The sequence below is a fragment of the Archaeoglobus veneficus SNP6 genome (genome assembly GCF_000194625.1).
Lineage (GTDB): Archaea > Halobacteriota > Archaeoglobi > Archaeoglobales > Archaeoglobaceae > Archaeoglobus_C > Archaeoglobus_C veneficus.
Genome location: NC_015320.1, coordinates 439574 through 495675, shown reverse-complemented (window position 1 = coordinate 495675; position 56102 = coordinate 439574). Strand labels below are relative to the sequence as shown.

60 protein-coding genes and 3 pseudogenes (2 of these 63 running past the window's edge) are annotated in these 56102 nt (G+C 44.8%); 26 read left to right on the top strand and 37 right to left on the bottom strand.

Annotation, left to right across the window (positions count from 1 at the left end; genetic code table 11):
• The 5 genes from ARCVE_RS02820 to ARCVE_RS02805 form a co-directional block, all read right to left on the bottom strand.
• On the bottom strand, window positions 1–331 hold the 5' portion of the coding sequence (locus ARCVE_RS02820; RefSeq protein ID WP_013683267.1) for a DUF5615 family PIN-like protein. It extends 29 nt beyond the left edge of the window; only the first 331 of its 360 coding nucleotides appear in the window; the start codon lies at window positions 329–331; the stop codon falls past the left edge of the window.
• Window positions 303–533, bottom strand: coding sequence for a DUF433 domain-containing protein (locus ARCVE_RS02815; protein WP_013683266.1), 231 nt, complete (start codon window positions 531–533; stop codon window positions 303–305). Before ARCVE_RS02815 ends, ARCVE_RS02820 begins: the two co-directional genes overlap by 29 nt.
• Window positions 534–636: 103 nt before the next feature.
• The gene (locus tag ARCVE_RS11235) at window positions 637–795 is read right to left on the bottom strand and encodes a hypothetical protein (RefSeq protein ID WP_156785999.1); all 159 of its coding nucleotides are present in this window, start codon (window positions 793–795) and stop codon (window positions 637–639) included.
• 238 nt (window positions 796–1033) lie between these two features.
• Window positions 1034–3748 (bottom strand): oligosaccharyl transferase, archaeosortase A system-associated, encoded by a 2715-nt coding sequence (locus ARCVE_RS02810; protein ID WP_013683265.1) that lies wholly within the window; start codon window positions 3746–3748, stop codon window positions 1034–1036.
• A gap of 70 nt (window positions 3749–3818) precedes the next feature.
• The gene (locus ARCVE_RS02805; protein ID WP_013683264.1) at window positions 3819–4970 is read right to left on the bottom strand and encodes a glycosyltransferase; all 1152 of its coding nucleotides are present in this window, start codon (window positions 4968–4970) and stop codon (window positions 3819–3821) included.
• Between the two features lie 75 nt (window positions 4971–5045).
• On the opposite strand from ARCVE_RS02805, the gene ARCVE_RS02800 reads away from it, so the two are divergent.
• The 6 genes and pseudogenes from ARCVE_RS02800 (at window position 5046) to ARCVE_RS02780 (ending at window position 9490) form a co-directional block, all read left to right on the top strand.
• Complete coding sequence (locus ARCVE_RS02800; RefSeq protein WP_013683263.1) at window positions 5046–6131, top strand: glycosyltransferase family 4 protein; 1086 nt, start codon at window positions 5046–5048, stop codon at window positions 6129–6131.
• A gap of 125 nt (window positions 6132–6256) precedes the next feature.
• The gene (locus tag ARCVE_RS02795; RefSeq protein WP_048086148.1) at window positions 6257–7357 is read left to right on the top strand and encodes a DegT/DnrJ/EryC1/StrS family aminotransferase; all 1101 of its coding nucleotides are present in this window, start codon (window positions 6257–6259) and stop codon (window positions 7355–7357) included.
• On the top strand, window positions 7354–8259 hold the full coding sequence (locus ARCVE_RS02790; RefSeq protein WP_013683261.1) for a Gfo/Idh/MocA family protein: 906 nt from the start codon (window positions 7354–7356) through the stop codon (window positions 8257–8259). Before ARCVE_RS02795 ends, ARCVE_RS02790 begins: the two co-directional genes overlap by 4 nt.
• Window positions 8259–8438 (top strand): annotated as a pseudogene (locus tag ARCVE_RS11835) (N-acetyltransferase); the annotation flags it as partial. The gene ARCVE_RS02790 and the pseudogene ARCVE_RS11835, both read left to right, overlap by 1 nt.
• Before the next feature lie 39 nt (window positions 8439–8477).
• A pseudogene (locus ARCVE_RS11830) lies at window positions 8478–8729 on the top strand (acyltransferase); the annotation flags it as partial.
• Window positions 8726–9490 carry a glycosyltransferase family 2 protein gene (locus ARCVE_RS02780; protein ID WP_013683259.1) on the top strand — a complete coding sequence of 255 codons (765 nt, stop codon included), beginning with the start codon at window positions 8726–8728 and terminating at the stop codon, window positions 9488–9490. The pseudogene ARCVE_RS11830 and the gene ARCVE_RS02780, both read left to right, overlap by 4 nt.
• Window positions 9491–9532: 42 nt before the next feature.
• On the opposite strand, the gene ARCVE_RS02775 is transcribed toward ARCVE_RS02780, so the two are convergent.
• Genes ARCVE_RS02775 through ARCVE_RS02765 form a run of 3 tightly spaced genes read right to left on the bottom strand, consistent with a single transcriptional unit; the run spans window position 9533 to window position 10556 of the window.
• Window positions 9533–9793 carry a hypothetical protein gene (locus ARCVE_RS02775; RefSeq protein ID WP_048085517.1) on the bottom strand — a complete coding sequence of 87 codons (261 nt, stop codon included), beginning with the start codon at window positions 9791–9793 and terminating at the stop codon, window positions 9533–9535.
• 54 nt (window positions 9794–9847) lie between these two features.
• Window positions 9848–10234: a hypothetical protein gene (locus ARCVE_RS02770; RefSeq protein ID WP_156785997.1), complete on the bottom strand. Its 387-nt coding sequence runs from the start codon at window positions 10232–10234 to the stop codon at window positions 9848–9850.
• Window positions 10188–10556: a hypothetical protein gene (locus tag ARCVE_RS02765; protein WP_048085514.1), complete on the bottom strand. Its 369-nt coding sequence runs from the start codon at window positions 10554–10556 to the stop codon at window positions 10188–10190. The genes ARCVE_RS02770 and ARCVE_RS02765 overlap by 47 nt, the downstream gene beginning before the upstream one ends.
• Window positions 10557–10699: 143 nt before the next feature.
• On the opposite strand from ARCVE_RS02765, the gene ARCVE_RS02760 reads away from it, so the two are divergent.
• From ARCVE_RS02760 to ARCVE_RS02730, 7 genes are all read left to right on the top strand, one after another.
• The gene (locus tag ARCVE_RS02760) at window positions 10700–11632 is read left to right on the top strand and encodes a hypothetical protein (protein ID WP_013683257.1); all 933 of its coding nucleotides are present in this window, start codon (window positions 10700–10702) and stop codon (window positions 11630–11632) included.
• A gap of 9 nt (window positions 11633–11641) precedes the next feature.
• The gene (locus tag ARCVE_RS02755; RefSeq protein ID WP_013683256.1) at window positions 11642–12646 is read left to right on the top strand and encodes a glycosyltransferase family 2 protein; all 1005 of its coding nucleotides are present in this window, start codon (window positions 11642–11644) and stop codon (window positions 12644–12646) included.
• A 221-nt stretch (window positions 12647–12867) separates the two neighbouring features.
• Entirely contained in the window at window positions 12868–13335 is a 468-nt protein-coding gene (locus ARCVE_RS02750; RefSeq protein ID WP_013683255.1) for a sugar 3,4-ketoisomerase, read from the top strand.
• Complete coding sequence (locus tag ARCVE_RS02745; protein ID WP_013683254.1) at window positions 13292–13927, top strand: acyltransferase; 636 nt, start codon at window positions 13292–13294, stop codon at window positions 13925–13927. The genes ARCVE_RS02750 and ARCVE_RS02745 overlap by 44 nt, the downstream gene beginning before the upstream one ends.
• Window position 13928: 1 nt before the next feature.
• Window positions 13929–15044, top strand: a complete 1116-nt coding sequence (locus ARCVE_RS02740) for a DegT/DnrJ/EryC1/StrS family aminotransferase (RefSeq protein WP_013683253.1) — start codon at window positions 13929–13931, stop codon at window positions 15042–15044.
• A complete protein-coding gene (locus ARCVE_RS02735) occupies window positions 15017–16669 on the top strand; it encodes a glycosyltransferase (protein WP_013683252.1) in 1653 nt (550 codons plus the stop codon). The genes ARCVE_RS02740 and ARCVE_RS02735 overlap by 28 nt, the downstream gene beginning before the upstream one ends.
• Window positions 16656–18236, top strand: coding sequence for an alkaline phosphatase family protein (locus ARCVE_RS02730; protein WP_013683251.1), 1581 nt, complete (start codon window positions 16656–16658; stop codon window positions 18234–18236). Before ARCVE_RS02735 ends, ARCVE_RS02730 begins: the two co-directional genes overlap by 14 nt.
• Here the strand turns inward: ARCVE_RS02730 and ARCVE_RS02725 are convergent.
• From ARCVE_RS02725 to ARCVE_RS02685, 9 genes are all read right to left on the bottom strand, one after another.
• The gene (locus ARCVE_RS02725; protein ID WP_198002015.1) at window positions 18233–19777 is read right to left on the bottom strand and encodes a flippase; all 1545 of its coding nucleotides are present in this window, start codon (window positions 19775–19777) and stop codon (window positions 18233–18235) included. The two genes, ARCVE_RS02730 and ARCVE_RS02725, sit on opposite strands and share 4 nt — an antisense overlap.
• A 48-nt stretch (window positions 19778–19825) precedes the next feature.
• On the bottom strand, window positions 19826–20323 hold the full coding sequence (locus ARCVE_RS02720) for a polysaccharide biosynthesis C-terminal domain-containing protein (protein WP_013683249.1): 498 nt from the start codon (window positions 20321–20323) through the stop codon (window positions 19826–19828).
• Between the two features lie 4 nt (window positions 20324–20327).
• Complete coding sequence (locus ARCVE_RS02715; protein ID WP_013683248.1) at window positions 20328–20666, bottom strand: toxin-antitoxin system TumE family protein; 339 nt, start codon at window positions 20664–20666, stop codon at window positions 20328–20330.
• On the bottom strand, window positions 20663–20911 hold the full coding sequence (locus tag ARCVE_RS02710; protein WP_013683247.1) for a hypothetical protein: 249 nt from the start codon (window positions 20909–20911) through the stop codon (window positions 20663–20665). The genes ARCVE_RS02715 and ARCVE_RS02710 overlap by 4 nt, the downstream gene beginning before the upstream one ends.
• Before the next feature lie 93 nt (window positions 20912–21004).
• Window positions 21005–21205, bottom strand: coding sequence for a PIN domain-containing protein (locus tag ARCVE_RS02705; RefSeq protein WP_013683246.1), 201 nt, complete (start codon window positions 21203–21205; stop codon window positions 21005–21007).
• Window positions 21206–21353: 148 nt separating this feature from the next.
• Window positions 21354–21554, bottom strand: a complete 201-nt coding sequence (locus ARCVE_RS02700) for an antitoxin family protein (protein ID WP_013683245.1) — start codon at window positions 21552–21554, stop codon at window positions 21354–21356.
• A 9-nt stretch (window positions 21555–21563) separates the two neighbouring features.
• The gene (gene rfbD, locus ARCVE_RS02695; protein WP_013683244.1) at window positions 21564–22433 is read right to left on the bottom strand and encodes a dTDP-4-dehydrorhamnose reductase; all 870 of its coding nucleotides are present in this window, start codon (window positions 22431–22433) and stop codon (window positions 21564–21566) included.
• Between the two features lies 1 nt (window position 22434).
• Window positions 22435–23436: a dTDP-glucose 4,6-dehydratase gene (rfbB, locus tag ARCVE_RS02690; protein WP_048086145.1), complete on the bottom strand. Its 1002-nt coding sequence runs from the start codon at window positions 23434–23436 to the stop codon at window positions 22435–22437.
• Between the two features lie 5 nt (window positions 23437–23441).
• Complete coding sequence (locus ARCVE_RS02685) at window positions 23442–24500, bottom strand: glucose-1-phosphate thymidylyltransferase (protein WP_048086144.1); 1059 nt, start codon at window positions 24498–24500, stop codon at window positions 23442–23444.
• Window positions 24501–24931: 431 nt separating this feature from the next.
• On the opposite strand from ARCVE_RS02685, the gene ARCVE_RS02680 reads away from it, so the two are divergent.
• The 3 genes from ARCVE_RS02680 to ARCVE_RS02675 all read left to right on the top strand — a co-directional run bounded on the left by ARCVE_RS02680 (window position 24932) and on the right by ARCVE_RS02675 (window position 26849).
• Window positions 24932–25870 (top strand): radical SAM protein, encoded by a 939-nt coding sequence (locus tag ARCVE_RS02680; RefSeq protein WP_052302957.1) that lies wholly within the window; start codon window positions 24932–24934, stop codon window positions 25868–25870.
• 117 nt (window positions 25871–25987) lie between these two features.
• Window positions 25988–26326 (top strand): SPASM domain-containing protein, encoded by a 339-nt coding sequence (locus ARCVE_RS10990; RefSeq protein ID WP_198002014.1) that lies wholly within the window; start codon window positions 25988–25990, stop codon window positions 26324–26326.
• 73 nt (window positions 26327–26399) lie between these two features.
• Window positions 26400–26849 carry an aminoacyl-tRNA deacylase gene (locus ARCVE_RS02675; RefSeq protein WP_013683241.1) on the top strand — a complete coding sequence of 150 codons (450 nt, stop codon included), beginning with the start codon at window positions 26400–26402 and terminating at the stop codon, window positions 26847–26849.
• 34 nt (window positions 26850–26883) lie between these two features.
• Here ARCVE_RS02675 and ARCVE_RS02670 read toward each other — a convergent pair whose 3' ends face one another.
• Complete coding sequence (locus tag ARCVE_RS02670; protein WP_013683240.1) at window positions 26884–27720, bottom strand: DMT family transporter; 837 nt, start codon at window positions 27718–27720, stop codon at window positions 26884–26886.
• Between the two features lie 159 nt (window positions 27721–27879).
• On the opposite strand from ARCVE_RS02670, the gene ARCVE_RS11230 reads away from it, so the two are divergent.
• Window positions 27880–28020 (top strand): hypothetical protein, encoded by a 141-nt coding sequence (locus tag ARCVE_RS11230; protein WP_156785996.1) that lies wholly within the window; start codon window positions 27880–27882, stop codon window positions 28018–28020.
• A 305-nt stretch (window positions 28021–28325) separates the two neighbouring features.
• Here ARCVE_RS11230 and ARCVE_RS02665 read toward each other — a convergent pair whose 3' ends face one another.
• Window positions 28326–28709 carry a HEPN domain-containing protein gene (locus tag ARCVE_RS02665; RefSeq protein ID WP_013683239.1) on the bottom strand — a complete coding sequence of 128 codons (384 nt, stop codon included), beginning with the start codon at window positions 28707–28709 and terminating at the stop codon, window positions 28326–28328.
• Window positions 28702–29028, bottom strand: a complete 327-nt coding sequence (locus tag ARCVE_RS02660) for a nucleotidyltransferase domain-containing protein (protein WP_013683238.1) — start codon at window positions 29026–29028, stop codon at window positions 28702–28704. Before ARCVE_RS02660 ends, ARCVE_RS02665 begins: the two co-directional genes overlap by 8 nt.
• A gap of 212 nt (window positions 29029–29240) precedes the next feature.
• Between ARCVE_RS02660 and ARCVE_RS02655 the strand changes: the two are divergent.
• Window positions 29241–29447 (top strand): annotated as a pseudogene (locus ARCVE_RS02655) (IS6 family transposase); the annotation flags it as partial.
• A 96-nt stretch (window positions 29448–29543) separates the two neighbouring features.
• Here the strand turns inward: ARCVE_RS02655 and ARCVE_RS11770 are convergent.
• Window positions 29544–29696 (bottom strand): AAA family ATPase, encoded by a 153-nt coding sequence (locus tag ARCVE_RS11770; RefSeq protein ID WP_394295111.1) that lies wholly within the window; start codon window positions 29694–29696, stop codon window positions 29544–29546.
• Window positions 29697–30184: 488 nt separating this feature from the next.
• Here ARCVE_RS11770 and ARCVE_RS02650 point away from each other — a divergent pair, with 488 nt between their 5' ends.
• The 5 genes from ARCVE_RS02650 (at window position 30185) to ARCVE_RS02630 (ending at window position 36330) form a co-directional block, all read left to right on the top strand.
• Window positions 30185–30406 (top strand): sulfurtransferase TusA family protein, encoded by a 222-nt coding sequence (locus ARCVE_RS02650; RefSeq protein WP_052302955.1) that lies wholly within the window; start codon window positions 30185–30187, stop codon window positions 30404–30406.
• Between the two features lie 41 nt (window positions 30407–30447).
• Window positions 30448–32700: a GAF domain-containing protein gene (locus ARCVE_RS02645; RefSeq protein WP_013683235.1), complete on the top strand. Its 2253-nt coding sequence runs from the start codon at window positions 30448–30450 to the stop codon at window positions 32698–32700.
• 10 nt (window positions 32701–32710) lie between these two features.
• On the top strand, window positions 32711–34621 hold the full coding sequence (locus ARCVE_RS02640; RefSeq protein WP_013683234.1) for a CoB--CoM heterodisulfide reductase iron-sulfur subunit A family protein: 1911 nt from the start codon (window positions 32711–32713) through the stop codon (window positions 34619–34621).
• The gene (locus ARCVE_RS02635; protein WP_013683233.1) at window positions 34606–34998 is read left to right on the top strand and encodes a hydrogenase iron-sulfur subunit; all 393 of its coding nucleotides are present in this window, start codon (window positions 34606–34608) and stop codon (window positions 34996–34998) included. Before ARCVE_RS02640 ends, ARCVE_RS02635 begins: the two co-directional genes overlap by 16 nt.
• A 168-nt stretch (window positions 34999–35166) precedes the next feature.
• Window positions 35167–36330: a hypothetical protein gene (locus ARCVE_RS02630; RefSeq protein ID WP_013683232.1), complete on the top strand. Its 1164-nt coding sequence runs from the start codon at window positions 35167–35169 to the stop codon at window positions 36328–36330.
• Here ARCVE_RS02630 and ARCVE_RS02625 read toward each other — a convergent pair.
• The 15 genes from ARCVE_RS02625 to ARCVE_RS02555 all read right to left on the bottom strand — a co-directional run bounded on the left by ARCVE_RS02625 (window position 36308) and on the right by ARCVE_RS02555 (window position 50744).
• Window positions 36308–37303 carry a Coenzyme F420 hydrogenase/dehydrogenase, beta subunit C-terminal domain gene (locus tag ARCVE_RS02625; protein ID WP_013683231.1) on the bottom strand — a complete coding sequence of 332 codons (996 nt, stop codon included), beginning with the start codon at window positions 37301–37303 and terminating at the stop codon, window positions 36308–36310. The two genes, ARCVE_RS02630 and ARCVE_RS02625, sit on opposite strands and share 23 nt — an antisense overlap.
• Window position 37304: 1 nt before the next feature.
• Window positions 37305–37835: a 4Fe-4S binding protein gene (locus ARCVE_RS02620; protein WP_013683230.1), complete on the bottom strand. Its 531-nt coding sequence runs from the start codon at window positions 37833–37835 to the stop codon at window positions 37305–37307.
• A complete protein-coding gene (nuoH, locus tag ARCVE_RS02615; protein WP_013683229.1) occupies window positions 37836–38984 on the bottom strand; it encodes an NADH-quinone oxidoreductase subunit NuoH in 1149 nt (382 codons plus the stop codon). It abuts the gene before it with no gap.
• Window positions 38985–38996: 12 nt separating this feature from the next.
• Entirely contained in the window at window positions 38997–40301 is a 1305-nt protein-coding gene (locus tag ARCVE_RS02610; protein ID WP_013683228.1) for an NADH-quinone oxidoreductase subunit D, read from the bottom strand.
• Window positions 40302–41390 carry an NADH-quinone oxidoreductase subunit NuoB gene (gene nuoB, locus ARCVE_RS02605; protein ID WP_013683227.1) on the bottom strand — a complete coding sequence of 363 codons (1089 nt, stop codon included), beginning with the start codon at window positions 41388–41390 and terminating at the stop codon, window positions 40302–40304.
• Complete coding sequence (ndhC, locus tag ARCVE_RS02600; RefSeq protein ID WP_013683226.1) at window positions 41387–41752, bottom strand: NADH-quinone oxidoreductase subunit A; 366 nt, start codon at window positions 41750–41752, stop codon at window positions 41387–41389. The genes nuoB and ndhC overlap by 4 nt, the downstream gene beginning before the upstream one ends.
• Before the next feature lies 1 nt (window position 41753).
• Entirely contained in the window at window positions 41754–42977 is a 1224-nt protein-coding gene (locus ARCVE_RS02595) for an NADH-quinone oxidoreductase subunit N (RefSeq protein WP_013683225.1), read from the bottom strand.
• Between the two features lies 1 nt (window position 42978).
• A complete protein-coding gene (locus tag ARCVE_RS02590; protein WP_013683224.1) occupies window positions 42979–44886 on the bottom strand; it encodes an NADH-quinone oxidoreductase subunit 5 family protein in 1908 nt (635 codons plus the stop codon).
• Entirely contained in the window at window positions 44883–46310 is a 1428-nt protein-coding gene (locus ARCVE_RS02585; protein WP_013683223.1) for a complex I subunit 5 family protein, read from the bottom strand. The genes ARCVE_RS02590 and ARCVE_RS02585 overlap by 4 nt, the downstream gene beginning before the upstream one ends.
• Window positions 46307–46612, bottom strand: coding sequence for an NADH-quinone oxidoreductase subunit K (locus tag ARCVE_RS02580; protein WP_013683222.1), 306 nt, complete (start codon window positions 46610–46612; stop codon window positions 46307–46309). Before ARCVE_RS02580 ends, ARCVE_RS02585 begins: the two co-directional genes overlap by 4 nt.
• On the bottom strand, window positions 46609–47079 hold the full coding sequence (locus tag ARCVE_RS02575) for a hypothetical protein (RefSeq protein ID WP_013683221.1): 471 nt from the start codon (window positions 47077–47079) through the stop codon (window positions 46609–46611). Before ARCVE_RS02575 ends, ARCVE_RS02580 begins: the two co-directional genes overlap by 4 nt.
• A gap of 264 nt (window positions 47080–47343) precedes the next feature.
• Window positions 47344–48024 carry a hypothetical protein gene (locus tag ARCVE_RS02570; RefSeq protein WP_013683220.1) on the bottom strand — a complete coding sequence of 227 codons (681 nt, stop codon included), beginning with the start codon at window positions 48022–48024 and terminating at the stop codon, window positions 47344–47346.
• Between the two features lie 20 nt (window positions 48025–48044).
• Complete coding sequence (locus tag ARCVE_RS02565) at window positions 48045–49097, bottom strand: sn-glycerol-1-phosphate dehydrogenase (protein WP_013683219.1); 1053 nt, start codon at window positions 49095–49097, stop codon at window positions 48045–48047.
• Window positions 49098–49175: 78 nt separating this feature from the next.
• Window positions 49176–50066: a zinc metalloprotease HtpX gene (htpX, locus tag ARCVE_RS02560; RefSeq protein WP_013683218.1), complete on the bottom strand. Its 891-nt coding sequence runs from the start codon at window positions 50064–50066 to the stop codon at window positions 49176–49178.
• A gap of 108 nt (window positions 50067–50174) precedes the next feature.
• Window positions 50175–50744, bottom strand: coding sequence for a YkgJ family cysteine cluster protein (locus ARCVE_RS02555; RefSeq protein WP_013683217.1), 570 nt, complete (start codon window positions 50742–50744; stop codon window positions 50175–50177).
• Window positions 50745–50803: 59 nt separating this feature from the next.
• On the opposite strand from ARCVE_RS02555, the gene ARCVE_RS02550 reads away from it, so the two are divergent.
• From ARCVE_RS02550 to pdxT, 3 genes are all read left to right on the top strand, one after another.
• Complete coding sequence (locus tag ARCVE_RS02550) at window positions 50804–52051, top strand: 3-isopropylmalate dehydratase large subunit (RefSeq protein WP_013683216.1); 1248 nt, start codon at window positions 50804–50806, stop codon at window positions 52049–52051.
• Between the two features lie 213 nt (window positions 52052–52264).
• Window positions 52265–53269: a pyridoxal 5'-phosphate synthase lyase subunit PdxS gene (gene pdxS / locus ARCVE_RS02545; RefSeq protein WP_013683215.1), complete on the top strand. Its 1005-nt coding sequence runs from the start codon at window positions 52265–52267 to the stop codon at window positions 53267–53269.
• Window positions 53266–53859: a pyridoxal 5'-phosphate synthase glutaminase subunit PdxT gene (pdxT, locus tag ARCVE_RS02540; RefSeq protein WP_013683214.1), complete on the top strand. Its 594-nt coding sequence runs from the start codon at window positions 53266–53268 to the stop codon at window positions 53857–53859. Before pdxS ends, pdxT begins: the two co-directional genes overlap by 4 nt.
• Before the next feature lie 3 nt (window positions 53860–53862).
• Here the strand turns inward: pdxT and ARCVE_RS02535 are convergent, their stop codons facing one another.
• A protein-coding gene (locus ARCVE_RS02535) for an amino acid permease (protein WP_013683213.1) crosses the window boundary here: on the bottom strand, window positions 53863–56102 show its 3' portion. The gene runs 1 nt beyond the window's last position; only the last 2240 of its 2241 coding nucleotides appear in the window; its start codon straddles the right edge of the window (only 2 of its three bases are visible, at window positions 56101–56102); it ends in the stop codon at window positions 53863–53865.

Below are 56102 nucleotides of genomic sequence, written 5' to 3'. Positions count from 1 at the left end.
CAAATCCCTCTTCCTCAACTACAAACAACTTGCCCCCGATGTCCTTAACTTCCTCCAAAAGCAGAGATAAAGCCTTTACAATTTTGTCTGGCTTAGGCGGGTGTATACAAAATACAACAATACCGAAAAATTCATGTGGTGGGTACAAAACAGAATTAGCAAAGTCAGAATCTCTCGTGAGCAATATTGCTCTCTTTTCTTTTGCCAATGATACAACTTCCCGATCCTTTATACCCTTCGGAACGTATTCTGCTGAAAATCCTCTGTGCTCAAGAAAATTTTTTACAGATTTAGGAATATTTTCATCTAACAGGAACTTTAAATCTAACATGGCGTTCTCCCTTAATGAGTTTAGCTGCATACTCTAAAGCTTCTCTAATCATTTCTTCGTTTAACCCCGGATATTCCTCAAGAATTTCTCTAACGCTGACTCCAGAAGCAAGTAATTCAAGAATGTCACTGACCAGAATTCTCGTTCCTTTAAATACAGGTTTTCCGTGGCAGACTTCGGGATGTGCTGTTATCCATTTCATATTAAAAAATAGTGGAGAGGGCTTAAATAGATTGGGGTAACCACACGTTGGAACCTTTTTTAGCAGGCCGATGTAAAAGCCTGTAGTTAGATGTAGACATGCGTTATAAACGCGTTAGGATGTCTGCAAACTCACCACTCAGCCAGCCTTGCAAAACTTTCTTTTCCCTGAATCCCAGTCGAATAAGGATTGCTATGAGAAGTACGTTAGCATAAACGAACCTTGCAACAGATTTCCTCGTAAACTTGTGTATTCTGTCCATAAAGAGCCCACATTTCCCCAATTTAAAGACGTTTCTATTATTGGTAGATAATTTTCTTCATTATCACTCATTTTAAACATTTATTTATATTAAATGTACTTGATTTTCTCCAATTTCTTATTCAAACTATCTTATGAATTTGTGAATTCTCTACAATTAGTAACTTGCCAGCCCATTTTAAGTTTCATTTATTTTCATGACTTATTTCATATCATCGTTTATATTTTTAAACTTAAATTTAAACAAAATCAAGGGTAATCACTTTTCCATTCTCAACGTCCTCATCAGTAATCGATACCGTCTTCGTAACGCTGCCCGCCGTTATCACGTACTCCGACACCTTCACCGGATACTTTGTGTTCTGGGCATAGGGTACGATGAATTCATATACTCCGTTCTCAACCTTCGCCTTCTGCTCGTACACGAAGGTTCTGTTCTGGTTAGTCGTTACGGTTGCCTTTATGGTTACCTCGTCCACTCCTGCCGGAGCCTTCCCCGTTATTTTAGCTCCCTTAACGTACTCGAATATCTTGACGTAACCCGTTGGTGTGACATTGACCTTCGGCAAACCGATACTGTTTGCGTAAACACTGTTGTATATATTTCTGTACATCATCTCGTCGAATCCCATGGGGCTTCGTATGCTGACGAAACCGCTCTCGTAAACCATGCGGTAGTGCTGCAGGCCGTTGCCATCAAAGATGTGGAAACGAGCTTCCATGGTGCGGTAGTAGTTCTCGCTGGGCACGTTGAGCACCCTGATGATCTGCGCCCCTGTGGGAACGGCAAAGCGGTTAAATGCAATTCCCAAGCCCTGTGGAGTCTGATAGACGTAGCCCACACCCGCATAGTACATCTGCCCAGCCCTGTCAAGAGAGCCTTCAGCCCAAACGGCCATTGCGTAGAACTTGCCGGTAGCCATCTCCACATCCGTTATCACGTATTTGACGCCCAGCCTGTCAGCTATGGCATTTGCGTAGCTCTCGTTGAATGCTGTGAAGAATGGTGCTGCTCCTGGCTGATTGGCATACTTGTTACCTATCCCCTGCTGGAACGGGTTCGCATTTGGTATGCGGTGAGCAATAGCAGTAATCCAGTGCCCGTAGTCCCACCAGCTCATGACTCCGTAGGTACCTTCTGGATAAGGATAGGGTTCTCCGGGCTTACCGGGCTCGTAGAGTTCATAGTAGTACTCGTCGTAGAAGTCTTTGCCGGGAGTGTTCTCCCGCATCCAGGTTAACGCGTCATACCACTCCTTGTTGATACCTCCGCCTGCGTACTTGCTCTGCATGTTCGCCTGGGCGAAGGTTGGATAAACGAGCACCAGCGCAGAAAATAGCAGCAGCGCAACAACTGCCAGCACGGACGCCTGGTTCTTCGCCCTCTTCAGAACATCTACAAGTTTGTCCAGATCGGGCCACTCGCGCGTTGCGTAACCGCCAAGATTCAGGAACGCGTCTGCCAGAGCCGGAACGAGAAGGAGCAGCGCGAAGAGGAAGTACTCTGGATTCGCACGCAGGATCAAGAACGCAGCGAACCAGAGAACTGATAGCGCATATACACGGGTGAACTTCTTTTCGACCGCATAGTTTGCGTAGAGTCTGAGGAAGTATTCGAGCATCACAGCAGCAAAGACTGCAGAAACTGCACCGAAGTAGTAGGCGAATCTGTTCTGTCCTGTTAAAGCGATAAGCATTGCAACTCCCCAGACGAGAACAAGGAGGTAAAGGCTCTTTCTTTCCTTAACGAGTCTGTAGGCAGTGTAGACCATGCCTGGGATTGCAAAGAAGAACGTCATGGCGAAGTTGCTCCATGCTGGAGCCAGACTGAACTCGCCACCCATTGTGAAGAAGGGCTGGACTTCTGCTATGGTTAGAGCGCCACCTTTTGGCTGCACGACACCTATAATTCTCGTCAGTAGATTTAAAAAGTCAGGCGAAACTGCGGTTATTGCCCCAACCACCACCGCTGCTGAAACAGCAATGGTTGCAGGAAAAGCATAATCCTCCTTAATTCCGAGCCTTGAATAGTAGCCCCTCTTTTCAAGGATCTCAATGCCATGGAAGATTGCCAGAACGAGAGCTGAGCCAAGCAAGATTATTAGCTGGAATGGAGAATAATATACAGTATTTAACCCGTGGTAAACGAACGAGAATGGTAGATAGATGATGGAAGCGACGAGGAACGTGATTATGCCGATGTAAACGAGGTTTTCGGTTTCTGCTTTGAGGTATTTCTTAACAATGAATACAAAAAATGCATAAACAAGGAGCATCAGTGCAACTATAAAGCCTGGGGCCCACGTGTCAAGATAAAGACCGAGAGCGATGCCCGTCAGAACTGGCGCGAGCAGCTTCGATTTATCGCTCAGGTTCTCCTTTGCGCTCCTACCACTCCACAGGTTTATCGAATACGCAAACAGAGCAAGCGTTGAAGTCATCCAGAATACTTCCCATATGTGGTGGTCGTTGAAGCCCAGCACGCTCCTTGCCATAAGCTGACCAGGGATTATTACGACGAGCAGGGAGGCTATTACTCCGGCTTTTTTGCCAGAGATCTCTCTGGTTAACAGATATACAGGAAAAGCGAGCAGAGTTCCACCGATTGCAGGAATAAACGCTATCACTGACCTGATGGATGCCGCGTCGCCTGCTCCAGCTACGAACGAAACCAGAGTGCCCAGATACACGAGGAAGGGGCCAAAGTGAAGGTATGTGCCGTATGGATAATACGTAAACGCATCGAACCAGATTCTTGAGGGAAAATTGTGTATACAGCTATCAATCAGCCTGAAGTAGTACCAGGGATCGTTACCACTCAACCTTGCTCCTTCAATCCAGGAAACGAAAACAGAATTCCAAGGATTTATAATCCTGAGATACAGACTTACTATGGCAGCAACACCGAGGAACAGCCAATGCCAGTTTTTCTCCAGAACATTTTTGCCTGTCATCGCAGAAATGGCGAGAAGGGTGGATTTAAATTTTTTCATTACCAATTGTAGTAGTCTTAGGCTTCTTTTGTCAGAACCGGGCGCTAATTGATTCCAGTAATTGTATCCATTTTTTCGCTACATTACTCCATCTGAGATTTTCGGGTGGCGGGTAGTTTTTGTACTTTCCAGCATAAACTCTTTCTATTGTCCTTGCAATACTTTCAGCGCTCTTTGGTTCGATGAAGTGCGTTCCCGCATAACCTGAAAGCGCTTCTTTCAGCCCCCCCACCTTCGTAGCTATTATTGGCAGGCCAAAAGACATAGCAATGTGCGCAACTCCACTCTGCGAAGCCCTTGTATATGGCAGGATAACCAAGTCACTTGCAGAAAAGTAAAGTGAAACTTCACTATCTGGCACATAACGGTTGACGATGGTTATTTTATCCCTGTATAAGGACTCTTCAGCTATCTTTACTGATTCTCTATCTTCCCAAGTCTCTCCAACAATAAGAAGTCTCGATTTTTTTATCATGTCTTCAGGCAGCATTTCAAAGGCTTTTAGGAGGTATTTCACTCCCTTGTATGGGCGGAGTAGACCAAAGAACAGAATAACGAACTCCTCATTAATTCCAAGCCTCTTTTTGGCGTTATCAACTTTCTCGTAGTGGTCGTATATGCCGTGAGGAATTACCGAGATTTTTTCTTTCGGAATTTTGTAAATCCTGCTTATCTGCTCTCTGTCTTCTTCGGAGTGGACCACGTAGTGAGAGGCAAGTTTTCTTATCAATTTCCCCATAATCCGTGAGTAAATCCTGATTGGCAGTATGGAACCTTCAAGAGGGTCTACTACCTCATGAAACTCCATGACTACTGGCTTTTTACCCGAAAGCTTGTTTAGAAGCTCTATTGCAAGATACATGTGTGCAACGCTCGACGTCCACCACTGGAATACTATCGCATCAGTTTGCTTCGCTATGCTGTAAGCCTTAACCCACGTGAAAGGATTGTACCAGTCGAGGATTTCGTAAACGTTTACCTTCCCACTAAATTCAAGTTTCGTCAGGTCTTCGCCGACCCTTCTCCACCCAGGAAAAAGCCTTTTGGGCAGCATGTTGCGAAATAAAACAGCCTTAACGTCAACAAATTCTGCCAGAGCATTGGAAAGGCGGATTGTATAGTAACTAATTCCAGAGAGAAAGCGTCTTGATGGGCCAAATATTGCAATGGTTCTGGGTTTCATTTGTTGGTGATTTTAGTTTTGTGTATTTAGCTTTTGAGTTACGTTTTAATAACAGCTTGGCAAAACTATAATAGAATGAAAATAGCCCAAGTATGTCCTCGCTTCCTACCGCATATAGGCGGGGTCGAGACGCACGTTTACGAGATATCAAAAAGACTGGTTGAAGAATTCGATGTGGAGGTTCTAACAACAGATCCAACAGGAAAATTAGCAAAAATAGAGGAAATAGGAGGATTTACTGTTAGGAGGTTCAAGTCCCTTGCCCCTTCTGATTCTTACTACCTCTCCCCCAGCCTGCACTGGTATCTGAAAAGAACATCCGGAGAATACAATATCATTCATGCTCATAGCTACCATGCTTTTCCCGCACTACATGCTGCAATGACAAAGAAAGAGAACAAACTTATATTTACTCCACATTACCATGGCAAAGGACATAGCCTTATTAGAAACCTACTACACAAGCCCTACAAGCCCCTTGGTAGCAAAATATTCGATAAAGCTGACGCAATCATATGCGTATCTGAATACGAAAAAAACCTTGTCCTGAAGAATTTTAATGTTGATGGAAGTATTGTTCATTTAATCCCAAATGGTGTTAATCTCGACGAATTCAAGGACATCGAGAAGATTAAGAAGTCCAAAGATTCCAGTAAGAAAGTTATACTCTACGTGGGCAGACTGGAGAAGTACAAAGGCCTAGACTACGTGGTTGAAGCTTTAGCTAGACTTGATAGTGAGTTTATTTTGGAAATAGTCGGAAAGGGGCCCTATAAACAAAATATAGTGAGACTCGCAAACAGACTTGGAGTGCTTAACCGTATCCGGTTCTACCAGAATCTAAGCAGACGAGAGTTAATTGAAAAATATGCAAAAGCAGATGTTCTCGTCCTGCTTTCGAAGCATGAAGCTTATGGGCTTGCAGTTGCAGAAGCTCTGGCAGCGAAAACCCCATGTATAGTCGCCAACGAAGCGGCTTTGACAGAGTGGATCGATGACAGAAATGTTTTTGGTGTAGACCATCCCGTTAATGTCTGTCATTTAGTCAGACTCATAGAAGACGTTGTGAGCAGGGAAGTAAGCAAAGTTGACAAACTAAAAAGCTGGGATGAGGTTGCCAAAGAAGTAAGAAGAGTCTATTTGAAACTAAGTTTGACTTAACTGAACAATCAAAGTAAACTATTCCTTCAGCCTTCACGTGAAGGGAATCCTTGTTTTATGAAGACCTCGAAAAAGAATTTAATAACCTAGAAAATTAGCATACTATCATGAGGCGAATCTCACTTATGGAACCAATACTAACTGAGGAAATGATAAACTCTGCCGTAAACGCTCTTAAAAATGAAAGATTTCTGAAAGGCAAGAGTGTAAATGAGTTCGAGAATTATTTTTCTGAATTTACGGGAGTTAACCATGCTATTGCCGTGAATAGTGGAACAACCGCTTTACACTTATCTCTAATAGCCATGGGGATAAAATCTGGGGATTACGTAATTACCACTTCAGCCACATTTATTGCTACTGCCAATGCAATAGCATACCTACACGCAAAGCCAGTATTTGTAGACATATCTATTGACACATACAATATTGATCCTCAAGGAATTGAAGACGCCGTGAGAAAACACGGAGATAAAGTAAAGGCAATTGTTCCTGTTCATCTTTATGGATATCCTTGTGAAATTGATGCAATATTAGAGATTGCTGAAAAATGCGGCTTAAAAGTTTTAGAAGATGCATGTCAAGCCCACGGTGCAATGTATAGGGGTCAAAAAGTTGGCTCATTTGGAGATGCTGGGGCGTTTTCATTCTATCCGTCTAAAAATATGACCGTGGCCGGAGATGGCGGAATGATTACCACAAACAATGAAGAGATAGCAGAGATAGTAAGGTCACTTAGAGACGTTGGCAGATCAAAAGCTCATCAATATCTGCATGAATATATAGGCTACACAGCAAGAATGAATACTGTGAACGCTGCAATTGGAAAGATCCAAGTAAAATATCTTGAAGAGTGGAATGAGGCAAGAAGAAGAATCGCCAAAGAATACAACAGAAAACTGGATGGGATGGGGGATATTATTCTCCCACCGAAATGTAGCAGTAAAATAAAGCCAGTATACCACCTATACGTCATTAGAACGCAGTATCGTGACAGTCTCAAAGAGTTCTTGGAGAGCAGAGGTGTAGAATGCGGCATTCATTATCCTATCCCAGTCCACTTACAACCGCCGTACAGAAAGATTGGTTACCACGAAGGTATGTTTCCCAACACCGAAAAATGGGCGAAAGAGGTTTTAAGTTTGCCTATGCATCCGAATTTAAGTAATACAGATATCGAGTATATTGTAACCTGTATAGAAGATTTCTTCAGGGTGGTCAAATGAAAATCGGTGTAATAGGGCTAGGACGGTGGGGGACGAAGGTTGCAAGAGAATACATTGCGCTAAAAGATGAGGGTGCAATAGATTCGATTGTTTTATGCGATACTAACGAATGTAGACTAAAACAATTTGCAGACGAAGCCATAGCATTAAATCAATTAAATGGAGTGCTTTCGAAAGTAGATGGGATCCACATCTGCTCCCCAAACTCTACTCATTACGAGATTGCCAAAAAAGCGTTAGAATCTGGAGTTCATGTTCTGGTAGAGAAACCTATGACTACAAACCACAATGAAGCGTATGAACTCGTGGAAATCGCTACTGCAGAAAACCTAATACTTCAGGTTGGACACATTTTCAGATTCGCAAACGTTATTAGAAAGATTAAGGAATTATATGACAATAGATATTTTGGCCAAGTTTATTATTTTAACCTGACATGGACTCACCTAATGCCATATATAAAAGGAGTAGATGTACTCTGGGACCTCCTACCACATCCTTTGGACATACTAAACTTTATTACAAAGGAGTGGCCCACGGAATTTATTGGTGTTGGTAGAGCATACAGGAGAGAGACGTTAAATGAAGCAGTCTCTATACAGGCAGTATATGGTGATGGAAAATTTGCGAACATACATCTGAGCTGGATCAACCCCATAAGACGGAGAATACTCGAGATAGTTGGCTCTAAACGAACGGCTTTAGTAGAATGTGTAAAACAAGAGATAAAAGTCTATGAAAACAATGAAAAAACATTAGATGTCAAAGCCAATAATACGATCAGAGAAGAAGCTTTGAACTTTATCAAAGCAATAGAAACTGGAAAGAATAATTTTAATTCAAGTATAGTTGGAGCAAGAAACGTAGAGATGATAGAAAGAGCTATAAATTCGCTAAAGTGATGATCATGGAGCGGAAACAAAGGTATTCCATTATTGTTGATGCTGAGATTGGTGAAGGTACGATTGTTTATGATCAAGTTAATCTATACAAATGCAAGATAGGCAAAAATTGCAAGATAGATGCTTTTGTATACATAGAAGAGGGAGTCGAGATAGGGGATGAATGCAAAATACGTCCTTTTGTGTTTATTCCTACCGGTGTGAAGATAGGCAACAGGGTGTTTATAGGGCCAGGTGTAATATTCACCAATGATAAATATCCCCAAGCCAAGGGCGAGTGGGAGTTGGAGAAGACTATCGTCGAAGATGATGCATCCATAGGAGCTGGTGCTGTAATACTACCGGGCGTAAGGATTGGCAAAGGAGCAATAATAGGTGCAGGAGCCGTGGTTACAAAAGATGTACCGCCGAATGCAATAGTTGTTGGTAATCCGGCGAGAGTGGCAAGATACAAAAGGAGGAAGGCATGATTACAGAAAAATTGCCAATATCTGTGGTTATGCTGAGCTACAACTCGGAGAAAGAAATCAAAGATAGCTTAGATAGTGTAAAATGGGCAGACGAAATAATTGTCATAGATTCATACAGCAGAGACAGAACAGTAGATATAGCTAAAGAATGCGGTGCCAAAGTGTACCAGCACGACTTCTTAGGTTTTGCTAAAGAATGGGAATTCGGGATATCTAAAGCTAAAAATGAGTGGGTGCTTATTTTAGCTACAGATGAAAGGATACCAGAAGAACTTGCGGATGAGATAAAAGAAGCAATAAAAAATAGCGACTATGATGGATACAAAATTCCCCGCTTGAATTATTACCTCGGTTTTAAACTCAAGTTTACTACATGGCCAGACTACCAGCTTAGACTGTTCAAGAAATCACGAGCAAGAGTTGTTGACAGAGAAGTCCACGAGCATGTTGTTGTGAATGGAAAAGTTGGAAAACTTAAAAATCCAGTTATACACTTGCCCATGGAGACAGTAGAAGATAGAATCAATAAAATGAACAGATACACAACGCTTGAAGCAAGGCAAATACTCAAAGAAGGTAGAAGAATTACTGTCGCACACTTAATATTCCTACCGTTATGGACATTCATTTACAGGTTTTTCATTCGAGGGGGTTTTTTGGATGGTGTAGGAGGGTTCGCATTCTCCATTAATGCGGCATACTACTCGTTTATAGCACATTTTAAAGCATTTAATATCAAACTCAAAAATAAAGAACTATAAGTTTTTTGAAATTTTTGGCCCTGTTTCATCATACTTGAAATTTCACCTCCAGTTGTTGTGCCATGGAATGTTTATCCCTTCAAGCTCCCTGTATGCAAACAAAAGTATGTTCTTCATACGCCTTTTGAAGAACCTTGAAACTCTCCAGAATCCTTTTTCTTCCATCTCCTCAACGAATTCATTCAGAACTTTCTCCGCTTTAATTATTCTGCTCTTTAAATCAGGCTTATCAAGAGAATTCTTAAGCCTTAGCAGGATTCCCTTAACTTCGTTAACGCACTTCTTCCTGACGCTTAATTCCACTCCATGCTACCACAGCTTGTAGTTAACCTCTCTCCAGACACTAATTAAGTCTATCTACCTCTCATTGAAACGGTTCAGCTCTATATCAGCATCTCCTACGATTGCTGCATTGATGCTGTGCCTATCCTTCATCTGTTTGTAGCTCTCGTTGACTCCAACAGCAACACTCTTTCCCGCAACTACCTTTACTTCGAGCTTTCCTGAACCAGATTTAGGATTAACATGGAGCTTTGTGCCGTCAGCTGATACAAAGTCATCGTATTCAAATTTAGATTCATAGCTCAATTCCTGAACTCTCCTCCATATCGTTGAGTGGGAAGGAGACTCTGCCATTCTTTGCCTTGAATCTCTGTAGCTCATGGATATGGCATAATCGATGGTTATTGCTGTTATGTCAGGCTGGTATAATCTTTTTCCGTCGAATTCTACAAGGCAATACAAAGGACAGATAGTTTTGCCGGTCGATTTGTTCCTGACTTGTAAGAGTGAAGGTTGTTTTTCCCAACTGCGTTACGATTGTTCTCTTCTCCTTCTGCTGTTTGTGGTAATCATTTTTTCCATATCCTTTCTGCATTGAGTTAATAAGAAGGTTGTCTATCTCCTCCAGAACTTTTCCAAGGATTTCCGCTTCAATTCCTCTTAAAGCAGATGTCAGCTCCTGAATGGGAATCTTTTTATTCTGGATGTCTATTGTTAGCTGTAAGGGAATCTGTATTTGCAGCTGCATGGGTGGGGTTAAATCCCTGCCCTTTTTAATTTCCAAGGAAGATGTGACAGCACCAATAATTTAAAAATCTGATATAGATTAAAAGCTACAGATCAAAAAATAATATTATAAGTTCCTAACGAAAGTGTTTAAAGCTTTTGGAAGTCGCCATCTGAAAAAGAACGTGCAGAGGTTAGAGTATGGGGTTTGAAAGCGTAAAGTACACACTCGCCGCAATATGGAGAAATGGACGATATTTGTACTGGTGGAAGAACCGTTTCATTGAATTAATTTTAAGCAAGATACTTTTCAGAAGTAATGATGGAACATATATTCTAAACGAGGACTGGAATAATCTCATCATACTCGACGCTTGTAGATACGACATTTTCGAGGAAGAAATTAAACGAAGAAACTTAAAAGGTAAATTAGAACATAGAATTTCAAGAGGTACAGATACCCCCACCTTTCTCATCGAAAATTTTGGCGATGGTAAGTTTAATGACATAGTCTATGTTACAGCAAATCCCTTCGTCAATAAATTCCTAAAAGATAAGTTCTATAAAATAATTCCCGTTTGGGATAAAGGCTGGAGTGACCAGTATCGCACAGTATTGCCCTCCACAGTCTACGAATATACACTCAAAGCATTAGCGAAGTACCCTGATAAGAGATTGATAATTCATTTTATGCAACCCCACCATCCCTTTATCGCTCTCGGAGATATCGGCGATGAAGGTTTCAGAAGTCATATAGTCTCAACACAAACTGGAGAACGTACATCACGAGATGTAACCGTGTGGGACTTATTGGAAAGAGGAAAAATTAGTAAAGAAAAAGTATGGTGGGGATACAAAAAAAATCTTAAACTCGTCATGCCATATGTTGAAAAATTAATCAATATATTGCCTGGAAGAACCGTAGTTACCAGCGACCACGGTAACGCCATAGGGGAATATATCCATTCGTTAATTCCTCTTAGAGTATATGGCCACCCATCTGGGGTAAGAATTGAGCCACTGGTGAAAGTACCATGGTTTATCGTGGAGTCGAAAGATAAAGACAGATACAATATTGAAAAAGAATTGATTGCAATAGGTATTAAAAAGCTTAAGCAAGATAAAAAAATATAGGTGTACTAAATGGTGTTGATATCAGTAGTAATTGTTAATTACAATGGACTAAAATTTTTAGATGATTGTATAAAAAGCTATTTAGATCAAGATCTCAACAAAAAACATTACGAAATAATTTTAGTCGATAATGCTTCTACAGATGGTTCTGTAGAATTTATAAAAAATAAATTTCAAAACATTGCTGTAATTGAACTTGAGAAAAATTATGGTTACGCTGGAGGTGCAAATAAAGGAGCAGAAAGAGCGAGGGGCAGATATGTGGTAATATCCAATGTTGACGTTAAAGTTCCCAGAAACTTTTTATCAGCAGTTATTTCAGAGTTCAGAAAAGATCCGAATTTAGCAGTTATCGGTGTTATGACCTCCGAAGATTTTTTAGAAAAATCATTACATAGTATCTGGGGCACATATGTCAAAAATGCTTGTGATGATAGTGACAAACTTTTTGGGTTGGGTTGTGTACTTGCGTATAATAGAGAAAAGATGGGTCTACCATTTTTTGAAGAATATTTCATGTATCATGAGGATGTGTCTATATATTTAAGAGCAAAACTTTTAGGATACACCACCAAAGCTTTGAAAAAACCCCTGATCTGGCATGCCGGAGGGGGTATAGCAAGTTTAGAAAGATCTAAATTGAGAGTATATTATCTTAACAGAAATAGGCTTCTAAACATGTTGATTTTTTATTCAACAAAAACACTTTTGAAGATTATGCCCGTTATATTACTCATGACGGTTTTTAGTCCAATATACATCATTCTATCTTATCCAAGATCGCAATGGTTCTTGAAGGAGTACTTCAAAGCTTATCTCTGGATCATTCTAAATATTCGCGGAATTATTAAAAGAAGGACTGAAGTACAGAAGCATAGAAAGTTTAACGATGATCAGGTGCTCAGGTACTTTACATGCAAGATTGCAGCGGATTCAAACACACTCAATAAATTGGTTGAGGCCTATACACGACTTCTAAAAATCCCATGTTATGAACGTTCTTTAAAGAATTGATAATTATCCACGTTATCTCCTTCCACTTAACGACGTAACAAGTAATTCGAACATTGGTCATCGGGAATACCCACCTCAGTATTTGAGTTTAAGGCAATTATGGGCTTTTAGGCTTTAGTGAGTCCATAGTGTCTCTGGAATTCAGATAACATTTAAATATTGCTGAAAATGACTAAAAAAGCAGAGAGAAAAATAAGTAGCGATAAAAGAGGGGGAAACGCATGTCCACCAATAGGATAAGATTATGTAGAATGATTGATTTTCCAGTAGTTACGGACTACAGAGGAAATTTGACATTTATCGAAGAATGTAAGCATGTGCCTTTTGAAATTAAAAGAGTGTATTACTTATATGATGTTCCAACTGGTGCAACTAGAGGCGGACATGCCCATATAGAACTAGAACAGGTGATAATAGCATTAAGCGGAAGTTTTGAAGTAATAATAGACGATGGCTATACAAGAAAAAAAGTTTTTCTCAATAGACCTCATTATGGCTTGTATATTCCACGAGGGATTTGGAGGGAGTTGGTTAACTTTTCTTCAAACTCTGTAGCTTTGGTATTAGCATCAATGCCATACGATGAAAAGGATTACATAAGGGACTATGAGAAATTCAGAAAAATGGTGAGGGAGGGATTTTGGGATGAATCCGATAAAAGAGTTGCAGAGAAAATATCAAGATTATGACAAGCATTTAGCCAGAATAAGGGAAAAACTAGAAAAGAAAGGAGTTTTTATCCATCCAAATGCAATTGTTGAGAGCGAGAATATTGGAGAAGGAACAAGAATTTGGGCTTTTGCTCATATTCTTCCAGGAGCAAAGATTGGAAAGAGCTGTAATATTTGTGATCATGTATTCATAGAGAGTGATGTTATAGTTGGCGATAACGTTACTATAAAAAGTGGAGTCCAATTGTGGGAGGGTGTAAGGATAGAGAATAACGTGTTTATAGGGCCTAATACTACTTTTACCAATGACCTACGACCGAGGAGTAAAGTATATCCTCCCGAGTTCATTAAAACCCATGTAAAAGAAGGTGCAAGTATTGGGGCAAATGCAACGATAGTATGTGGCGTGACCATTGGGAAATGGGCAATGATTGGTGCTGGAGCAGTAGTTACTAAAGATGTTCCAGATTATGCTTTGGTCTACGGTGTTCCGGCAAAAATAAAAGGTTATGTATGTGAGTGCGGAAGGGACTTACACTTTGAAGAAGACACAGCGGTATGTGAATGTGGAAAAAGGTACAAGAAAGTAAACGGTAAGGTGTGCGTGTGAAATGATTCCATTTGTAGATCTAAAGCGAGAATACCAAGAAATTAAAGAAGAAATAGATCAAGCAATACAAAGAGTACTGGAGAGAGGGTGGTTCATTTTAGGAGAAGAACTTGAAGCATTTGAAAAAGAGTTTTCTAGTTATATTGGAGCAAAGTATGGGATAGGCGTAAATTCTGGTTCTGATGCTTTATATTTGGGAGTTAAAGCCCTTGGAATCGGCAAAGGAGATGAAGTTATAACCGTTTCTCATACATTTATATCCACAGTAGATGCCATCGTGAGAAATGGAGCAAAACCAGTATTTGTGGATATAGACCCTGAGACATACACTATCGATGTATCCCAAATTGAAAAAAAGATAACAGAAAGAACAAAAGCTATTCTACCAGTCCATTTATATGGCCATCCTGCGGATATGGGTTCAATAATGGAGATTGGTGAGAAGTATAGTTTATTTGTAATTGAAGATGCTTGCCAAGCACATGGTGCAGAGTATAACGGTAAAAAAGTTGGTAGCATAGGTGACATAGGTTGCTTTAGCTTTTATCCTACTAAAAATCTTGGAGCTTATGGAGATGGCGGTATAGTTGTTACAAATGACGACGAACTTGCTAACAAGTTGAGAACGCTAAGAAACTATGGATCGTCCAAAAAATATTATCATGAGTTTGTAGGTGTAAATAGTAGACTGGATGAAATTCAAGCAGCAATATTGAGAGTGAAATTAAAATATTTAGAAGAGTGGAATGAAAAAAGGAGAAACATTGCTAGGTTGTATAATGAATTTTTGGAGAGTTCTGATTTAGTTACACCTACCGAAAAAGAATATGCTAAACATGTTTATCATCTCTATGTGATAAGATATAAGGAAAGAGATAAACTACAACAAAATTTACTAAAATGCGGGATACAAACTCAGATACATTATCCGATACCGATGCATAGGCAAAAAGCTTATTTGGAGTTGGAATACAATACCAGCTTGCCTGTAACTGAAAAAATATGTAATGAAATACTTTCTCTGCCTATGCATCCTTGGTTGAGGGAGGAGGAGATTAGAAGAATATCTAATTGCATCGGTGAGTTCTTATGGATGTCAAACTCAAGAAAGAGTTAGAAAATTACAATTATCTTAAATCAAAAGCTATAGCAGCATTTAGAGAAGGCAAACTTGAACAAGCTCTTGACTATGCATATGTTGCTGCCACCTATGCTTGGAGTGTCCATCTTGGGATATGGTACGACGAGGAGCTGGAATATTTGCTCTCAAAAATTGGTGAATGTGTAAATGAAGGGAAAGATAAATTCAAATATAATTTAAACAAAAATCAAGAAAAGCAGAAAGACGTGAAAAGCATCGCATATGTGGTTAGCTCTCTAAATGATGTGGGTGGACATTCTGAAGTATTAAGACAGTGGGTAGACATACTATCAAATTTTGTTAATGATCAATATCTATATATCACAAATGTATCCAATCTGCCCACAAAGTACTCTTACTTAAATAATTTCAAAAATAAAGGCATTACAATTAAGCAGTTAGACCATAACGATAGCTATGTAGATCGAATAAAAGAATTAATTGAATATCTTGGAAATGATCTACCAGATATTACAATCTTGTTCATAAATCCAAATGATGTCATTGCTGTTACAACACTACTAACCATCCCTAATAAACCATATGTTATTTTCTTTAATCACGCTGACCACGTTTTTTGGCTCGGTAGAAATATTGTTGACTTGCTTGTTGAATGGAGGAGCGAATCAGTGAAATATTCCAAGAAGTTTAGGAAGATCGATAAATCCTGCATCGTTCCACTTACAACCAACATCAAACCTCAAAAAGTCTCAAAAACCTTTTATGATATTCCTGAAAACTCAACCTTATCAATTTCTGTAGGAAATTTCTATAAAGTACTTCGAGATCCAGACTGGGATTTCTTTAAAACAATAGAAGAACTCTTAGAAAAATTTCCTAACCATTATCATTTATTCGTAACGAACCCCCCTCCTCGAAATGTTCTGGAAAAATACCTACCTGCTGATCCAGATACTAGGCAGAGACTCATAATAGATGGACCTTTGCCCCATTTAGAGGCAGTATATGGCGTTGCAGATTTTCTCATAGAAACTTTCCCCTGCGCTGGGGGTATGGTTAGAGTCGAAGCAATGGCGTGTGGACTACCTATTATTGCAATTAGAAATAAGAAATTTTCGCTTCTGTCTGAAACAGATGCTTTACCGCCAGATTATCCTTTTATAGCTTCTACAGAAAAAGAGGTAGTAAGGTATAGCTCTGAATTCATCGAGAATCCAGAAATACGAGACCAAGTGGGCAAATGGCTTTACAAATATTACAAACAAAAATTCAGTCCTGAAAAGGTTCGCGAAATTTTAAGTAGCATAATCAAAAATAAAATCAATGGTGAAAATAAAGTTGAAATGCAATCTAACTTTGAGGAGTTGAGTTACAATTTAGAATATGCTTATTCATGGTCACGAAAGAACAGCAGATTCGGACCTAACAGGAATTTACTTTTTCAATCAATACTAAAACAATCAGCATTTTCAGGAAGACACAGATTTAAATTTTATATTGAATCTATAAAAAATAGAGAATTTATATCAAAAAAAGAGTTAGTTGGAAGCATCGTTTTAGCAGTTGTAGGATGGCGTGGAGGAATATTGTGTAAATCACTGGTTTTAAAAAGGAGGATGAAATTCAATGTCAAAAAATAAGAGAGTAATTGTAATCGGTTTAGATGGAGCTACTTGGGATTTGATTAAGCCCTGGGCAGATGAGGGAGAATTGCCAACATTTAAGAAGTTGATGGAGGATGGGGTTTGGGGATATTTGGAATCAACAATTCCCCCAATAACAGGTCCGGCATGGGTCTCTTTTTCAACTGGAAAAAATCCAGGAAAACACGGGATATTCGATTTTGTGTACTTTGAAAATGGGCGTTTAAAGCTCCATACATCAGAGGATATTAAATGTAAAACAATTTATGAGATCCTATCTAAAAAGGGCTTAAGGAGTGTTATAATCGGTCTCCCTTTGTCGTTTCCACCACCAGAGGGATTTAATGGAATTATGGTCTCGGATTTTCTATACCCTCATAAGGAGATTTTTCCTAGTAATAAATTAGAGTATATAAAAGACTACAAAGTAGTTCCAGATTTATCTAAGAGAGGTGTTAAATTAATTGAAGATATGGTCGAAACCGCTAAAAAACAGATACAAGCTGCAAAAAAAATGTTGATTGATGAAAAATGGGATTTTTACTTTTATTTATATCCTCTGACGGATAGTATTTCACACCATTTTTGGAAAGAACTCAAGGGCAACACAAAAATAGGGCAAACAGCCAGAAAAATATTTCAGATTGCGGATGAGTTTCTTAGTTGGCTTTTAGATCAAATCGACGAAAATACAATATTAATCCTTATGTCCGATCACGGATTTGGAGATTATTCGTATAAAATTAATTTAAATATTATTTTCAAGAAGTATGGATTCTTAAAAACCAAAATAGTTGAAAATCCTTCAGAGATAGATGAAACTTTAGGAGAGCATGTTATGAATAATTTATTGCATAAAAAAGTTCGGATACTCTCAATTCCTAAAGTCCTTTTTAAATTAGCAACTTTGCCCTTAATAAAACCTATTGCAAAGGCTATTTTCGGCTTTATTTTCAGACAAAACAGGGTTCAAATCAATCCAGAAAAAATTGATTTCAATAATTCAATAGCTTTTATTCCCACTTCGGAATCGTTAGGCATATATGTTAGGGATGAAAATAGTCGAAAGAAGCAAGAGATCACCAACAAAATAATGTCAATTTTAAATGAACTTGAATTTAATAAACAAAAAGTTTTTAAGAAAATTTTAAGAAAAAATGAAGTTTATTCTGGTCCGTTTGTTGAATCTGCGCCGGAAATTTTACTAATTCCTAATGGGTTTTTTGTTTCACCTGCTCTGAGGGGGAATATTTTTGAAAAATTCGAGCCATGCTCTTTCCATGATATATATGGAATTTTCCTTGTTTATGGTCCTGGCATCAAAAAAGGTTACAAAATAGAAAATGCGAAGATCTACGACATAGCTCCAACCATTCTCCATATCCTCGGCCTACCTATCCCCAACGATATGGATGGCAGAGTGCTTATGGAAATATTTGAACCTAACAGCGAGCTAGCGAAGAGGCAACCAGTTCACGTAGATCCATCATACTATGATAAAAAGAGCGAAGAAGATAGATTAAAGTTAAAGATAAAAGAGTTGAAGTTTAAACGGAAAATCTAAACAAACCTCTTCAAAACCCTCTTAGCCCACGTCAGATCCACACCAAGTCTCTGCTCGATAGACAGCATAATCATAACATCCTCCTGGTCGAAGCTCCTTGTAAAAAGAAGCGAAAGAAGGTATATCACCACAAAAAGAATGAACAACACGGGAAGCATCCAACCCTCAACTTGAATCAAGGTTTTTGAAATGAGGTATATCAGCAGAGCAACTGCTAACGAAATAAAGGCAGGCTTAACATAATTCTTTGTAAACGGGTGTATTTTGTAATCTTTGTATAGTTTAAGCGAAATCATAGCATTCGCAGTTGCGTAGGTTGAGGCTGAAGCAATAGCGGCTCCAGTAATTCCAAATAGAGGTATTAGAATTAAGTTTAAAACGAAATTAATAACTGCTGCAATAAAACCTGCAATTGTGGGAAACTTTGCCTCTCCCGCTGCAATCAGTGTCAAACCGTTTGGTCCGAGCATGACATGAGTGAAGAAACCTAAAGCGAGAGCTCTGAGTGCATAAGCTGCTGGAACGTAAGCTTCACCATAAAGCAGCCAGAGAACAGCATCGGGGAAGAAGAAAAGCACCAGAAAAATTGGCAGCGATGCGGACATTAACCATTTTGTTACAACAGCATAGGTTCTTCCCATCTCTCTGAGTTGATTCCTCGCATAGAGTTGCGAGACAATTGGAAAATAGAGAAAACTTACAGAGGCAAGAAAGTTCTGCATAAGTCCCGCAAGAGGCTGCGCTCCATTGTAAAGACCGACATCAGAGGAAGCCAGGTAATAACCTATCATAAGTGTGTCTGTCCAGGTTATGAGCATCCCAAGTATGGATTGAATTAAAAGTGGTAACGAAAAGAAGATTAGAATTTTGAAGTATTTAAATACACTCTCCGAAGTTTTGAATTCAACATTTCTGAGAGAGTAAGTAAGAAAAACAATCCCTGAAATCACGATAGAAAAAAAGTAGGCCATAACTACCCAGTAAAAAGACATGCTGAGAATGACCATCGCAACAATAAATGCCACTCTCAAAGTATTGGGTAACAAATCGCTGAAAATAACCTTAACATCTGCTCTTTCGTAGGTACGGAAAATAGAGACCAGTGTTCTGTTTAGCATTGCTACCGGTAGTGCAAAAGAGAATATTTTGAGTGTCCAAGAAACATCCGGCATTCCAAAGAATTCTGCAAGTACGTCTGATAAAGCAAAAAGACCGGCGGCCGCAAGAAGGCCCGATATAGTGGACAGATAAATCCCTGCTCCGAATACGGCTTTTACCTTCTCGAGGTCTTTTTTCCCAAGAAAGTAAGATGCCTGCCTTGTTAGCCCCTCAGGCAAACCCATGCTTGCAATAGTGCACAGTATGGTGAATACGACCAGCGAAAGAGAGAGAACCCCAAACTGAGAAGGAGAAACATATCTTACTACAATAATTCTTCCAATAAATGCAATAAATAAGCCTACTATCGAGCCGATGAAAAATATAGCCGCACCTTTTGCCACTCTTCTCAGTGAGTCTCCTACTGTATCGCCCACGTCCACACGTGTTGTTATGGCTTTATAAACTCTATGACCAAAACCTTGAAGCCCCTACTTATGCGGTGGGTAGAACCAGTCCCACGGCTTGCCACACCTCGGATCATCTTCTCTGCCATTTATAACTTTAGGCACAACCGTGGGGTCGTTCCAAGGTCTTCTAACTTCATCTGGATTTTCGTAGTCGTAGAGTTTGTTAACAAAGTAAACGAGCATTGCTGGTTCGTTCCCAACAGCTTTAAACCCGTGCCAGTAGTGGCCGGGAACTCTAACAATCTGGGGATTCTCGCCTGTCGAAACGATTTCGTTCAGCTCTTGAGTTTCGTCATCGTAAGCACATATCTTGATTGCCCCTTTCACGCAGACGAAGTAGTCAACTTGCCCCCTTTCGTGTTTGTGCCACGCTCTAACGATTCCGGGGTATGTGATGGATAGGTTAGCCTGAACTATTTCATCCTCAAATATTTCCCAGTCCTTACGCATTATCTCGGTGAAGAAACCTCTTTCGTCGGCGAACCTCTTTAAGGGTTTTACAACGATTCCGGGAAGCATGAGTTCACCTCTTTATTATGTTTTCAATAGCATTCAAAACCTTATCCAAATCTTTCAAGGGATTTCCAGATAAATACGATGGCTTAATTTTCCCGTCAACATCGTGAAAGTGGTCTGGATACGTATCTACGGATATGTGATGGGGTGCATTATCCCATCCGATTATTCTTTTGTTATCTTTTATCAGCGTATAGCTGTATTTTCCAAGCGTTTGATTGTAATATGTATCGAGAACGTATCCATGAACCAAATAGGCCCTGACCTTCGTTCCCAAAAATTCCACTTTTAACACGAAATCGTAATCCAGCAATCTCTTTGCAACTTCTTTAAGGATTTCAGTCATTTCAGCTCCTCTATGAGCTTTTTTAGTTTTTCCACTTCCTCAACAGCATTTCTCCACTCTATGCTGTCTTCCCAAATTTCATGGTTATCAATAGGCACACCTTCTCTTTCGATTTTCTTTTCCAGCTCATCCAAAGAACATTTGTATTTTTTCTCAAATTTGGCAATAACAGCTTCGTAATATTCGAGCTCGTTGAGAAGCCTCTTCACAATCTCTTCACGAACTTCTTGTCTTATTGAGATCATAATTATTCCTCTCTCTTAAACCTTAAAAACGTTTATGAAAAGTACCTCAACCCCCCTGAAACCTCTTCAAAGGCTTGATGACTACAGGAAGCATTATTCAACCTCCACTACTTCCAGAAACTCAACCCTTTTAAAATCTCCATCGAACGTAGCTATTTTCCTTATTCTATAGTGCTTGCATGTGGCAGCAATTAAGGCATCGTTTGGAAGTAGCTTACAGTTCCTCATCAGTTCCCAGATTTTGGTGACGTTCTGGTAATCCCTTAATACTGTAATGTAAAAATCATCCAGCAAATTAAAGAACTTCGTTAGTTATTCCATAAATGGCTCGTATCCTCTATCGGAGATTGTAAAAAGCTGGTCCTCAAGCTCAAAGATTTTGCTTGCTTTATCAGTTAGTTTTGTTTCAAATAGAAAATTGTAAAAACATTCGTGTCTACCATTACCACTGTACCTGCGCCTCCTCTTCGAATTCTCTTAACTCTTCAGTGTCTGCTCTTCCAAAAACGCCCCTGTAGGATTCAATAACTTCTCTCCTTCCTTCGCCAATCGTAATTTTAATTCTTGTCTTCTCCTTCAGATCAACTTTCTCAAGCGGTTTGAACACTCCGTTCTCATATATTACTTCGATGATCTTTGGCATTTTTACCACCTAAGACATTTCTTCTTTTAACACCTTCAAAGCCTTCTCAAGCGCATAGGGTTTCTCGTCCAACAGTTTTACGGCCTTTGAGGTATCGAGGGATGAATCTTTTGGCCTTACAGCAACCCAGTTTATCTCTTCCATCTTGGATGGCGTTATAAGAGTTTTATCGAGTCCAAACACATCGGCAAGTGTTTCGGCAAATTCAAATCTCGAAACTCGCGTAGCTCCTGCCAGGTGAAATACGCCCTTAAGACCTTTCTCAGCAATCTCGAGCATCATCTTCGCAAGATTCGTGTTTAAGGTGGGAGTTATGTACTGATCTGTTACTATTCTGACTTTTTCTCCGTTCCTCAGCTTGTCGATGAGCCAGAGAACGAAGTTGACCTTGCCGCTTGCAGGCTTCGCTCCGTAGATGACGCATGTTCTTGCTATACAGAAGTCTTTGCAGTACTGTTCGCCGAGAAGTTTCGTGTGGCCGTAGTAGTTTACTGGGTTTGTTTCGTCTTCTTCTCTGTACATTCCTTTCCTGCCATCGAAGACGTAGTCCGTTGAGACGTAAATTAGGAACGAGTTGAGTTTTCTCACCGCTTCGGCTATTGCTTTTGTGCCTTCAACGTTGATCCTGAACGCGAGCTCTTTCTCCTTCTCACATTTATCTACATTCGTTAGGGCTGCGGTGTGCATTATGACGTCGGGCTTAGCATCCTTTATTGTTTCAAAGATCGATACCGGGTTGGAGAGGTCTATTTTTACGGGTTTGCCAGCAGAAGGGTGGTTGTGGCAGTAGCCAGAGTAAACCTCGTAACCCTTCTCAAGGGCAATTTCGGCGATTCTGTGGCCGAGCAGACCACTTCCACCTGTGATGAAGATCCTCATGCTACCACTTCAACTTCCATGGTGTGGGGTGAAGAACTCTTTCGTCGGCTAAAGGCTTCCACCACCATTCGTTTTCTAAATACCAGTTTACAGTTTCCTTTATCCCTTCTTCGAAGCTGTGTTTTGGTTTCCAGCCGAGTTCGTTTCTTATCTTGGAAGAGTCGAGGCTGTATCTGATGTCATGTCCCGGTCTGTCTTCGACGAATTCTATCAGGTCTTCGTCTTTGCCCATGATGCTGAGGATTCTGGTTACGACTTCGAGGTTCGTCTTCTCCTCTCCGCTGGATATGTTATAAATTTCGCCCTTCTTTCCCTTTTGCATGACTGTATTGATGGCTTCGCAGTGATCCAGAACGTATATCCAGTCTCTGACGTTCTTGCCGGTGCCGTAGATGGGGATCTTCATGTTCATTGCCGCCCTGATTATTGTCTTGGGTATGAGCTTTTCTGGAAATTGGTAAGCTCCGTAGTTGTTTGTACACCTCGTAATCATCGCATGCAAGCCGTAGGTTCTTGCGTAGGATAGAACGAACATGTCTGCTGCTGCTTTGCTTGCTGAATAAGGTGAAGAGGGTCTTAACGTATCGTCTTCTTTAAAGGAGCCCTGCAGGATGTCGCCGTAGACTTCATCCGTGGATATATGGACGAGCTTGGCGTTGGGATTGCATTTTCTCATGGCCTCGAGAATCGTGAAAACTCCTACAACGTTGCTTTGAAGGAATGAGTATGGATTTGATATGCTTCTGTCGACATGGGTCTCTGCGGCGAAGTTCACGATAGCATAGACGTTCTTGATTAGGTTTGATATTAGATCATAATCTGAGATGTCTCCCTTTACGAAAGTGTATCTGTCGTCGTTTTCTACATCTTTCAGGTTGTTGGGGTTAGATCCGTATTTTAAAGCATCAACGTTGATCACTTCTACGTCAGAATAGTTACTAAGAATGTATCGGATGAAATTGCTGCCAATGAAGCCCAGGCCGCCAGTGACAAGGAGTTTCATATTCATCACAGCACTACCTCTGAATTGTCTCCAACCACAAATCTGTACCCTCTCGGTTTCAAATCGTTTTCCCTGATTCTAACGCCCCTGCCTATCAGACTCTCAACGATCTTACCTGCTTTGGTCACCTTACTTCCCTCCATCACAACGCTATCTTCAATCTCTGTTTCCACGATTTCACAGTTGTTGCCTATTGATGTGTATGGGCCAATGTATGAGTTGGATATAACACAGTTCTTACCAATAATGCATGGTCCCTTAATCACCGAATTCCTTATTTCTGTTCCAGTCTCGATGACAACTCTTCCCATGATTTTAGATGATTCATCTACTGTGCCTTCATTTCTCGGCTGGATATCATCCAGAACGAGCCTATTTGCTTCGAGTATGTCTTCTGGCTTACCAGTATCCTTCCACCATCCTTTTACGATGGATGCTTCGACCCTGTAGCCATTTTCAACCAGCCATTGAATTGCATCTGTAATTTCAAGTTCATTACGCCATGACGGCTTAATGCTCTTGCACGCTTCGATTATCACAGGTTTGAAGAAGTAGATACCGACCAAAGCATAGTTGGATGGTGGGATACGGGGTTTCTCGATCAGTCTTTTCACCCTACCCTCATCATCGAGTTCTGCAACACCAAACTGCTGAGGATTCTCAACCTCCGTAAGGAGGATTAAAGAGTCCGGATTGAGTTTTTGAAACTTCTTTGCATGTTCAACAATCCCATCCCTGAGTATGTTATCGCCTAAGTACATTACAAAACTATCATCGCTAAGAAAATCCTCTGCCACTAAGATTGCATGGGCCAAGCCCTTAGGTTCACCTTGGTAGATGAACTCTATTTCAACATCCCAGTCTACCGAGTTGACGGTTTCAATAACCTGCTCCTTATTGGGCCCAAGTATTATTCCTATCTCTTTCACTCCTGCTTCGATTACATCTTCAATCGCATAAAATAGGACGGGTTTGTTTGCAACTGGGATAAGCTGTTTTTGCTGAGAATATGTCAGAGGGCGTAAGCGAGTTCCGTGGCCGCCAGAAAGGATTAAGGCTTTCATCATTACATTTTTTGAGCAGATTTGCATTATATGATTTTTTCGTATGGTACTTAGCCCATGCTTAATAGATAAGAGATTTTGGTGTTCGGTTAGCCGCCCTGCAGTTGCTCGCATACTACACGGCGAAGAAAAGGGGCTGCGAGATAGATAAGCCGAGAAATCTGGCGAAGAGCGTGACTGTTGAGTGACTTTACTGTCCATTATTGTTCTACTTACAATTTAGAGTAAATTGGTAATGTCCCGTTAGAAGGTAGAGAAGTTGTTTGTTTTTGATATGGAGGGTGTGATTGAGATTGGATTGTGAGTTGATGGAACACCACAACAAAAAGGTGTAAATATCGAGAATAATAATGAACTTTGGTGTCTCTATGCAAAAATACGTGGATTTTGGATCGGGATACCAACCCTCCTCCCGCGATAAAGCAGAGAGTATGGGGCACCTGATAGAGAAATGGCTGGGTAATCCAATTTCGAAGACAATACTCAAATTTTGCGCTTCAAGATGCAGCTGCGGAAGGAGGATAGAGTTGGCATTGAGGAAATACGCTGGCGAGGAAGTGAAGTTTTGCTGGAGGTGCAACATCGCCTACAGACTGGTTAAGGCAATTCTGGATAGCATACTGTCCAAGCTCGATATCGAAAAGGACATTGTTATGCATAATCTCAAAGACCCGATGTGGAGAAGAGGACTCTCGTCTGTATTAGAGGGGATAGCAAAGTATGGCCCGCAAAAACCCTTTACAGCCTACGCACCATTCCTTATCGTCTGGAACTTCACAAATGCCTGTAACTTGAGATGCAAACATTGCTACCAGAACGCCTCTAAACCCACGCCAGATGAGCTGACCACTGCCGAAGCTCTAAAAGCCGTTGACAAGATGGGCGATGCTGGTGTTGCGTATGTCGCAATGTCCGGTGGAGAACCTCTGGTGAGGAAGGACTTCTTTGAAGTCGCAGACAGGATAAGAGATAATGATATGGCCTTCTCACTTGCAACCAATGGCACACTGCTTACCAGAGAAAATGTAAGAAAACTTGTTGATTTAAACTGTCTGTTCATCCAGATATCTCTGGATGGCGCCAATCCAGAAACTCACGATTCTTTCAGGGGGAGGAAGAGCTTTGAGAGAACTATTCAGGGGATAAAAAATGCTGTTGAATCTGGCATTACTGTCGGAATTGCCACAACGGTGACGAAGCATAACTTAAAAGAGGTTTTTGAAATCGTGGATCTGGCCGAGAGGCTGGGTGCTAAGATCTTTATGCACTACAACTTCATCCCTACTGGAAGGGGTAAGGAGATAATAGACCTCGATTTGTCTCCAGATGAGAGAGAAATTTGCTTACAAAAATGGCGTCTGAGACCTTGAAGAGAGATCTCCTTACTATCTACAGCTCCGCAGTACAGCAGGGTGTGCACTCAGTTTTCTGCGGTTAGCCTTACGCACTTTGACACGTTTGGACAGAGAGACAGCGATTTGGGTTTTTTGGCAGAGTTCGTTGGTGGTTGTGGAACCGGCAGGCTCTACTGTGCGTTGCAGCCCAATGGTGATATCACCCCATGTGTTTTCATTCCGGTGGTGGTGGGGAATATAAAACATGATGACCTTCTGGAGGTCTGGCACAACTCAGAGGTCTTCAAAAAAATAAGGGACAGAAAGAGCTTTGTGGGTTGTGGAACATGCAAATACGTTAACATTTGCGGAGGATGCAGAGCCAGGGCTTTTGGATACTATGGAGACCTCCAGGCTCCAGATCCGGGCTGTATAATAAACAAAAGGTACTGGGATGCGATTACTTCCAGCCTCACTGAGCTGCTCTCATGAGCGGAGCCTCTTGTTTCAGAGAACTTGGCTACTTTTCGACACACTTTTATCAGAACCTCCCAAGATGGATAAAATGAAGGGAGTGGAGTGGCTTAGGAGATATATCAAGGAAGAATGTATTGATGCGGAAATTATAGAAGTTGGCAAAGCTTCAACAGTCAACGAGGCTGCAAAAGAGTTGAGCTGCAGTAAAAGGGAGATAATAAAGTCTGTTGTTCTTGTTGCGGAAGGTGAAGCTGTAGTTGCAATTGTTGACGGTTCTTCATCGGTGGATTTAAAAAGGGTCGAAAAGCTGATTGGAAAAAATGTAAGAATTGCGAGAAGAGAGGAAGTCTTGCAGTTGACAGGGTTTCCAGCCGGTGGCGTTCCGCCAGTGGGACATGACTGCAGAGTGTTTATTGACGAGAGGGTTCTCAAGAACGAGAGGGTTTATGGTGGTGGAGGGGATGAAAGACATCTGCTTTCGATTTCTCCTTCTGAGATAGTAAGGGTTGGAGCAGCCGTGGTGAGGATAAGGAAGTGAAGGATTAAACGACCCCAATGGAGAAAATAACCAATCATCTCCCCCTGATTGCCAGAACTATGCCGAGCAGTACTACGAACATGTAGAGGTAAGCTTGAGGTTGCAGCGATTGATGGAGAACCAAGTATGCGAGAATCGTCGCTCCCACAGACTCACCAATTACGCTTGCGGTAATCGGAACGACCTTCATGTACCTCAAGATGTAATTTATAAGCGTGTGTCCAAGCGTCATGGGAATGATTGCAAGGAGGAGAAAGTACACCCAGGTTTCGGCACTATAACCGAAGAGAGGGTGGCCGCGGAGGAGGGAAACGAGCAGTGCTACAATCGCAGCCGATGCATATGTCAGGAGTATGTAGGCACTGAAATCAATCTTTTTTCTTGCAAACCTGCCAGTTGTGAAGTAAACACCACCGGAAACCGCTCCGATCAGGGCAAGAACTACTCCTATCGGTTCTGAAGATGGGTCAGCGCCACTCAGGTAGTAAACGCCTACGATCGCTATAATTACTCCAAGAATCTGATTCGGTCGGGGTGTTTCGCCAAGGGCTGCCGAGAAAATGGCTGAGAAAAGTGCATGAGTGCACACAATGGTCGTACTAACAGCAACCGATGCATGGAACAATGACTCCATCCACGAGACGAAATGAATGCCCAAAGCTATCCCTGCTGTTGTTGGGAAGAAGAGCACCCTCACGTCCTTTGGAATGTTTATTGAGCGGTTTACTGCGAGAAATACAGGTATTGATAAAACAAGCCTCCAGAATGCCGTAACAGAGCCAGGTGATCCGGCTAAAACAACCAAAATGGCAGCAGATGAAATTGACAGTATCGCGAGTATCAGCATGAGCAGAAGTTTGAGTCTTTGCATGACCGGTGTTTTCTGACGGACAACTTAAAATCTTAAACCTACCATTCAAGAATTTCTCGATCCTTTGCAAAAGAGATATCGACTCTGTTAACTTTTTGAAAGCTTTGGGACAATTGTCTCCTCCTCTCCCAGATTTAGAAACGTGGTGTTGTCGGATTCATGGGATGCCACGGATATGGAACACTGGCGTCAGCAAAAACTCTTACACATAACTGGTGCGAAAAAGCTGCAAGGGGGGCTGCAAGCCAGCTAAAATCTGGAGGAGATTTCTATGCAGTGCTGGAAGTCGAGGTAGATTGAGGAGTCATTGAAAGAGTGAACGTCGTGAAAACTGTGGAGTTCTGATTGATTTTTTGCCCATAAGTCCAACAGATTTCTCCTATCACGTACCCTCAGCAATCCTGGAAAATCCGTTCATGAGTTAATTCCGACAGCCTGTAAGCATTCTAACGCAACATACCACAATGACATCATTCTGAATGCATATTGAGGATCTTTTAATTTTAAAGCTAAGTCTACAGCAGTTCATTGGTGCTGATGAAGGATGAAAATTCCAGAACGCCAAACTTTCCGGTAAAGAGGCAGTATCCCATATAAAAGAACGCTCACTTCTTCAGTTCCTCTACTGCCTTCTTTATCCTCTCCAAAAATCTTTCTGCATCTTCGATTATTGCTTCTGCTTCTTCTCTGGATGGGCAATAGTATATGTCGTAGTCAGCTCTCTCACGCCTCTCCTGAGCCACCGTAATTGCCCTTGCATAGTACTCATCTATTATTCCTTTCTTCACAAATTCCAGCCCAAACTGAGATAGCAAGCCTCTATGAGTTCTTGGATGTTTATCCTTCATGCATAGCAATGCCTTTGCGGCGTAGTACATACAATAGTATGCCCTGCTTATTGCATCATCGTAGATTCTGTTCTCAAACAGTATTTTAGCTGAGTTGAGTTTTAATTCAGCTTTTTCGAGGAGGAGATAAACTTCATCCAATTACAATCCCCTCTTTCGATATGTTTCTGAAGAATGAAGAGTTTATATTTCTCATTAAATTATATTCTTCGGTAGATATAACCTTTGCAGATATGTATATACCCGTATTTAGCAGAATCTCAACAACAACTTCGGATATCCGTTTCTGCATATCGAATGAATCTCCTTTAGAGATTATCAGTATGTCAATATCCGAATCCTCTCTCGCTTCACCTCTTGCAACCGAGCCAAAGAGGATAATACTCTCTATCTTATCTCCGTACTTTCTGACTCTTCTAACGAATTCATCAATGGCTTTTTGATAACTCTCTTTGATCATCAACCATAGTTCTGCTGGAAATTTAAATAAGTTTTTAGCCGGCTTTTGTCTCGTTAAAGATAAAACCTGAAGACTGCGTTCGAGTTGCAGGAAATCTTAAAAAAAGCCACTGTCAACTTTTGAAGTAATCTGTCATACAACTAAGTTTTATTATGACTTCACTCATACGGCAGTGTCAAAATAACAAAAAATAAATAACTAAGATACAACTTATGCAGCCTGCGCTAAGCCAGTTGGTAGATTACGTCAAGTCTACAAAAGTCTTTCGAAGGAACAGGAAAGATGTGGAACTTAAAATACTTGCAGCATTATTATACTTCTTTGGCCTTTCTTTGAGAAAAACAAGCGATTTTCTATCTTTATTCGAAGAAATAAGTCACGAATCTGTTAGGATTTTTTTGTTAAAAATGCAATCACTTGCATTTCCCTTTGCTTTACACACTTTGCAATTCGAATAGCTAATCCTTCGCCTAACTCGTAAAGGCATCCGTCTCAGAGTTCAAATAGTAACCCTTTCACCCGAAAGCTCTATCAGAAAGTTTTCCGACGTCGATCAGGTACTTTACAGCCTTCCACCACTCAGCTATGTTCGTAACTTCATCGAGAAAAAGGTACTTCGTCTCTTCAGACCTTGTAGCTTCCAGGTAGCTGTTTATAACTTCCCTCAGGCTGACGAAATCCGGGAAGGCATCGCAATCAATGTAAACGATGTTTTCAGCGTTGGCACTAACCAGCTTTTTTTATCAGAAGTTTAAGGCCTGTCTGCAAGAAGGGCAAAACTCTGATGCCGTATGCAAGGCTCGAAGAGACAGAAGAGGCTGAATGCAGGAAGGCTATTAACGGAAACTGCAAGGAAAGTGTGGAAATCATGCAGGTAGTCTTGATTTCGTGATAATGGAAGATTACACCCCTCCGAAACCATCTCCAGAACCCCGCAGGACTTACCTTAAAAATCGCAAAGACTGAACCGTGGGAGGCAATAACTTGGGGGAGATTACGCTTTTTGATGTAACACGGCGGAAAGTTGAGCGGAACTGTCTTGAAGAACAGTTACAGAACCTGATCCATGATCATACGGTTAATAACTCATAACAACATTCTTAAATATGATGATAGTAGATACTATTACCATAATAAATCAAAGCGGGGTGAACGCGTGGCAGAGGAAGAGATGGATCTGAGGGGGCTGAAGTGCCCGCAACCGATTCTAAAGATTCACGCAAGAGTTACCAAACTTCCACCAGGGACCACAATCAAAGTGATGGCAGACTGTCCAACTTTCGAAAGGGATTTGAAAATATGGGCAGCCAAGACCGGAAAAACCATACTTGAATGCGTGAAAACCGGCAACATTTGGAGGGCACGAATAAGAATATAAACCATTAATGTTTTTAAGTTTCATTGGTTAAACTCAGAACAATGTCAAAGTTGAACACTCTTCCCAATCATTCCGGAAGCATTGAACCGGATAAGATCGCTTTAGGAATTGAAAACGTATTCGTCCCCATCTACGTGGTCACACCTGAAGGTGAGATAGTTTTTGCAAGTAAAGGGTGTGCCAGGCTGACGAAACTCAGTGTTGAAGAGCTCATAGGGAGAAAGTGCTACGAGGTATTTAACTCCAACCGCTGCCAAACGCCGGGCTGCCCCCTGAACCTGTACAAAGAGAAGACAGATGCCTGTATGGATGATAAATTATACGTTGAAGTTACTCTACCATCCGGCGAGACTCGATATCTACGCGCTTATCATGCACCAATTGCTTCAAATGGAAAGTTATGGGGAGTCATAGAGGTACTTGAGGACTTCACTGAGGTAAAAGAATCCGTAACCAGAACAATGGACATGATATCCTCGCTAATCAGGGGTGACTTCTCAAAGACACTCCGGACTTCAGAACTCCACGAAGACTTCCGAGAGATAGGAGAAACGCTGAACGTGTTGAACATAGTGCTGGAACTCGGTTTGAGGAATATTTCAGATGCTGTTAAGCAGATTGCAGAGGGTAAGTTCAGCGAAGTTGAATGGGACATGCCGGGAATTTACGCAGAAATTACAAATAATATAAATCAAGCTATAAAGCAAATTAATATTACCCTGCATGAGATACAGGACCTGTGCACAGCCATACGGGATGGAGACCTTTCGAAGATGATTGACGTTTCAAAGCTTACTGGTGTTTTTGCTGAGATTGGTGAGAGGATTAACGAGATGTCAATAGCGCTGGAGCTTGGCTTGAGAAACACTTCAGATGCTGTTAAGCAGATTGCAGAGGGTAAGTTCAGCGAAGTTGAATGGGACATGCCGGGAATTTACGCAGAAATTACAAATAATATAAATCAAGCTATAAAGCAAATTAATATTACCCTGCATGAGATACAGGACCTGTGCACAGCCATACGGGATGGAGACCTTTCGAAGATGATTGACGTTTCAAAGCTTACTGGTGTTTTTGCTGAGATTGGTGAGAGGATTAACGATGCAATTAAACACGTATACGAGCTTAACAACCTGCTTAAAGTCTTATCAGAAATAAACGAGCTCGTTGCAAGGGAGAGGAATCCAGAAATCGTGCTTAAAGCCGTCTGCGAGAAGCTTTCACTGATTTATGATGCGGTCTTCACTTCTCTCGGAAGCAGGAAAGAAGAGCTGAAACCTGTAAGATCGAAGGGTATCGACATAGATTCCATGAACAGGGCGATTAAGTACTGCCCATCCATCTCAAAGGCCCTGGATGGGCAGATAATGAAGCTAAAGATGGATGACAAGCTCTGCAGGCACTGCACGGACAAACCGCACAAGTATGTTTTATCGATTCCTCTCATACACGACGTGCTCCATGGTGTTATTACAATTCACTCAAGTTCGGACTTCAGCGAAGATGAGATAGAGCTCCTTCAGAAGCTTTCAAGTAACATAGCCTTTGCGCTGAGTGCGTACGAGGTTGAGAAGGATAGAGAAAAGCTTAACAACCTGCTTAAAGTCTTATCAGAAATAAACGAGCTCGTTGCAAGGGAGAGGAATCCAGAAATCGTGCTTAAAGCCGTCTGCGAGAAGCTTTCACTGATTTATGATGCGGTCTTCACTTCTCTCGGAAGCAGGAAAGAAGAGCTGAAACCTGTAAGATCGAAGGGTATCGACATAGATTCCATGAACAGGGCGATTAAGTACTGCCCATCCATCTCAAAGGCCCTGGATGGGCAGATAATGAAGCTAAAGATGGATGACAAGCTCTGCAGGCACTGCACGGACAAACCGCACAAGTATGTTTTATCGATTCCTCTCATACACGACGTGCTCCATGGTGTTATTACAATTCACTCAAGTTCGGACTTCAGCGAAGATGAGATAGAGCTCCTTCAGAAGCTTTCAAGTAACATAGCCTTTGCGCTGAGTGCGTACGAGGTTGAGAAGGATAGAGAAAAGGCCATTGAGCAGCTTGCAGCCAACCTCAAACAGTTTGAGTCCTCGGCAGACAGACTGAGAAACCCCCTCGCAGTTATAATGGGTTCGCTTGAGCTGGTAGATGAGCTCGGAAAAGATAAAGTTTTTGAGATTATACGTGAACATGTAAAGAGGATAAAAGATGAGCTCGATGATATGAGAAAGGAGGAGATAAAAACTTACAAACTAACAGAGAAAATATACAGTACTTTAACTTCAAAAAAATAAGGGATAAAAAATGGTTAAAAAGCGCAAATTAGTCTATTTATGTGAGTGTGGAGGTGAAATCAGCAAAAAAATAGACCTCAACAGGGTTGCTAAAGCTATAAGCGCAGAAGTAGAAGGGGTTGTCACAGTTCCAATGCTATGCATACCGGAAGTCCTGAACAGCTTGCCAGAAGAAATTTCAGGATTCACACACGTTGTCTTTGGAGCGTGCACCCCAAAGAGGATAGAAAGTACACTGCAGGAGGTAGCCAAAAAGGCGAAAATTAATCCCTTTTTAACTCATGTCGTAAACTTACGTGAGCAGTGCGCCTGGGTGAGTAAGAACCCGGATCTGGCAACAGATAAAGCAATACACCTGATGAAGGGTGCGCTGAACAGAGTCGAGTATCACGAACCCCTGGAGGAGAAGTACATAGACGCTAACTTAGATGTCGCAATAGTTGGCGCGGGTGTGGCTGGTATTCTTGCAGCGCTCACCCTGAGTGAGGACACGCGTAGAACGATTTACCTTATTGAGAGAAACCCGCACATCGGTGGAAGAACGATTACCTACGAACTTCTGTCCCCAAACCTCACCTGTGCACAGTGTCTAATGGCTCCATTAATTCAGGAAGTTCTTGGAAGGTCTAACGTTGAAGTATTCACCAATGCAGAAGTTCTGGAAGCCAAGGGTGGCTTGGGAAACTTTCTGTTAAGGGTTCTCCAGAAACCGAGGTATGTGGATGCGGATAAATGCGTGGGCTGCGGTATGTGCACAGAAGCGTGTCCGGTAAGAGTGGCAAATGACTATGAGTATGGAATGAAGGAGAGAGGAGCAATATACCTGCCGTATCCCGGAGTGCTGCCGAACGTGCCTGTTATTGACCGGGAAAATTGCCTCTACACGAGAGGGTGTCAAAAGTGTATCGAGTCGTGTGCCTTTGAAGCTATAAACTTTGAGGATAATGCCCGGGAAATAAGTTTAAAGTGTGGAGCAGTAATACTTGCACAGGGATTTTCGGTATATCCTGCCCGTGATGAAGCCCGGATATATACTTCCCCAAAATTCGAGAGGGTGCTCGCCAGAGATGGCCCCACAGGCGGCAAAATTTTGCTGCCCGATGGACAGGAACCGAAATCCGTAGCGATAATCCACTGTGTTAGTAGGGAAGAACTGGGCTACTGCTCCAAAATTTGCTGTTCCGTTGCCCTGAAGTACTCGCACATAATTCACGAACGATTGCCAGACTGTGCAATTCACCACATTTACATCGACCTTGTTCTGCCCAGCCCCCTGCACTGGAAACTTTACGATGAGATATCCAGGATAGCAAGATTCCACAGAAGGTTGCCTGGAAGCAAGGTTAGCGTGAATAACGCCAATGGAAAAGTAACCATAGAATACACGGGAGAGAGAGGGAACCAGAAGTTGAGCGTGGATATGGCTATTCTGATGTGCGGTATAGCTCCCTCTCCAGAGGTCAAAAAAATTGCAGAAGTGTTTGACCTCAGCCTGAATGAATTCGGCTTCCTTGAAGTTACAGACCTGATAACGTCGCCTGTGGAGGTATCTTCAGGTGTACTGGCGGCAGGTGGAGTTTTAGGGCCGTGCAGCGTAGAAGAGAGTGTTCAACAAGCAATGGCGGCTGCTGGCAGGATTCTATCAAAACTTCGTCATGGAGAAAAACTCTTAATAGAGCCAACAGCGTGTACTATTGACGGGGAGAGGTGCTCAGGCTGTAAGCTCTGCATCGCACTGTGTCCGTATAGAGCGATCTCATACGATGAAGAAAGGGGCGTGTGCGTGATCGATGAGACCTTCTGCAAAGGGTGTGGCATTTGCGTACCGGCCTGTCCGGTGGGGGCAATCAAAGCAAGACATTACACAACCGAACAGATCTTTGCCGAAATAGAGGGGATTACCGGATGTGCGAACCAGTAATTATTGCATTTTGCTGTTACCACTGCAGTTACGAAGCTGCAGACAGGGCCGGTGGAGCAAGAAAGGAATATCCGGAGAACGTGCGAATAATAAGGGTTCCCTGTACCGGAAGGATCGAACCTGAGTTTATTATGAAGGCCTTTAAGTGCGGAGCCGACGGAGTGCTGGTACTCGGCTGTCGTCCCGGTGGATGTCACTTTAAGGTTGGCAACTACAAAGCCTATGGAAGATACCTGTTGCTCAGGAAAATCCTCAAAAGTGTGGGCGTTGAGGAGGAAAGGATAAAATTCGACTGGGTTGATGCGAGTGAGGACGACAGGTTCGTCAGAATTTTAACTGAATTCGTTGAAAAAATCAGAGGGTTGAAGAAGCTTTGAGTTTCTCGTCGTTAGCACTCCCCGTGCTACGAGAGAGTGTGTAAGCCCGCATTTCATCGTATTTCATTTGTTTGAAGCGGGGGAATGAGTCCAGAAAAGCACATTAGGACAAAAACGTTAAAAAGAACGGAGATTTAACGGGATTATCTGGCATCAGGAGGCCGTGAGATGGGAATGTACGATACAATCTACCTTGACAGGCCGTACACATGCCCGGTATGTGGAGAAAAGATCCGCTCCGTCCAGACCAAGGCATTTGAGAACATGCTGGAATCATTCTGCGTGGGAGATTGCGTTGGCCATGCGGAGGAGATTGAGATCGTGAAGGAAGAGCTATTCTGCAGCAACTGCTCAAAGAGTGTTTTAAGTGTTTACATCGTGGTATGCAGGGGCATACTCCTGGGAATAACTGACACCCTGGAAGAAGCAAGGAATCTTTTGAATAGCTTAAATCTGGAAAAGCTCGTCTTCATGTACCACGACCTCTATCAGAAGTACATCAGGGAGCGAAACGAAAGACACTCCTGCGAAAAGTTCCTGGAGGATCTCAGGGAGTGGTACGGGGAAAGGCTGTATGAAAGGCCGAAAGCTGAAATCTGGTTTATCTGGAATTTAAGACACCTCAAAGGTGCTGTAAATCCCATTGAATCAATTGAGCGATTCATGACCTCTAAGAAGATGAGAAGGGCGCTGAATGAGCTCTGGGAGGAGGGGTATGAAACCCTCGACATTTACTATCCCGAAGAGGTGGCTCCGGGAGAGGATGCGTGGTCGGTTGACGTCTATCAGGATGATCTGAACGAGCGCTGCCGTTTGAACTGGACATGGACTGTAATGAGCAAAAAGCAGCTGGAAATAGATGGTGGGAAGGAAGACGAGCTGCCGGAGTGGGTAATAGTGGTTGATGAGCAATTCTCAGATGAAGTTGTTTGTAAAGCCGTGGAAAAGTGGTTGCGGAGTAGAGGTTACGGATTCAGGGTGAGAATGATACCATTCGAGCGGGCAAGAGGTTCTGGCCTGGTTAAAAAGCTGAGAGAGGCAGAAAAGGAGGATAAAGTTCCCTTAGAGAGTGCGATAAGAGAGTTAGAAAGAGAGGAAAATAAAAGGCTAGCGGATTTCATAGATGCAAGGAAAGACAGGAAAAAGGTTTTCTACTATGACGGCTTTTACGGCTCTCTCGTTGCCGATGTCGAATCCGACAGGCTGCTGGGCAAGATCGAGGGAATAGATGAGGACATCATTTACGAGGGGAAAACTGTAAGAGAGTGTGAAAAGAAGTTCAGAGAAGCTGTGTCCCGGTACAAAAAACTCAGGGGTACGGGTGTATCTTAATCTTGAAGTTCACGAGCTTCTCAATCAGTTCAACCTTGGCATCTTCGAAGGTGGCGTAGCCCTTCTCCCTGATGTAATCAACAATCTGCTTTGCCACTTCACTCCTCACGATTACTGCTGAGAATCCATCACTCGCCCCAACGCTGCCGATGCTCACGTCACTCTCAACCGCTGCGAAGTCCTGGCAGACCTTACATCCCGAAGGTACGATTTCGTCCATTTCCTTTACGGGAAAACTAACGCCCTGTGGTGATACGATAAACTTACCCTTCTTTATGTCCATCTTCTCAACCCTGGAGATGTCGATACCTTTGGACTCCAGGAACCTCCTCAGGTCCTCGTAGTAGAAGTTCTCCGTGCAGAAGAGGCCGACTACCAGCCTGATATTGTTTCTGTACTTTGCAAAGTTCTGCTGGAGCTTTCTCGCACCGCTCACCATGCACGGAGTACCAACGATGGCCGCGCTAACCTTCCCTGCTTTCCTCAGGGCGGGAAGCACGTCTGCATAGCTATACTTCGTCCCACTCGCCTGCACAAGCTCCTCCACGCTTTTAGCAACGAAAGCTGCAGGCTTCCATTCCTCGTCCCTTCTCACCACTGCCGCAGCTTCTATGATGCCCATCTCCATTGCAGACGCGAGAATTTCAGTAACCATTCCTCCATCCTGGCCGGAGAACCTGTTGGACTTCGCTGCGAAAATCTCGATGTACTCGCCGAGGCCGTTTAGAGGTCTGTAATCCCACCTCGGACACACTCTGATACAGAAACCGCAGTCTGTGCAATCCTCTTCCCAGTTAGGGAAGTCTATCACACCTTCAGTGGTTATTCCCTTCGCCGGACATGCAGTGGCACATGTCGAACAGTGGCTGCAGATACCCTTATCAATCACCGCTACCTTCAGGTTGCCAAAGTACTTCGCATCTATGATTTTGGGTGGCTTCTCCTTCTTTTTCCCTTTGGCTTCCCCGCTCATACTAATCTTTCTCCACGCCTATTATGTCCTCCTCCGGCGGGAGTTTCTTCATAATAAGGTTTCCGTCCTTGAGTTCGTAAACGACAGTACGCTCGTCGTCCCTTTCGACCCTCGGAGGTCTGAGGAGCTTTTCTGTTGTGAGAAGCATCTCTTCAATAGTTGGAAAAGCAACATCCATGAATTTCGATGACTTCCATGCGCCTTTCGGGCACGTGTCGGCGCAGAAGTGACAGAATATGCACTTCGCGTAGTTTACTGAAGGATAGTACTTGCCGTCCGGACCCTTTTTCATTGCTATTGCGTTCGCCGGACACACAAAGGCGCACTGGAAGCAGCTTATGCACTTGTCTATTTCGAATATCAGCATCCCTCTGAAATTGTCAGGCCTCTTTCTGATCTCTCTGGGATACTGAACAGTTAACCTGCTCGGCTTTATCGCTTCTCTCAGCCCAATTCCAAAGGCCTCAAGGTGAAGCCTGACCCTGCTCGGAAAGTCCGGAGAAGGTACTTCAATCCTGAAGACTCCGGGCATTTACAACCACCCCGCAAAGCCAATGCCTATCCCCACGAGGAGAGATATGAGGGACAGAGCAAGCAGTGAGCTCCAGCCAATCCTTATTGCCTGATCAAGCCTGTACCTCCCGTAGAAAGTTCTGAAGAATACGAAGATCATCATCAGCCCGACTGTCTTGAGGAAAAGCCATAGTGCCGGCGAGAGGTCACCGAGACATGCGATGTGAGGCCCGTTCCATCCACCAAGGAACAGAATGCTCAGCAGAAGGCTCAGAAGGTAGAGCTTCTCGTAGGCGAGAGTCATGACAACTCCAAAGATAATGCCCGTGTACTCTATGAATGGGCCAAAGACGACTTCCTGGTCAGCCTCGGGAATCTCAAAGGGGAACCTCGAAGTTGCCATGACTGTTGCGACGAAGAATGCAAGGCAGGCAAAGGGGTTCAGGACGATGCCGGGAACAAGCGACTGCTTCTCAACAATCACGAATGCATCCGAGCTGCCGTAGGCAATAACCATGGCCATGGCTGCAATTATCAGTGCAATCTCGTAGGCAAAGTACATGAACACCTCTCTCATTGAGCCTATGTACGCATACTTGCTGTTTGACGCCCAGCCAATGGCAACGATGATTATTGGAACGAGTGCAATCAGGCCTATGGCTGCGGGTATTGCGTAGGGCGTTCTAATTGCATATATTGCTCCTGCAGGAATCACGAGGATCGGCAGCAGGACGGGCAGGAAAGAGATGAGAGGGAACTGCAGGAAGTACGGGCGATGTGCTTCTCTGTGAACAATAACCTCCTGGAAGAAGTACCTCATACCGTCAGCGAGAGGCTGAATTATACCGCCCACGTTCCTCGAAACTTCAACGGGGCCGTACCTCCACTGGACTCTCGCCGTAACCTTCCTCTCAAACCATATGATGAACAGCAGACTCAGCATTATAGCTGTAAGCCCTGGAATGAAGAGTACAGCAAACAGGGGTTTCCAGAACAGCAAAGCCACGATGAAGTTTAACAGGGGCACGTTGGCAAACGCGTCGGCAAGCGAGTTCAGGTAAACCACGTTGCCCCCATAGTGGAATAGGGCCACCTTCTTCGTCAGCAGGGGGATGCTAACCATGTTCTCCCTAAACATGTTCAAAAGCTCGTTGTAGCCTATGCTCATGCTTTCACCACCTCACCTATCCGCCTCCGGCGGGAAGTAACCAAAACTGCCGTACACAGCCTGCAAATCAGCAAGCCTGCATCCCTTGAGCGATTCCATGAAGCCCTTGAGGTACAGCCAGCCAGGAGTAACCAGGCGGAGCCTGTAGGGCATCGTTGACTGGCCATCGCTAACAATGGTGTACAGAACCGTTCCCCTTGCCGCTTCGGTAAGCGTTGTGTACTCACCAGATGGAAGGGTAAGTCTGCCGTAAAGTCTGAAGAATGCTCCCTTTACGTCGTCCAGACCTTTCTTTTCCTCTTTACCTTCCTCACCTTCTTCGCCCTCCTTGGCCTTAGCCTTCTTTTTCTTGCCCGAAACGTCAGCGCTTATCACGTTTCCTTCAGGCATGCTTCTGAGTGCGCTCACGGCCTGTCTGATTATGTTGATGCTCTGGGTGATCTCATTAACTCTAACCAGGAATCTTGAGTAGGAGTCGCCGTCATCTCCAACAACCACATCCCAGCTCAGCTCATCGTATGCCTCGTACGGTTCCACGGCCCTGACATCGTACTCAACGCCTGACGCTCTCAGAAACGGGCCAACGAGGCCATATTTTATGGCTTCCTTCTTGGATATAACCGCGACATCCTTCATCCTCGCAATGGTTACGGGGTTCTTAATGAACACCCTCTCAAAATCCCTTGCCTTCTTCTCGATGAAGAAAGTTACTTCGCGGATGTACTCCAGAACTCCCCTGTCAATGTCATTCCTGACTCCTCCAGGAATGATGTAGGACGCGGTTACACGGGCTCCACAGATTCTCATCAATGCCTCGCATATGAGCTCTCTCATGGCAAAGGGCCACATGAAGCCCGTCGTATGGCCAAGGAAGACCGCAAGGATTCCCGCATCGTATAAATGAGTACCAATCCTGCAGAGTTCGGCGAGAATTGTCCTGATATACCTCGCCCTCTCAGGCACCTCAATGTCCAAAGCTTGCTCAATTGCCCTTACATAACCGAGGTTGAAGTTCGCGCAGTCCATGATAGCCGGTCTTTCAAACAGAGGAATGTTCTGGATGTACAGTCTGTTCTCAGCGAGCTTCTCCATTCCTCTGTGAACGTATCCTGGGTCAGGAATTGCCTCGGTGATCACATCTCCCTTGAGTCTGACTATGATTCTCATGTGCCCGCTTCCACCGTGCTGCGGGCCGACGAATATCACGAATTCATCCTTATTGTACGTCTCCTCGACGAGGCCCGGCGGAACTGGCAGGTAAAGACTCTCCATTTCAAAAGGAGGTTCAACCGGAACGTTAAGGGATATTTCCCTCATTTATGACTCACCTCCGAGGACATAGTTCGGCTGAGGTATCTTGAAGTCCTTCCTGAGGGGCGTTTCCACCTCTGGAGCGATGAGGAACTTGTTGCCCATCCACGGGTTGCCCTCGAACCACACACCAAAGAAGTCGTACATTTCCCTCTCCTGGTAATCGGCAGAAGGCCATATGTTTATCAGGCTCGGGAATTTTGGATTATCGCGGGGTATTTCCGCTGAAATCGTTACGAGGACAGACATAAGCTCCTTAACGCTGTAGCTCGAAACAGTGTACTCAATAACAAACCTGTTCTCGTGAATCAGGTCAATCACGTTGACAGACTTCACGTGGTCGAAATCCTCACTCAGTATTTCGGCAACTCTCACAAAGCGCTCCTTCGTAGTTTTAATATATATCCTGTTAACGCCCGTAATGAAGACTTCTCCAAGCCCGCCGAGCTTTTCAGACAGCCTGGACACGAGCTCGTTGCCAAACTCCCAGTCAACCTCCTTTGGCTCAATCTTTATCTCAGGTTTTGGAGCGAGCTTTAGCGGCGCTTTGGGTGGCTTTCTTTCCTTAACCTCCTTGATTTCGAGTACATCTTCGAGCTTTACCTCAGCGTATTCCGCAGTCGTCTTTGCCTCACCCTTCTCTATCTTCTTCTGAAGTGCTCTGATTGCCCTTATCAGCGCTTCGGGTGTGGGTGGACATCCGGGAATGTAGTAATCAACGGGCACGATCTCAGATGGCCTGGCTATGTGATAGCTGTTCCAGAACAAACCACCTTCAATACCGCACGCACCCATCACTATAACGAACTTCGGCTCGGGCATCTGCTCCCAGGTAATGCGGAGAGCTCTCGCCATCTTCTTCGAAATTGCTCCTTCAACGATTATCAGGTTCGTCTGCCTCATCATTCCGAAGTTCAGCGAGCCCCAGCGCTCCGCATCGTAGCCGCTCGCGTATGTGTGAGCAAGTTCAACACCGCAGCATGCCGTGACGAGGTGTACGGCCCACAGACTCCACTTTGCACCCCACCTCTTTATGGGCGCAAGTGGACCGGAATGGAGAAACCTGATGCTTTCAATATTCACATCCTTGCTCATGCACATTCACCCCCGTAGGCAGCCTCGCATGCAAGCCGGTAGGAGTACGCAATGGCCGGAATTAGCATCAGCAGCGTAAGGAGTATGAGCGGAATCGCCGTTCTGAGGGGGGCAAGAATCAGCAGAAGAACTACTACAGGCTCGCATCCAAGGAACAGGATCAGGAAACCAACGTACTGCATGGGCAGCACGTACTTTGGTATACCGATGGGCATGTTACCGGACTCGAAGCGCTGCGTCTTTACAGGTGTTGGCTTCTTGGGAGTCAGAGTCTTGGCAAGCAAGACAATCACGGCATCGATGAATATGCAGAGGCCGATCAGGATTCCAACAATGACTATGTTATCCATAATGCCTGTCAATTCAGACACCTCCTATAAGTGTGCTCGCCATTTCAACAAACCAGTTCGGCGGTACGACCGTTATGAGCATTATTACGCTTGCAACGAGTGCTATCGTTGTAACCCTGCCAGGAAATGTCGGAACTGCGAGGTTCTTCGCAACCCTGAGGTAGTAAGGTATCGATATTGCCGAATTAACCACGAGCAGGAACGCGAGCCAGACGAAGCCTGCCCCGACGAGAGACGTCAGGATGAAGAACTTCGACCAGAAGCCCATCAGGGGCGGCAGGCCTATGAATGACAGGGCTATGAGGTACATCAGGGGCGTAGATGCTCCGTTGACCTTTATAGATGTGAACAGCGAAGCCTTACCAGCAGCGTTAACGATGAGCTGCATCAACGCTCCGGCAAAGGCAAGGTAGAGGTAGGTAGAGTTGGATAGCACGACGAGAGTTGCAAGAACATAACCCATGTTTGCAACGGTCGAGTACGCAAGAATCCTGCTCGTTTCCTTCGCAGTTAGTGCACCTATGTTTCCGGTGAACATCGAGATTACCGCCACAAATGCTATGAAGATTGCAAGTTGTGAGAAGAGCGGGCTTGCAGTCAGAAGCAGTATCTTGTATGCTGCGACGAATGGAACTATCTTCGTTATGGATGCTATGACTGAAAGGGGCAGTGGGTCCGCTGCAGCGAAAACGTCAGGAACCCACTCGTGCATGGGAGCGCAGCCAACCTCCATTCCGAGGCCAAGGATCAGCATTACGAAGCCGAGGACGTAAAGTGTTTCGTTCGGATAGTAGCTCGTATAAACGAGGAGCAGAGCTCCAATAAGAAAGAGCACAGTCGCGAGAACCATGAACGTGATGTACTTGATTGCAACGTTCACGTTGGCCCTATCTCCAACCATAATGAGCACATACGTTGGAACCGACGCCAGGACGAATGCTGCAAGTATAAACGCCGGATTGTTCGTGTACGCGATGTAAACCGTCGCCACAGCTATCAGTGCAACCAGCGAGTAATCAACTCCTGTTATCTGGTTCTGTCTGACTGTCAGACTTGATATGTTCAGCAGCGCTATCACCACGACGAAGAGAGCATAGAGAAACACATCTATGCTCGGTGTCAGCAGCGTCATTGCAAGGGCTGCAACACAGGCGAGTATCGACCCTTTTACGCTCTTCAACGACACGGCTGCTCCAACTGTCAGCAGGAGTATGGATGCGATTATTATGGGCTCCATTTTACCACCACCCTATCATCGAAACCACAATTGCCAGCATCACAAAGCCGAGAGCTATCTTCATGTAAACCCTGAGATATCCGACCTGGATCGACCTTATGCTCTTGGAGAGGTTGTTGAATGCCGTTGGAATTCCAACATGACAGAACCAGTCGATGGCTGCATTGCCCCAGCCTACAAGCCATGCAATGGCCCAGCCGATCTTCGGCACTATGTAGTCGTTGAGGAATGGCAGATACATCCTATCACTCAGGAAGGTTCCGAGCTTCGAGAGAGCCTGGATTCTCGGCTTGTAGAGAGCTATCGCATACGTTGCCGTAACTCCCAGACCAACCATGAATGACGACTGTACATAACCCATCTCAACGAAGTGGGCTGCAACATGCTCCTTGCCCGCAAGAATCAGGTAGAGCAGTACTGCCAGCATCGAAACCATCGTTGCGTAAGCAAGAGGCATCAGCTTCTCGCCGTGGAGGTGCAGGTGGTACTTCGGACCTTTTATGAAGTTCAGGCTGAGGAACTTGGCAAGGAATGCCGCATAGACGAGTGATGTCAGAATCAGCATGGTTAAGGGCAGCATGCCCACCTCATGGACTAAGTGATGCAGCACCTCATCCATTGCGGACTTGACCCAGTAGGCAGTGAGCGGTGGAATGCCTGCAAGCGTTACAGTTGCGAATATCGTTGCTGCAAAAGCCACTTTCATCTTCTTTGCAAGCTCCAGATCTCCACTGCAGAACCTGTCGTGAGTGGCATGTATGAGGTGGCCGGCAACGAGGAAGAGTGTTGCCTTTGCGAACGCGTGCGTTATCAGGTACCAGAATGCAACGAGTAATGCGAGCTTTCCAACCCAGAAGCTCGCTGCGGCACATCCAAACATCAGGCCGAGACTCGACATTGTCGAGGCTGCAAGCAGAACTTTCCTCTCAAGGCAGCCTGTAGCAACTGTTGCACCATAGAGAGCTGAACAGAGGCCGAGGAAGAGTATGAACAGGTAGAGCGTTTCAACACCCGGCACATGGTGCATGTTCCAGGGCTGCATGTACCAGCTCAGCCTCATGAAGAGGTACGTTCCAGCAGCAACCATCGTTGCCGAGTGGAGCAACGCGCTGACTGTAGTTGGGCCAGTCATGGCCGTCATCAGCCACTCACTGAAGGGGAGCTGAGCGGACTTCGTGAATGGACCCATCAGGAAGCATATAACGAGTAATATTGTTCCCGCGTAGCCAATTCTGTGGAACAACTCCGCCCAGTGAATCTGGGAGATGTCAAGGTTGCCTGTGAGAGCATAAATTGCCGCTATGGCAAAGAACATCGGCATGTCCCCAACTCTTATCGTTGAAATGGCCCTCCACCCGCCGAAGCTGGGCGGCCAGTACATGTTTAATGGTCCAACCTTTCTGCCCACAACACCAACGTACGCAATCTCGTCGTCATCCCTGAACCAGTGACCAATAAGACCCCAGGATGCGAGGCCAAGGCCTTCCCATCCTATCAGGAGCATCATCAGGTTGTCGCTGTAAACAACGAGGAGCATCGAAGCGGTGAACATGTTGAAGAAGAACCAGTACCAGCCGAGTCTGTAGTCATGCTTCATGTACTCGAGGCCGTAAACGCCGATCAGGAAGGCTATGAATGCCGTCAGAGCACCCATATACTTGCTCAGGTAGTCAAAGATAAACACGAAGTTGATGTTGTACTCGGGCAGCCAGTATATGGTATATCGCCCCTCAGGGAACGCAAACAGGATGTGGAGGGCTATGACGAGAGATATGAATAGTCCGAAGACTGAAAGCACAGGCAGCCTTCTCGCCCATTCAGCCCCAGGGCTGTAAACCCACGCGAAGGCTATCGGCAGGCTGCACAGCACGGGAGCAATGAAGAGGAGGGGTATTTCGTACTCTATCATGGAACCACACCTCCCAGGCCAACTTTAAGCGCGTTCAGGAGCAGCGGTGCAAGCGGCGGGAAGATGAATATCACTGAAATCACACCGATAACGTAAAGGGGCATGTCAAGCAGCCTTGGTACCCTTGCCTTCTCGTACCCTCTCGGAGTGCCGTAGTAAATCCTCCTGAGGGTATAGAAGCTGTAAAGACCGGATATTATGAAGACCACTATCACTGAAATTATCGCAGGAATGTTGAAGCCCATGGTGTCCACGATTCCCTTCAGAATGAAGAACTCGCCGAACATGCCGACCGCAAGTACACCACTCAGGTTCATGAAGCCTATCAGCGCAGCGTTGCTTATTGTTGGCACATATTCGTGCATGCCTCCCATCTTCGTTATGTCTCTCAGGCCATGGTAGAGAGCGATAATTCCACCTGCGGTCATGAAGAGGATTGCCTTTCCGAACGCGTGCGATATGTACTGGATTATGATTCCCATGATCCCGTACGTTCCCAGGCAGAGGGCAATCAGGCAGTACCCCATCTGCGAAACTGTAGAATACGCGAGCAAACGCTTGTAGTCGTTCTGCTTGAATACCGCAAAGCCCGCGTATATGCTCGAGACAACACCGTAAATGAATATTGGAACCGTATATTCCTTAACGAACCACGGGTCTATCATGTAGACCCTCAGAATGACATACGCTCCAAGGCCGACTGTGAGCGGGCTCAGGAGGGCACTAACAGGTGTTGGAGCTTCAGCATGAGCCCACGGAAGCCATATGTGCGGACCCAGGCCGGGAAGCTTGATTATCATTCCGAGGAATATCAGAAGCCACGCCACAAAGCCGATCCTCGCAATTTCGTTGAAAGCAAGGCTCTGGTTATCGAAGGCTGTCATCAGGAAGCCTATGAGCGCAAGCATACCGGCTATGTGTGTCCAGATGAAGTACAGGGTTGCCACCCACCGCCTGTTGCCGTAACCGTACATGTAGATGAGAAGGAACGACGCAAGGAGGGAAACTTCAAGGAATATGTACAGCAGAATGAAGTTACCGCTGAAAACGAGCCACAGCATCGATGCCGCATAGAGGTTGTATAGGAAAATGTACTTCCTGAACTCCTGCTCCACGTCGTAGTTCATCTCCTCGAATCTGTGAACCATGTATGGAAGAGAATAGAGGGCAACCATCGCAGAAACGATGCACACTGCAAGTCCGAAGGCAAAGGCTATCTGATCACCGAGCAGGTAGAACGTTCCTATGGGTTTCACGATGTCAATGAGCTTTTCCTCAACTACCATGTTCGTTGCCAGGCCGTAGAGAGTAAATCCAAAGGGTATCAGAAATGCGACGGTCGAAATACCCGTTGCTGCCTTTGGCCTGAAGAAGGGCGTTATAAACGCTGCAATCAGGGGGATCAGCAAAAACTCGAGAATCATATTCTGTCACCTCCAGCTGTAACCTCATCCGTCGAAATGCTCCTCAACTGCCTGTCAAAGACGATCATGGATGCTATGAGAATCATGAGCTCTCCACCGCTCGTGAAGATCGTCAGGACGGCTATTCCAAAAGCAATCGTCGAAAGCTCAGGTATCGAGAAGAGGGGAAACAGCGCAAGAAAAACCGCTCCAAACATGAGCTCGAGGGAAATGAGCAGTCTAACAAGGTCTCTGCTCGACATGGCCATAAGGTAGCCAATCAGCAGAATTGCAGCAGAGGCTATGAGGACTATCGCTATCATGCACCCTCCCTCCTGACGAATTTAACCACAGACATCATGAGCAGAATCGCGAGGGATATGAAGAACATCGCAAGGAGGACGTAGTCCGATGAGAATACTGCCACTGCCACATCGGTGTACGCCACGTCAACACCGTACCTGACATAGCTGTACAGAGAAAAGCCCAAAACAGCTATTGTAACAATGGTGGGTATTGCCCAGGCGTAGTCGAGGTTCAGCTTCGGCTCAAAGGTACGGTAGGTCGCTGCGAGCGCAACCGTAACGGCTCCGACGGCTCCGACGAAGATGAAGGCAATGAGAATGAAAACCGGTTGTACGTTGTAAAGCGCATATACTCCGGCAATGACGAGCAGTGTAACGGACATGTAAAGCGCTGCGTAGAAGTTGTCTTTCGTTAATAGAGCGGCCAAAGCAGTTAGTACAGCAACACCGCACATCGCCAGCAAAGATAACGTTATCATGTCCATGCGCTGGCATCTAAAGATTTAAATTAATAAATCTTACTATTTTCACTCTTCCGCTACCGTCAGGTGGCCGGTGGAGATACCTTTTATCAATTCAAAGACATTCCTGACGCTCGGTTTTAAGTTGTGTGGCTCGAATTTCTGTAAATTTGCAGACAATAACCTCTGGCGTGCCTGGCAATTTCACGGAGTTTGATTATAGTCTAAAGTGATATAACAAAAAAATAAAAATAATTCTCGAAATCATTGCAATATATTTCGAAATTTTTAAATCTCCTCCAGAATCCTGCTGTGCTTCTTAACCCTCAGCCCGTCTTTACCCTCTTCTACAAGCCACGTCATCAGACAGAGTTCTATTGGCCTGTAACCAGTAATAGCAGCGATCTCGTGAACTTTTTTTACAAATGGTATGTCCGACGTCACTGGCTCCTCTCCCGCTTTGACGAGTATGCCGTTTATTACCCTCTTTACAATCTTGTCAGGCATAACGGTGTCAATGCCTCCCATCATCCTGAGGTACTGAAACGTGTTTATACCCACGCCCTTTATCCTTCCCACCGGATCCTTCCTCCACTCCTCGAGTTTCGCTTCAGCAGCCCACCTTCTGAATGCAGTTCTATCATCACCGCCAAATTCTGAAAGCACTTCTGCGATCTCCATCGCAGCTCTAACAGACCTTGCATTTCTCCATACTGAAAATAGCTCTTTTTCAGCCCTCGCCAGTTCTTCGAGGCAGGTAATGTTCCCTGTTTTCACGAATTTATCCCGGAACTCCATGACCTTGGGCACGACGGCATTAAAGTAGTTCAGACCAACGGACGTGAAGGCTGCATCGACAACCATGAGCACTACACTACCATTCCACCTCCTCGTTTCGAGGCATCTGTCGCAGTAGCGCGGAAGTTCAGGGATCAGGGCCATGTACGTGTCAATGAGCCTCTTAAGCATTCTGCACCTCCGCACAGAGTTCACGCCACACCGGTCTTGTTCAAAACCACCTCAAGTTCATCCTTTGTGGGGTTCACGTCTTCGAGAATCGTGTACCTCTTCCTCCTTATTCTTTTAGCGTACATCAGTGCTTCTATTACCTGCTCTCTCGTCAGGCCTATCTCCTTTGCAGTTGTGGGAGCCTGAATCTTCTCAAGAGCCTGCTTGACCCTCTCCCAGTCACCAATTCCATAGTGCTTCTCGTGAAGGTACTCCATGATTATCGTCCCGATTCCCACCTGTTCGCCGTGCGTCCCGTTTCCATATCCTAAGTAGTCCAGAGCGTGACTGAACTTGTGCTCTGCCCCGCTTGCTGGCCTGCTGCTTCCCGCAATTGCTATTGCAACTCCACTGAGTATAAGCCCCCTTACGAGCATCTCCACGTCGCTCCCCCTTAGATCGAGCCTGTCACTGTTCAGCAGTAAATTTGCGGGCATGACAGCCATGCTCGCAGCCACCTCATTGAACGCATCCCCCTTCTTCTCCTTTGCGAGCTTCCAGTCCTTAACAGCCGTTACGTTTGAAACAAGGTCACCAAAACCCGAACGGAGTAATCGGATGGGGCTGTGCCTGAGAATTACGAGGTCTGCAAGCACCGCAGTTGGAGGCTTCGTCGATATCGAGACAGGCTTTCCGTTCTCCTTGAAGCTCGCAAGCGGGGAAGCTATCCCGTCGTGGGATGCAACTGTCGGCAGGTTAACGAGGGTTACGTTCATCTCAGAAGCGAGAACCTTCGCAACGTCGAGAACCTTTCCTCCCCCAATGCCGATAACACAGTCAACATCGCTGTAGCTGAGGCTCATCTCAATTCGCCTCACCTCCCCCATACTTGGTCTCTCGATGAAGAAGCGGTTGAGGATCTTATCACCAATCCTCTCCTCTATTTTCGCTCCTACGAGTTCGTAGCTCTTGTGGCCAGTCAGCAAAACGGCAGCCGAAATCCCCAGACTTTCGAGAACTTCGCCCACGATTTTCCTCGCTTTCTCGCTGATTTCAACGATGAGCGGGAGTTCAGCAATCATAAGTCTTGGCATAAAACATCTTAAAAAGAAGTGGAAATAAATGTTGCTACAATTTTAGCAAAGTTAAATAAATATAGTACATTATAAACCCTAATAAAGACCGAACTCTCTCGAAAGTTTCTCCAGCCTTTCTATGCGCTTCTCTATTGGTGGATGTGTTGAGAATAGGGAGAGCAAGCTCTCTCCGCTTATCGCAGGAATTATGAAGAACGCATTGAGTCCCTCAACTTCCTTCTTGGTGTTTGGACTTAACCTGTCCATCCTGCCGCTGATTTTCAGCAAAGCAGAGATTAACGCTTTTGGATTTCTCGTAAGCAATGCACTGCCTGCATCGGCCGCAAACTCACGGTAGCGGCTCAATGCTCTAATGAGCAGAAAGCTCACGAACCAGACTATTGCCGAGACCGCGAATATGGCGAGCGGTGCAAGGTTGTTCTCCCTTCTATCGCTGTATCCACCCCACATTCCCATGAACATCGCCCAGCGCATTATGAACCAGGCTATCGTGGATATGAAGCTTGCAATCGTTAAAACCATTACATCGCGGTTCTTTATGTGGCTCAATTCGTGGCCGAGCACAGCTTCGAGCTCTTCCCGGTTGAGAGTTCGCAGCAGGCCAGTAGTGACGGCAACGACAGCATTCTTCGGGTTTCTACCAGTTGCGAACGCGTTGGGGACAGGTGAATCGACAATTGCAACCCTTGGCATGGGCAAGCCTGCGTTCATTGCAAGCCTGCGAACCATCGCATACAGTTCTGGGGCCTCGCTTTCGCTCACAATTCTTGCTCCACTTGCAAGGAGTACGAGCTTATCGGAGTAGTAGTACTGCATGAAGAGGAAAAAGCCTGCAAAGAGTGCTATGAACGTTATGTCGATTCCGTAGGCATAGAGTATGCTGAGAAATGCAAGATAGACGAGGGCAAGTAGCGCCATGGTTGCGAACATTCTGATGGTCAGGCCAGTATCCCTTATCCACGCCATGGTAAATCGACGGTCCCACAGCTATATAAAATTAGCCACACCTTATAGCCGAGAAACTGCTCTTTTCGCTCCTTCCTTCTTTGCTGTAGGGCAGGGTTTCAACATTTATTATTCCTTACTATTCCGTATCCCCTGAAAGTTTTCAACCTCCACGTGGTTCAGGGCAAGGAAGAGTTCGATTTCCTCGCTGTCCGCAACGTTCAAAAACTTTTCAACGAAATTTCTGTCTGGCTTTCCCTTCTTAACACGACCAAGAGGAATACACGTTCTTTCAGCCTCTTTGCATCCCAAGGCTTTCAAAAGTTCCTCGAATCTTTTAAGGGCAGGACATCCTATTCCCTGATCGCCGAAGAGCGGGAAGGGTCTGCAGGATGCCGGGCGGGCAGGGTAAACAGTACACCTCCCATCCTGCAGGAAGGGACAGGGATTGACCATCACAGCGTTAACGCCTTTGATTTGACTTTCGAGTTCCTCAAGAACTTCGTGGTAGCGAATGCCAAGAAATTCTTTGATCTCCTCGATGTTTTCAACAATGATTTCACCATTCAGCGGATCGTATATAACGTGGCTGAGCTTTTCGCAGCACATCCCGCATTTCCGGCATACGAGGGGGACGTTAGCAAAACTGTCTCCAAGGTTAACCCTCGCAAACAGTGCTGTGTCAGGTTCGAAGTTCACAGAACGGGCTGAACGGCAGGAAGGAAAAAGTTTATCTGTTTCATTGCTTTGCCATGCGCATGGGCAAAACCATTGCAGAGAAGATATTCAGCGAGAAAAGTGGCAGCGATGCTTACGCTGGCGATATTGTTGTTGCAAGGATTGATCAGATTGCTCTACAGGATGGTACAGCTCCGCTTGCGATCAGGAGCATTATGGAGATGGGACTCGAAGTCAGAGCAGCGGACAGAACGCACTTTTTCGTTGATCATGCAGCTCCCTCGCCGAGAAAAGAGCTCAGCAACGACCAGAAGTTCATAAGGGAGTTTGCAGAGAAAGTTGGAGCTGATTTCAATCCTCCAGGCGAGGGTATAATTCACCAGCTCATGGTTGAGAGGTTCATCAAACCGGGCGATTTGGCTGTTGGAGCTGACAGTCACACATGCACCTATGGCGCACTTGGAGCTTTCGCTACGGGCATGGGTTCAACGGATATAGCCGTTGCCGTTGTTCTGGGCAAAAACTGGTTCAGAGTGCCTGAAACCTTCAGAATCGAGATAAATGGCAGGATGCCCAAGGGCGTTTACCCGAAAGATCTCATTCTGACTGTTATAGGCAAGCTTGGGGCTGATGGGGCAACGTACAAAGCGCTGGAATTCCACGGCGAGACAATTGATGGTATGTACATGGATGGCAGACTCACGATGGCCAACATGGCGATAGAGTGTGGAGCAAAGGCCGGGCTTTTCAAGTCGGATGATATAACAAAAGCCTACCTTGCAGAAATGGGGAGAGAAAACTCTTTCAGAGAAATAAAGCCCGATGAAGACGCAGAATATGAGAAGGAAATACACATGGATGCGGATATAGAGCCGGTGGTTGCCAAACCACACAACGTTGACAACATCGCTTCGATTTCCGAAGTTGAAGGGGTTAATGTCGACCAGGTTTTTGTCGGCACATGCACCAACGGCAGGCTTTCCGATATAGAGATAGTTGCAAGGATGCTGAAGGGCAGGAAAGTAAAGAAGGGCTTAAGGCTGATAGTCGCTCCGGCGAGCAGAAGCATATACCTGAAGGCCCTCGAAAAGGGCTATCTAAAAACTATCGTCGAGGCTGGCGGGCTGATCGCTCCTCCAGGCTGTGCATGCTGCGTCGGAATACACATGGGAATACTTGCAGATAACGAGGTCTGCGTTTCAACGCAGAACAGGAACTTCAAGGGCAGAATGGGGAACCCCAACGCAGAGATATACCTCGCCTCTCCCGCTACCGCTGCCGCTACAGCGATAAAGGGAGAAATCGCCGATCCGAGAGAGTTTCTATAATAATTCTTTTAACACTTTCGTATCACGTAACTTCTCCGTGGTATGACTTTGGAGAGGTAACCAGCTACATTCGCAAAACCCCTCCGTCGATTTTGCTGGTTATAGAATTATCCAACTGTACGCATAATATCGAGATTCTGAATTCAATTCTGGGCTTAAGATTCAGCAAAGCTATTAAATAGCAAAGTCTACCAAGTCTGAGAGGTGACGCTCATGGAACTTGAAAAGCTCAGATTCGGAACGGAGCTCATAAAGAGAGGATTTGCAAAGATGCAGAAGGGCGGAGTTATAATGGATGTCACGAATGCAGAGCAGGCAGGAATTGCTGAAGATGCGGGAGCAGTTGCGGTCATGGCCCTCCACAAGGTTCCGGCCGATATAAGGCAGGCCGGCGGAGTTGCAAGGATGGCTGACCCCAAGATAATTCAGGAGATAATGGATGCCGTAACGATTCCCGTCATGGCCAAGGTCAGAATCGGACATGTTGCTGAAGCAAGGGCACTCGAAGCTCTGGGAGTTGACATGATAGACGAGAGTGAAGTTCTCACGCCAGCAGACGTTTTCTTCCATATAGACAAGCGCAAGTTCGTCGTACCTTTTGTTTGCGGTGCAAGAAGCCTTGGCGAGGCAGCGAGGAGAATATGGGAAGGGGCAGCAATGATCAGAACCAAGGGCGAGGCTGGAACAGGCAATGTTGTCGAGGCGGTCAAACACATGAGACTGATTAACAGGGCGATAGCAGAACTTCAGCAGATGGAGGAGGCAAGGGTGTTCAGTGTTGCGGAAAAGTATGCTCAGGCATACTGCAGGCTTGCGAGCAGCGTTAGGGAAGAGATGGGATTGTGTGAGATTAGCAAGAACGACGTGGTTTATGAAGAATGCACTCTCGGCGAGATCGTTGATGGTATATATAAGGTTCTGCTCGAGATTAGAGAGCTGGGCAGGCTGCCAGTAGTTAATTTCGCCGCTGGTGGCGTTGCGACGCCAGCAGACGCGGCATTCATGATGCAACTTGGGGCTGATGGCGTGTTCGTTGGCTCGGGCATATTCAAGTCGTCCAACCCTCCAGAATATGCAAAGGCGATTGTTGAAGCTGTGCAGCACTACGATGAGCCGGAAGTTGTTGCAGAGATTTCAAAGGGATTAGGCGAAGCGATGAAGGGACTCGATGTTTTCCAGCTCAGCGAGGAAGAAAGGTTGCAGTACAGAGGCCTATGAAGATCGCCGTCGTTGGAGTTCAGGGCGACGTTGAGGAGCACGTTATCGCAACAAAAGCTGCGATGAAAAAACTCGGCATAGACGGGGAAGTAGTCGCCACAAGAAAAAGTGGCGTCGTCTCGAAATGCGACGGAGTCATAATTCCTGGAGGAGAGAGCACCACGATAAGCAGGCTCATATTCAGGGATTCGATAGCCAGCGAGATTCTTGAGATTGCCAGAGAAGGAAAGCCAGTCATGGGAACATGTGCTGGCCTGATTCTTCTCTCAAAGTATGGCGACGAGCAGGTTGAAAAGACCGATACGAAGTTACTCAAGCTTCTTGACGTGAGAGTTAAGAGGAACGCCTTCGGAAGGCAGAGGGAGAGCTTTCAGGTACCGCTCCACTTTAAAGGAATTGGTGAAATCGAGGCTGTTTTCATCAGGGCTCCGGCAATCACAGAGGCTGGTAAAGACGTTGAAGTCCTCGCCACATTTGAAGACTATATCGTTGCAGCGAGGCAGGACAACATTCTCGGCTTGGCTTTCCATCCAGAGCTTACGAACGATACGAGAGTTCATGAGTACTTCCTGAGAATGTACAGCATCTAACTGTTACTTCTTCTTTATAATATCCACGAGCCTGACCCACTTCCTCGTCATCACCACAGTCTTCGACGTTCTGCTCACCACCTTTTCCGGAAACACACCCAGCAGGAAGTTCTTGAGGAATGGCCTGCTGGATGCTCCGAGCATGACCAAGCTATAATTTCCTGCTTCCCTCGCAATTGCGTTTATGGCGTTGGAGGAAACAACGAATTTCCTCGAGACATCCAGCCCTTCAAGCGGCTTGGAAGTTTCCTCAAACGCCTTCTCAGCCCTGTTTCTGTCTTTCTCATTCTTTCCAACATACATCAGAGTTATCCTCGCATTCTCGTGTTTTGATAGATCTCTCGCAATTTCTGCCGCAAGTACTGCGTGAGGCCCGCCAGCCGTGGGTATCAGGATGCTCTCTATTTTCTTCCACCCCTCACCCGGTTCGAATCTCACCACAGCAACGTCGCACTTTGCCCTGAGTAAAATGGGGTCTATCGTGCTTCCCAGGACGAAGTCCTTTCTGAACGTTCTACCCCTCCACCCGAGCACCACTAAATCCGGCTTCACCTCCTCGATGGCGTTCAGAATCGCCTCGGCGTTTCTGTGACCTATCTTCACGATACCTCCTGCAGGGATGTCGAGGGACTTTATAACATTCTTCAGAAACTCCTTGGCCGTTTCAGCGTATCTGGTTGCTGCCGAGAGGGGTGTCTGCTCAGGAAGTATAACGACGTTGAGGAGTACGACCTCCCCATCTCTCTCCTTCGCGATTATTTCTGCAAACTTCGCGAGCTTCTCCGCTACAACTGGATTCGCTACGGGAACAAGTATCTTGAACCCTTCCGGCTCCCTGATGGGCTTCTCCTCGTAAATCGTCTTGGCTTCCTCCTTCAGTTTCTGAATTCTTTCCTTTCTGGAGTATGAAACGTAAATCACGTAGCCGAAAACTATCCAGAAGGCTGTAGCCGTAAGAACGAGCGAACCGTGCTTCAGTTCGGTAACGAGGTAGTACCCTATAACCGCCTGCAGCAGCACCGCTGCCAGCGGAACGTAGGGGACGAGAGGCACCCTGAAGGCTCTCCTTACATCGGGTCTGCGGTACCTCAGCACGATCAGCACGAGGTTGACCTGGATAAACAGGAGAAGGAACATTATGTCCGCAGCGGTGGCCACGGCCTCAATAGGTGCGACAGCCATAACGGCGATAATCAAATAGCTGAAGAAGACCGAGTAATGCGGCGTTCTGTTCCTCTCGTGCACTTTTGAAAGGACTGCAGGAAGCAGTCTATCCCTCCCCATTGCAAATGCCACGCGGGATGAAGAGTATATCGTCGCGTTCATGGCGCTTACTGTCGAAATTAAACCTCCAAGAACTATAAGAATGGAGCCAAAGGGCATTATCTGGTCTGCAATTCTTATCATGCTGAACTCAGCAAGCCTGCCTAAATACATCCAGCTCGGAACGTCAGATTCTATAGCTCCAAGAGCCGAGAACGCCACGAGAACGTAGATAATCACCACTACCCAGAGGGAAATCAGTATTGCCCTCGGTATATTCCTCTCCGGGTTCTTAACCTCCTCCCCGCTCTGAACTATAATCTCGTAGCCCTCGAAGGCTATGTACGTCAGACCCATGGCTGCAAGCACTCCAGACATCCCGTTTGGCATAAAGGACGGTGTTGTGAAGGCCGAAATCCAGTCTGGCTTTGACAGGGTTCTGTAAATTCCGAAAACTACGAATAGCAGGAGTATCGCGATCTTGAGCAGCGTTACGATTCCGCCCATTCTTCCGCTCTCCTTAACTCCGCGGAAGTTTACGTACGCAAGAGCAGAGACGATGGCAATTGCAGAGGCTTTGGATACCAGCGCCTGGGGAACATGCAGGCCGAGCATCTGAACCACAACTTCCGAAAAGAATGCACCGAATGTTACTGCGTAAAGGGAGCACGCAATACTGTGGGCCGCCCAGCTACTCCATCCCGCAAGAAACCCGAAGAAGTCGCCCATTGCCTCTCTAACCCACAGGTATCCACCACCCGCTTCCGGCAAAGATGAGCCGAGTTCCGCATATGCAAGTCCCGTTAGAGTGGCCACAACGCCGTTCAGAAGAAAGGCAACGAGTATTGCCGGGCCAGCAATCCCTGCAGCTATACCCGTAAGGGCGAATATACCTGCTCCAATCATTCCGGCAATGCCCAGCACAGTTATGTCGAAAAGTGTCAGTTCCCTGCTCAGACTTACTCTGATGGAGTCCTGCA

Bases quoted from the DNA above. Each gene is read 5' to 3' on its own strand.
- ARCVE_RS02565 (WP_013683219.1), bottom strand. From the start codon at position 49,097: ATGCCAAGACTTATGATTGCTGAACTCCCGCTCATCGTTGAAATCAGC.
- htpX (WP_013683218.1), bottom strand. From the start codon at position 50,066: ATGGCGTGGATAAGGGATACTGGCCTGACCATCAGAATGTTCGCAACC.
- ARCVE_RS02745 (WP_013683254.1), top strand. From the start codon at position 13,292: ATGAATCCGATAAAAGAGTTGCAGAGAAAATATCAAGATTATGACAAG.
- ARCVE_RS02755 (WP_013683256.1), top strand. From the start codon at position 11,642: ATGGTGTTGATATCAGTAGTAATTGTTAATTACAATGGACTAAAATTT.
- rfbB (WP_048086145.1), bottom strand. From the start codon at position 23,436: ATGAAACTCCTTGTCACTGGCGGCCTGGGCTTCATTGGCAGCAATTTC.
- ARCVE_RS02580 (WP_013683222.1), bottom strand. From the start codon at position 46,612: ATGATAGCGATAGTCCTCATAGCCTCTGCTGCAATTCTGCTGATTGGC.
- ARCVE_RS02610 (WP_013683228.1), bottom strand. From the start codon at position 40,301: ATGAGGGAAATATCCCTTAACGTTCCGGTTGAACCTCCTTTTGAAATG.
- ARCVE_RS02625 (WP_013683231.1), bottom strand. From the start codon at position 37,303: ATGAGCGGGGAAGCCAAAGGGAAAAAGAAGGAGAAGCCACCCAAAATC.
- ARCVE_RS02575 (WP_013683221.1), bottom strand. From the start codon at position 47,079: ATGGACATGATAACGTTATCTTTGCTGGCGATGTGCGGTGTTGCTGTA.
- ARCVE_RS02645 (WP_013683235.1), top strand. From the start codon at position 30,448: ATGTCAAAGTTGAACACTCTTCCCAATCATTCCGGAAGCATTGAACCG.
- ARCVE_RS02680 (WP_052302957.1), top strand. From the start codon at position 24,932: ATGGGGCACCTGATAGAGAAATGGCTGGGTAATCCAATTTCGAAGACA.
- rfbD (WP_013683244.1), bottom strand. From the start codon at position 22,433: ATGAGGATCTTCATCACAGGTGGAAGTGGTCTGCTCGGCCACAGAATC.
- pdxS (WP_013683215.1), top strand. From the start codon at position 52,265: ATGGAACTTGAAAAGCTCAGATTCGGAACGGAGCTCATAAAGAGAGGA.
- ARCVE_RS02815 (WP_013683266.1), bottom strand. From the start codon at position 533: ATGAAATGGATAACAGCACATCCCGAAGTCTGCCACGGAAAACCTGTA.
- ARCVE_RS02735 (WP_013683252.1), top strand. From the start codon at position 15,017: ATGGATGTCAAACTCAAGAAAGAGTTAGAAAATTACAATTATCTTAAA.
- ARCVE_RS02805 (WP_013683264.1), bottom strand. From the start codon at position 4,970: ATGAAACCCAGAACCATTGCAATATTTGGCCCATCAAGACGCTTTCTC.
- ARCVE_RS02740 (WP_013683253.1), top strand. From the start codon at position 13,929: ATGATTCCATTTGTAGATCTAAAGCGAGAATACCAAGAAATTAAAGAA.
- ARCVE_RS02790 (WP_013683261.1), top strand. From the start codon at position 7,354: ATGAAAATCGGTGTAATAGGGCTAGGACGGTGGGGGACGAAGGTTGCA.
- ARCVE_RS02760 (WP_013683257.1), top strand. From the start codon at position 10,700: ATGGGGTTTGAAAGCGTAAAGTACACACTCGCCGCAATATGGAGAAAT.
- ARCVE_RS02780 (WP_013683259.1), top strand. From the start codon at position 8,726: ATGATTACAGAAAAATTGCCAATATCTGTGGTTATGCTGAGCTACAAC.
- nuoH (WP_013683229.1), bottom strand. From the start codon at position 38,984: ATGAGCATAGGCTACAACGAGCTTTTGAACATGTTTAGGGAGAACATG.
- ARCVE_RS02685 (WP_048086144.1), bottom strand. From the start codon at position 24,500: ATGAAAGCCTTAATCCTTTCTGGCGGCCACGGAACTCGCTTACGCCCT.
- ARCVE_RS02800 (WP_013683263.1), top strand. From the start codon at position 5,046: ATGAAAATAGCCCAAGTATGTCCTCGCTTCCTACCGCATATAGGCGGG.
- ARCVE_RS02590 (WP_013683224.1), bottom strand. From the start codon at position 44,886: ATGATAGAGTACGAAATACCCCTCCTCTTCATTGCTCCCGTGCTGTGC.
- ARCVE_RS02795 (WP_048086148.1), top strand. From the start codon at position 6,257: ATGGAACCAATACTAACTGAGGAAATGATAAACTCTGCCGTAAACGCT.
- ARCVE_RS02585 (WP_013683223.1), bottom strand. From the start codon at position 46,310: ATGATTCTCGAGTTTTTGCTGATCCCCCTGATTGCAGCGTTTATAACG.
- pdxT (WP_013683214.1), top strand. From the start codon at position 53,266: ATGAAGATCGCCGTCGTTGGAGTTCAGGGCGACGTTGAGGAGCACGTT.
- ARCVE_RS02670 (WP_013683240.1), bottom strand. From the start codon at position 27,720: ATGCAAAGACTCAAACTTCTGCTCATGCTGATACTCGCGATACTGTCA.
- ARCVE_RS02595 (WP_013683225.1), bottom strand. From the start codon at position 42,977: ATGGAGCCCATAATAATCGCATCCATACTCCTGCTGACAGTTGGAGCA.
- ARCVE_RS11230 (WP_156785996.1), top strand. From the start codon at position 27,880: ATGGGATGCCACGGATATGGAACACTGGCGTCAGCAAAAACTCTTACA.
- ARCVE_RS02635 (WP_013683233.1), top strand. From the start codon at position 34,606: ATGTGCGAACCAGTAATTATTGCATTTTGCTGTTACCACTGCAGTTAC.
- ARCVE_RS02620 (WP_013683230.1), bottom strand. From the start codon at position 37,835: ATGCCCGGAGTCTTCAGGATTGAAGTACCTTCTCCGGACTTTCCGAGC.
- ARCVE_RS02710 (WP_013683247.1), bottom strand. From the start codon at position 20,911: ATGATCTCAATAAGACAAGAAGTTCGTGAAGAGATTGTGAAGAGGCTT.
- ARCVE_RS02715 (WP_013683248.1), bottom strand. From the start codon at position 20,666: ATGACTGAAATCCTTAAAGAAGTTGCAAAGAGATTGCTGGATTACGAT.
- ARCVE_RS02570 (WP_013683220.1), bottom strand. From the start codon at position 48,024: ATGCTTAAGAGGCTCATTGACACGTACATGGCCCTGATCCCTGAACTT.
- ARCVE_RS02675 (WP_013683241.1), top strand. From the start codon at position 26,400: ATGAAGGGAGTGGAGTGGCTTAGGAGATATATCAAGGAAGAATGTATT.
- ARCVE_RS11235 (WP_156785999.1), bottom strand. From the start codon at position 795: ATGGACAGAATACACAAGTTTACGAGGAAATCTGTTGCAAGGTTCGTT.
- ARCVE_RS02700 (WP_013683245.1), bottom strand. From the start codon at position 21,554: ATGCCAAAGATCATCGAAGTAATATATGAGAACGGAGTGTTCAAACCG.
- ARCVE_RS02750 (WP_013683255.1), top strand. From the start codon at position 12,868: ATGTCCACCAATAGGATAAGATTATGTAGAATGATTGATTTTCCAGTA.
- nuoB (WP_013683227.1), bottom strand. From the start codon at position 41,390: ATGAGCAAGGATGTGAATATTGAAAGCATCAGGTTTCTCCATTCCGGT.
- ARCVE_RS02630 (WP_013683232.1), top strand. From the start codon at position 35,167: ATGGGAATGTACGATACAATCTACCTTGACAGGCCGTACACATGCCCG.
- ARCVE_RS02640 (WP_013683234.1), top strand. From the start codon at position 32,711: ATGGTTAAAAAGCGCAAATTAGTCTATTTATGTGAGTGTGGAGGTGAA.
- ARCVE_RS02660 (WP_013683238.1), bottom strand. From the start codon at position 29,028: ATGATCAAAGAGAGTTATCAAAAAGCCATTGATGAATTCGTTAGAAGA.
- ARCVE_RS02730 (WP_013683251.1), top strand. From the start codon at position 16,656: ATGTCAAAAAATAAGAGAGTAATTGTAATCGGTTTAGATGGAGCTACT.
- ARCVE_RS02550 (WP_013683216.1), top strand. From the start codon at position 50,804: ATGGGCAAAACCATTGCAGAGAAGATATTCAGCGAGAAAAGTGGCAGC.
- ARCVE_RS02810 (WP_013683265.1), bottom strand. From the start codon at position 3,748: ATGACAGGCAAAAATGTTCTGGAGAAAAACTGGCATTGGCTGTTCCTC.
- ARCVE_RS02720 (WP_013683249.1), bottom strand. From the start codon at position 20,323: ATGCTTCCCGGAATCGTTGTAAAACCCTTAAAGAGGTTCGCCGACGAA.